General features: G+C 64.7%; 50 protein-coding genes (2 of these 50 only partly in view). 20 read left to right on the forward strand and 30 right to left on the reverse strand.

Annotated features, from left to right (window positions below; all coding sequences use genetic code 11):
• The 3 genes from NKT35_RS06900 to NKT35_RS06910 all read left to right on the forward strand — a co-directional run.
• Window positions 1–990, forward strand: the 3' portion of a protein-coding gene (locus NKT35_RS06900) for a sigma-54-dependent transcriptional regulator (RefSeq protein WP_254300149.1). It extends 333 nt beyond the left edge of the window; 990 of the gene's 1,323 nt are visible here — the last part of the coding sequence; the start codon falls outside the window, past its left edge; its stop codon occupies window positions 988–990.
• A gap of 112 nt (window positions 991–1,102) precedes the next feature.
• On the forward strand, window positions 1,103–1,603 hold the full coding sequence (locus NKT35_RS06905; protein WP_254300151.1) for a putative pterin-binding protein: 501 nt from the start codon (window positions 1,103–1,105) through the stop codon (window positions 1,601–1,603).
• 18 nt (window positions 1,604–1,621) lie between these two features.
• Entirely contained in the window at window positions 1,622–3,349 is a 1,728-nt protein-coding gene (locus NKT35_RS06910; RefSeq protein WP_254300153.1) for an ATP-binding response regulator, read from the forward strand.
• Here NKT35_RS06910 and NKT35_RS06915 read toward each other — a convergent pair.
• Both NKT35_RS06915 and NKT35_RS06920 read right to left on the reverse strand, forming a co-directional pair.
• On the reverse strand, window positions 3,309–4,148 hold the full coding sequence (locus NKT35_RS06915; protein ID WP_254300155.1) for a class I SAM-dependent methyltransferase: 840 nt from the start codon (window positions 4,146–4,148) through the stop codon (window positions 3,309–3,311). The genes NKT35_RS06910 and NKT35_RS06915 overlap by 41 nt on opposite strands.
• A gap of 60 nt (window positions 4,149–4,208) precedes the next feature.
• Window positions 4,209–4,454 carry a hypothetical protein gene (locus NKT35_RS06920; protein ID WP_254300158.1) on the reverse strand — a complete coding sequence of 82 codons (246 nt, stop codon included), beginning with the start codon at window positions 4,452–4,454 and terminating at the stop codon, window positions 4,209–4,211.
• 20 nt (window positions 4,455–4,474) lie between these two features.
• On the opposite strand from NKT35_RS06920, the gene NKT35_RS06925 reads away from it, so the two are divergent.
• The 5 genes from NKT35_RS06925 to thpR all read left to right on the forward strand — a co-directional run bounded on the left by NKT35_RS06925 (window position 4,475) and on the right by thpR (window position 10,746).
• Window positions 4,475–5,512: a type IV pilus twitching motility protein PilT gene (locus tag NKT35_RS06925; protein ID WP_254300160.1), complete on the forward strand. Its 1,038-nt coding sequence runs from the start codon at window positions 4,475–4,477 to the stop codon at window positions 5,510–5,512.
• 237 nt (window positions 5,513–5,749) lie between these two features.
• Window positions 5,750–6,886 (forward strand): PilT/PilU family type 4a pilus ATPase, encoded by a 1,137-nt coding sequence (locus NKT35_RS06930; RefSeq protein ID WP_254300162.1) that lies wholly within the window; start codon window positions 5,750–5,752, stop codon window positions 6,884–6,886.
• 21 nt (window positions 6,887–6,907) lie between these two features.
• On the forward strand, window positions 6,908–8,521 hold the full coding sequence (locus NKT35_RS06935; protein ID WP_254300164.1) for a response regulator: 1,614 nt from the start codon (window positions 6,908–6,910) through the stop codon (window positions 8,519–8,521).
• Window positions 8,522–8,605: 84 nt separating this feature from the next.
• Window positions 8,606–10,216 carry a response regulator gene (locus NKT35_RS06940; protein WP_254300167.1) on the forward strand — a complete coding sequence of 537 codons (1,611 nt, stop codon included), beginning with the start codon at window positions 8,606–8,608 and terminating at the stop codon, window positions 10,214–10,216.
• Window positions 10,216–10,746, forward strand: a complete 531-nt coding sequence (gene thpR / locus NKT35_RS06945; RefSeq protein ID WP_254300175.1) for an RNA 2',3'-cyclic phosphodiesterase — start codon at window positions 10,216–10,218, stop codon at window positions 10,744–10,746. The genes NKT35_RS06940 and thpR overlap by 1 nt, the downstream gene beginning before the upstream one ends.
• Here the strand turns inward: thpR and NKT35_RS06950 are convergent.
• The 4 genes from NKT35_RS06950 to NKT35_RS06965 form a co-directional block, all read right to left on the reverse strand.
• A complete protein-coding gene (locus NKT35_RS06950) occupies window positions 10,730–11,515 on the reverse strand; it encodes a TIGR00266 family protein (RefSeq protein ID WP_254300177.1) in 786 nt (261 codons plus the stop codon). The two genes, thpR and NKT35_RS06950, sit on opposite strands and share 17 nt — an antisense overlap.
• Window positions 11,512–11,988, reverse strand: a complete 477-nt coding sequence (gene moaE / locus NKT35_RS06955; protein WP_254300179.1) for a molybdopterin synthase catalytic subunit MoaE — start codon at window positions 11,986–11,988, stop codon at window positions 11,512–11,514. Before moaE ends, NKT35_RS06950 begins: the two co-directional genes overlap by 4 nt.
• Before the next feature lies 1 nt (window position 11,989).
• Window positions 11,990–12,241: a molybdopterin converting factor subunit 1 gene (gene moaD / locus NKT35_RS06960; RefSeq protein WP_254300180.1), complete on the reverse strand. Its 252-nt coding sequence runs from the start codon at window positions 12,239–12,241 to the stop codon at window positions 11,990–11,992.
• A gap of 87 nt (window positions 12,242–12,328) precedes the next feature.
• Window positions 12,329–13,198, reverse strand: coding sequence for a transporter substrate-binding domain-containing protein (locus NKT35_RS06965; RefSeq protein ID WP_254300182.1), 870 nt, complete (start codon window positions 13,196–13,198; stop codon window positions 12,329–12,331).
• 462 nt (window positions 13,199–13,660) lie between these two features.
• On the opposite strand from NKT35_RS06965, the gene NKT35_RS06970 reads away from it, so the two are divergent.
• Together NKT35_RS06970 and NKT35_RS06975 are read left to right on the forward strand one after the other, a co-directional pair.
• Window positions 13,661–15,457, forward strand: coding sequence for an ABC transporter ATP-binding protein (locus tag NKT35_RS06970; RefSeq protein WP_254300184.1), 1,797 nt, complete (start codon window positions 13,661–13,663; stop codon window positions 15,455–15,457).
• A complete protein-coding gene (locus NKT35_RS06975) occupies window positions 15,451–17,214 on the forward strand; it encodes an ABC transporter ATP-binding protein (RefSeq protein ID WP_254300186.1) in 1,764 nt (587 codons plus the stop codon). Before NKT35_RS06970 ends, NKT35_RS06975 begins: the two co-directional genes overlap by 7 nt.
• On the opposite strand, the gene NKT35_RS06980 is transcribed toward NKT35_RS06975, so the two are convergent.
• From NKT35_RS06980 to tkt, 8 genes are all read right to left on the reverse strand, one after another.
• Complete coding sequence (locus NKT35_RS06980; RefSeq protein WP_254300188.1) at window positions 17,211–18,026, reverse strand: arginase family protein; 816 nt, start codon at window positions 18,024–18,026, stop codon at window positions 17,211–17,213. The genes NKT35_RS06975 and NKT35_RS06980 overlap by 4 nt on opposite strands.
• Before the next feature lie 219 nt (window positions 18,027–18,245).
• Window positions 18,246–19,310 carry a class II fructose-bisphosphate aldolase gene (fba, locus tag NKT35_RS06985; protein WP_254300191.1) on the reverse strand — a complete coding sequence of 355 codons (1,065 nt, stop codon included), beginning with the start codon at window positions 19,308–19,310 and terminating at the stop codon, window positions 18,246–18,248.
• A gap of 79 nt (window positions 19,311–19,389) precedes the next feature.
• Window positions 19,390–20,019, reverse strand: a complete 630-nt coding sequence (locus tag NKT35_RS06990) for a LysE family translocator (protein ID WP_254300193.1) — start codon at window positions 20,017–20,019, stop codon at window positions 19,390–19,392.
• 9 nt (window positions 20,020–20,028) lie between these two features.
• Complete coding sequence (locus NKT35_RS06995; RefSeq protein ID WP_254300195.1) at window positions 20,029–20,856, reverse strand: hypothetical protein; 828 nt, start codon at window positions 20,854–20,856, stop codon at window positions 20,029–20,031.
• Window positions 20,857–20,966: 110 nt separating this feature from the next.
• Window positions 20,967–22,142, reverse strand: coding sequence for a phosphoglycerate kinase (locus NKT35_RS07000; protein WP_254300204.1), 1,176 nt, complete (start codon window positions 22,140–22,142; stop codon window positions 20,967–20,969).
• 8 nt (window positions 22,143–22,150) lie between these two features.
• Complete coding sequence (locus NKT35_RS07005) at window positions 22,151–23,236, reverse strand: zinc ribbon domain-containing protein (protein WP_254300206.1); 1,086 nt, start codon at window positions 23,234–23,236, stop codon at window positions 22,151–22,153.
• A 275-nt stretch (window positions 23,237–23,511) separates the two neighbouring features.
• Window positions 23,512–24,522 (reverse strand): type I glyceraldehyde-3-phosphate dehydrogenase, encoded by a 1,011-nt coding sequence (gene gap, locus NKT35_RS07010; RefSeq protein ID WP_254300208.1) that lies wholly within the window; start codon window positions 24,520–24,522, stop codon window positions 23,512–23,514.
• Between the two features lie 96 nt (window positions 24,523–24,618).
• Entirely contained in the window at window positions 24,619–26,604 is a 1,986-nt protein-coding gene (tkt, locus tag NKT35_RS07015; RefSeq protein ID WP_254300210.1) for a transketolase, read from the reverse strand.
• A gap of 221 nt (window positions 26,605–26,825) precedes the next feature.
• Here tkt and NKT35_RS07020 point away from each other — a divergent pair, with 221 nt between their 5' ends.
• Entirely contained in the window at window positions 26,826–27,560 is a 735-nt protein-coding gene (locus NKT35_RS07020) for a BPSS1780 family membrane protein (protein ID WP_254300212.1), read from the forward strand.
• Window positions 27,561–27,638: 78 nt separating this feature from the next.
• On the opposite strand, the gene NKT35_RS07025 is transcribed toward NKT35_RS07020, so the two are convergent.
• On the reverse strand, window positions 27,639–28,736 hold the full coding sequence (locus NKT35_RS07025) for a pyridoxal phosphate-dependent aminotransferase (RefSeq protein WP_254300214.1): 1,098 nt from the start codon (window positions 28,734–28,736) through the stop codon (window positions 27,639–27,641).
• Window positions 28,737–28,844: 108 nt separating this feature from the next.
• Window positions 28,845–29,018 carry an LPS translocon maturation chaperone LptM gene (gene lptM, locus NKT35_RS07030; protein ID WP_254300216.1) on the reverse strand — a complete coding sequence of 58 codons (174 nt, stop codon included), beginning with the start codon at window positions 29,016–29,018 and terminating at the stop codon, window positions 28,845–28,847.
• A 93-nt stretch (window positions 29,019–29,111) separates the two neighbouring features.
• Here lptM and cyaY point away from each other — a divergent pair, with 93 nt between their 5' ends.
• Both cyaY and NKT35_RS07040 read left to right on the forward strand, forming a co-directional pair.
• On the forward strand, window positions 29,112–29,429 hold the full coding sequence (cyaY, locus tag NKT35_RS07035) for an iron donor protein CyaY (protein WP_254300217.1): 318 nt from the start codon (window positions 29,112–29,114) through the stop codon (window positions 29,427–29,429).
• Window positions 29,430–29,608: 179 nt separating this feature from the next.
• A complete protein-coding gene (locus tag NKT35_RS07040) occupies window positions 29,609–30,844 on the forward strand; it encodes an ammonium transporter (RefSeq protein WP_254300219.1) in 1,236 nt (411 codons plus the stop codon).
• A gap of 30 nt (window positions 30,845–30,874) precedes the next feature.
• Here the strand turns inward: NKT35_RS07040 and NKT35_RS07045 are convergent, their stop codons facing one another.
• Window positions 30,875–31,681 carry a sulfite exporter TauE/SafE family protein gene (locus NKT35_RS07045; protein ID WP_254300222.1) on the reverse strand — a complete coding sequence of 269 codons (807 nt, stop codon included), beginning with the start codon at window positions 31,679–31,681 and terminating at the stop codon, window positions 30,875–30,877.
• A gap of 119 nt (window positions 31,682–31,800) precedes the next feature.
• On the opposite strand from NKT35_RS07045, the gene NKT35_RS07050 reads away from it, so the two are divergent.
• Window positions 31,801–32,661, forward strand: coding sequence for an MBL fold metallo-hydrolase (locus tag NKT35_RS07050; protein WP_254300223.1), 861 nt, complete (start codon window positions 31,801–31,803; stop codon window positions 32,659–32,661).
• Here NKT35_RS07050 and NKT35_RS07055 read toward each other — a convergent pair.
• Complete coding sequence (locus NKT35_RS07055; RefSeq protein ID WP_254300225.1) at window positions 32,631–33,296, reverse strand: tetratricopeptide repeat protein; 666 nt, start codon at window positions 33,294–33,296, stop codon at window positions 32,631–32,633. The genes NKT35_RS07050 and NKT35_RS07055 overlap by 31 nt on opposite strands.
• A 111-nt stretch (window positions 33,297–33,407) precedes the next feature.
• Here NKT35_RS07055 and cysE point away from each other — a divergent pair, with 111 nt between their 5' ends.
• The 3 genes from cysE to NKT35_RS07070 all read left to right on the forward strand — a co-directional run bounded on the left by cysE (window position 33,408) and on the right by NKT35_RS07070 (window position 37,090).
• Window positions 33,408–34,190: a serine O-acetyltransferase gene (cysE, locus tag NKT35_RS07060; RefSeq protein ID WP_254300227.1), complete on the forward strand. Its 783-nt coding sequence runs from the start codon at window positions 33,408–33,410 to the stop codon at window positions 34,188–34,190.
• A gap of 272 nt (window positions 34,191–34,462) precedes the next feature.
• Window positions 34,463–35,305 carry an isopenicillin N synthase family dioxygenase gene (locus tag NKT35_RS07065; protein ID WP_254300235.1) on the forward strand — a complete coding sequence of 281 codons (843 nt, stop codon included), beginning with the start codon at window positions 34,463–34,465 and terminating at the stop codon, window positions 35,303–35,305.
• Between the two features lie 210 nt (window positions 35,306–35,515).
• Window positions 35,516–37,090, forward strand: a complete 1,575-nt coding sequence (locus NKT35_RS07070; protein ID WP_254300237.1) for a sensor domain-containing diguanylate cyclase — start codon at window positions 35,516–35,518, stop codon at window positions 37,088–37,090.
• Here NKT35_RS07070 and NKT35_RS07075 read toward each other — a convergent pair.
• The 7 genes from NKT35_RS07075 to hemC all read right to left on the reverse strand — a co-directional run bounded on the left by NKT35_RS07075 (window position 37,050) and on the right by hemC (window position 44,367).
• Window positions 37,050–37,469 carry a MarR family winged helix-turn-helix transcriptional regulator gene (locus NKT35_RS07075; protein ID WP_254300238.1) on the reverse strand — a complete coding sequence of 140 codons (420 nt, stop codon included), beginning with the start codon at window positions 37,467–37,469 and terminating at the stop codon, window positions 37,050–37,052. The genes NKT35_RS07070 and NKT35_RS07075 overlap by 41 nt on opposite strands.
• The gene (locus NKT35_RS07080) at window positions 37,462–39,042 is read right to left on the reverse strand and encodes an MDR family MFS transporter (protein WP_254300241.1); all 1,581 of its coding nucleotides are present in this window, start codon (window positions 39,040–39,042) and stop codon (window positions 37,462–37,464) included. The genes NKT35_RS07075 and NKT35_RS07080 overlap by 8 nt, the downstream gene beginning before the upstream one ends.
• A 139-nt stretch (window positions 39,043–39,181) precedes the next feature.
• Window positions 39,182–40,102 (reverse strand): transcriptional regulator GcvA, encoded by a 921-nt coding sequence (gene gcvA / locus NKT35_RS07085; protein WP_254300243.1) that lies wholly within the window; start codon window positions 40,100–40,102, stop codon window positions 39,182–39,184.
• Window positions 40,103–40,452: 350 nt separating this feature from the next.
• Window positions 40,453–41,661, reverse strand: a complete 1,209-nt coding sequence (locus NKT35_RS07090; protein WP_254300244.1) for a heme biosynthesis protein HemY — start codon at window positions 41,659–41,661, stop codon at window positions 40,453–40,455.
• Between the two features lie 3 nt (window positions 41,662–41,664).
• Window positions 41,665–42,702 (reverse strand): uroporphyrinogen-III C-methyltransferase, encoded by a 1,038-nt coding sequence (locus NKT35_RS07095; protein ID WP_254300245.1) that lies wholly within the window; start codon window positions 42,700–42,702, stop codon window positions 41,665–41,667.
• Window positions 42,699–43,430: a uroporphyrinogen-III synthase gene (locus tag NKT35_RS07100; RefSeq protein ID WP_254300246.1), complete on the reverse strand. Its 732-nt coding sequence runs from the start codon at window positions 43,428–43,430 to the stop codon at window positions 42,699–42,701. The genes NKT35_RS07095 and NKT35_RS07100 overlap by 4 nt, the downstream gene beginning before the upstream one ends.
• A 7-nt stretch (window positions 43,431–43,437) precedes the next feature.
• Complete coding sequence (gene hemC / locus NKT35_RS07105) at window positions 43,438–44,367, reverse strand: hydroxymethylbilane synthase (RefSeq protein WP_254300247.1); 930 nt, start codon at window positions 44,365–44,367, stop codon at window positions 43,438–43,440.
• A gap of 239 nt (window positions 44,368–44,606) precedes the next feature.
• Between hemC and ppc the strand changes: the two genes are divergently transcribed.
• On the forward strand, window positions 44,607–47,306 hold the full coding sequence (ppc, locus tag NKT35_RS07110; protein ID WP_254300248.1) for a phosphoenolpyruvate carboxylase: 2,700 nt from the start codon (window positions 44,607–44,609) through the stop codon (window positions 47,304–47,306).
• An 80-nt stretch (window positions 47,307–47,386) separates the two neighbouring features.
• Here ppc and NKT35_RS07115 read toward each other — a convergent pair whose 3' ends face one another.
• The 4 genes from NKT35_RS07115 to NKT35_RS07130 all read right to left on the reverse strand — a co-directional run bounded on the left by NKT35_RS07115 (window position 47,387) and on the right by NKT35_RS07130 (window position 52,535).
• A complete protein-coding gene (locus NKT35_RS07115; protein WP_254300249.1) occupies window positions 47,387–48,637 on the reverse strand; it encodes a M28 family metallopeptidase in 1,251 nt (416 codons plus the stop codon).
• A 94-nt stretch (window positions 48,638–48,731) separates the two neighbouring features.
• Entirely contained in the window at window positions 48,732–50,207 is a 1,476-nt protein-coding gene (locus NKT35_RS07120) for a M4 family metallopeptidase (protein ID WP_254300250.1), read from the reverse strand.
• A gap of 630 nt (window positions 50,208–50,837) precedes the next feature.
• A complete protein-coding gene (gene pdxH / locus NKT35_RS07125) occupies window positions 50,838–51,479 on the reverse strand; it encodes a pyridoxamine 5'-phosphate oxidase (RefSeq protein ID WP_254300251.1) in 642 nt (213 codons plus the stop codon).
• 180 nt (window positions 51,480–51,659) lie between these two features.
• Window positions 51,660–52,535, reverse strand: coding sequence for a LysR family transcriptional regulator (locus NKT35_RS07130; RefSeq protein ID WP_254300252.1), 876 nt, complete (start codon window positions 52,533–52,535; stop codon window positions 51,660–51,662).
• A 92-nt stretch (window positions 52,536–52,627) separates the two neighbouring features.
• On the opposite strand from NKT35_RS07130, the gene NKT35_RS07135 reads away from it, so the two are divergent.
• Entirely contained in the window at window positions 52,628–53,545 is a 918-nt protein-coding gene (locus NKT35_RS07135) for a DMT family transporter (RefSeq protein ID WP_254300253.1), read from the forward strand.
• Between the two features lie 12 nt (window positions 53,546–53,557).
• On the opposite strand, the gene NKT35_RS07140 is transcribed toward NKT35_RS07135, so the two are convergent.
• On the reverse strand, window positions 53,558–56,287 hold the full coding sequence (locus NKT35_RS07140) for a DEAD/DEAH box helicase (protein ID WP_254300254.1): 2,730 nt from the start codon (window positions 56,285–56,287) through the stop codon (window positions 53,558–53,560).
• 107 nt (window positions 56,288–56,394) lie between these two features.
• Here NKT35_RS07140 and NKT35_RS07145 point away from each other — a divergent pair, with 107 nt between their 5' ends.
• On the forward strand, window positions 56,395–56,709 hold the beginning of the coding sequence (locus NKT35_RS07145; RefSeq protein WP_254300255.1) for an MgtC/SapB family protein. Its footprint extends 942 nt past the window's final position; 315 of the gene's 1,257 nt are visible here — the first part of the coding sequence; it begins with the start codon at window positions 56,395–56,397; its stop codon lies off the right edge, out of view.

Below are 56,709 nucleotides of genomic sequence, written 5' to 3' on the forward strand. Positions count from 1 at the left end.
CAATTGCGCAGCCTGGTGAAATCGGCGCTGAAAGTGGACGCGCCCGCCGCCAAACCTTCCGCTCAGAAGAGGCTGCTGGGCGACTCGCCGGCAATACAAGAAGTGTTGCGGCGGGTGGACAAGCTGGCGCGCAGCCAGGCCGCCGTCTATATCCGCGGCGAATCCGGCACCGGCAAGGAACAGGCGGCGCGGCTGATCCACGAGACCGGTCCGCGCGCCGGCAGACCCTTCGTCGCGGTCAATTGCGGCGCCATCCCGGAAAACCTGATGGAGAGCGAATTCTTCGGCTACCGCAAAGGCGCCTTCACCGGCGCGGACAGCGAGCGGGACGGTTTCTTCCAGCAGGCCCAGGGGGGCACGCTGTTTCTGGACGAGGTGGCCGATCTGCCGCTGGCCATGCAAGTGAAGCTGCTGCGCGCCATTCAGGAAAAAACCGTGCGCAAGCTGGGCGCCAGCCAGGAAGAGGCGGCGGACGCGCGCATCATCTGCGCCACCCACCAGGACCTGGCGGCTTTGGCCGAGCAAGGGCGCTTTCGCCAGGATCTGTTTTACCGGCTCAACGTGCTGCCGCTGCAGATGCCGCCGCTGCGCGAACTGCGCGAGGACATCCCGCTGCTGGCCGAACGCCTGCTGGCGCGCTTCTCCGACGCCTCCGCCCCGGCGCGGCTGGCGCCGGATGCGCTCAATGCCTTGCAGGATTATGCCTTCCCCGGCAATTTCCGCGAGCTGGAAAATATTCTGGAACGCGCCGTCGCGCTGGCAAGCTCCCCCACGCTGCGCGCCGAAGACCTGCAATTGTCGCCGCCCCTTCGCGACATCGCGCCGCCCGATGGCGGAACCGACCTGCAGCAATATTTGGACCAGCTGGAGCGAGACGCCATCGTCAAAGCGCTGGAAACCACCCGCTACAACCGCACCCAGGCCGCCAAACGGCTGGGCGTGACCTTCCGCTCGCTGCGCTACCGCATGGAGCGGCTGGGCATAAAATAGCGCGCCATCCGCATGACATCGTCCGCTTCATGCTATTGTTATATACTGTGCGTGGTTTTACGGCGCTGGCTTGCCGAAACCGCTTAGCCATATAGAGGATCTCGATCTCACCATGACGAAATCTGCGGCCTCCCGCCTGCTCTTGCTCTGCGCCCTCTTGTGCAGCGGCCCGGCCCAGGCGCAAACCGACCCGGTGCTGCTGACCGTCTCCGGCAAAATCCGCCGCTTCACCGATCCGGCTCAGCGCGTCTATGCCTTCCGCGAGAGCGATCTGCGCAAACTGCCGCAACACGCCATTGCCACCGCCACCAATTGGACGCCCCTCAGCACGTTTTCCGGCCCGCTGGTCAGGGATGTGCTCTCGGTTGTCGGCGCTTATGGCGCCAAAGCCAAGTTTTATGCCCTCAACGACTACAACTACTGCATCGACAGCGCTGAGTTCGCCCGCTACGACGCGGTGCTGGCCATGACGCTCAATCAGCAGCAGCTGGACATCGCGCACCGCGGCCCGCTATGGCTGATGTACCCGATTCCCGACCTTCCCGCCTCGATGCGCGGCCCGACGCTGGATGCCAAATTGATCTGGCAGGTCCATCGTCTGGACATCCAATAATCCACACGAGAGGCCATCGTGCGCTTTGCCTTCCGTTCTGTCTTCACCCGCCTCCCGCCGTTATTTCTGACCTTGTTCGTGCTGCTCGCCGGCGGCGCCTACTTCGCGATTGAGCGCTATGTCGCCGTCAGCGCCAATGAAACCCGCAGCGAGGACCTGTATTGGACGGTGGCGCAGATGCAGATCGAGCTGGAGCGATTCCGGGCGGAGTTGATCCGGCTGAAAAACGGCGAAGCCGACATCGAGCAAACCCGCACCCGGCTGGCGCTGGCGCAGAGCCGCTTCAGCGACTTCATCACCCCCTCGAAACTGCATGGCTTGCTCAGCGACGTGGAAGGGTTCAACGACATCCGATCGCAGCTGCAGCTCTTTTTCCAGTCCGCGCCGGTGCTCCGTCTGCGCCCCAGCGACGCGCCGGCCGTCATCGCCAGAATCGACGCCTTGCGCCCATCGCTGGCGGAATTCGCCGTGCAGTCTAGAGTGGCCGAAGTCGCCTCGCGCGATGCCCGCAACCAGGCGCTGGAGCACAATAAAAAGCTGGTTTCCTTCCTGTGGTTCGCGCTGTGGTGCGGCATCTGCGTGGTGCTGATGCTGCTGCTGTACCGCTACCACGGCGCCCGCCGCGATGTCGCCTCCCGCCAGGCCCTGCTGGAGAAAGAGCGCGCCGCGCACAAGGCCACCGTGGCGGCGGAATTGGACCGCACCACCTTCCTCGCCACCATCAGCCATGAAATCCGCTCGCCGCTGCAAACCATGCAAGTCTGCTTGGAGCTGATGGAGCCGGATATCCCGAGCGGCAGCCGCACCCATACCGCGCTGGAAAGAATGAAAACCAGCATGTCGCACCTGATGACCCAGGTCCGCGACATCATGGATTTGTCGGCGATGCATACCATGCAGCTGCGTCTGCATCCGGAAGAGGTGAAACTGGAACAGATTCTGCGCGAAGCCGTCGACGCCTATCGCCCGCAATTGGAAAGCAAAGGGCTGTGGCTGGAGACCATGTGGCCGAATCTGCCGGCCTCGATTCGGATGGATGGCAGCCGCCTGCGGCAGATCGTCGGCAATCTGGTCTCCAACGCCATCCGCTACACCGATCACGGCGAGGTCTCGGTGCTGGCCAAGGTGTTTCAACAGGAGGGTTTGAATACGCTGGAAGTGCGGGTCCGGGACACCGGCATCGGCATTCCGCTGGAGTATCAAAGCCGGATTTTCCAGCCCTTCTTCCAGGGCACGGCACGCAAAGCCGGCAGCAGCGGCCTGGGGCTGGCCATCGTCAAGGAGCTGGTGGGCCTGCTCGGCGGCGAAATCGAGCTGCACAGCGAAGTGGGCGCCGGATCGGAGTTCATCGTCCGGCTGCCCATTCAGCTTTACCCCCGCGCCATCAGCCATCAACCCTGCATTCTGCTGGTCGACGACGATCCCAATATCCGCGAGCCATTCTCAGACTGTCTGAAGATGGATGGTTATGAGGTCGTGACGGCGACCAATGTCAAAGAGGCCTGCCGCCAATTGCAGGAGCGGTCATTCAGCGTCGTGCTGCTGGACATGCAGCTAGGGAACGAAAGCGGCTACCAGGTGGCGGAGTTCCTGCGCAAAAGCCGCAACCGCCACGCCAGCATCATCGCGATGACCGCCTATCCGGAAGAATACAGCGACCATCGCGCCCACTGGTTCGCAGAACGGCTGGAAAAGCCGTTCGACCTCAATCGCCTGCGACAGACGCTGCGGAAACAGCCGGCTTGACGCGCCAACGGGCCAAACTATCGGCCAGCCGGTCTTCCCACTCCGGCCGGCACAAGGCGTACAGGCTGTTCCCGGCGGGCAACAGGCTGAGGTCGAAGCAAGCGGCCAGAAACTGCAGGCTGTCTTCGCTGTGGATGCTGATATGGCCGTTGCGCGGGCAGATATACCACCAATCGATGCCGGCCTGAGCGGCGATGGTTTCGGTGCTGAGCAGCGCCATCGACATGCGGTCCGCGTGCAGAAAGCTGGACAAGTGCTCCATCAGCGCCCGCTGCTTCAGGTGCGGCACATGCTCGATCACCTCGAAAGCCGTCACCAGATCGAAGGTTTTGCCCGAGGGAAACACATCCACCTCGCCGAAATGGGGATCGTAGCTGTAAGCGTCGATGTCTCTTTGCCGCAGCAAGGTCGACAACAGGCCGTTGCCGCCGCCGTAATCCAGCACTTCGCCCTGCTTGAACACGCTTTCAAACAAGCTGGCCACCAGCCGGGAATTATTGCTGGGACGCTCCTCCAGGAAGGGCGGATCGGACAAGTGGTAATCGTCGTTGTAGACGTTTTCCAGAAAATCTTTGTCTTGCCAGCGGTCGAACAAGGCGGAAAAGACAAAGCCGCAGCGATGGCAATGATGGTAAGGCACCATCACGCCGTAGTCCGGATAAGTGCGCGCCTGGATGAAATGATCGTTGCCGGCATGGCCGAAATCCTTTTCACCAAACGCGTCCACGCCAGCAGCCTGGCAGATCGAGCAATGCTCGGGCGGCGTGTCATGCAGTTTTGTCGCATCCAGCTTAAACAAATGGCCCCCTTGTCTGCATTGGCCGTTGTAGAGGTCGGCCATGGCGGAATTGGTCAAATATTAAGCAGGAATTTTTGCATCATTCGATCCCAATGGCAATGCCATTGTTTTTTTGATTTTACAAATATCATGTCGTTCGGCAGCAATCTCCCATGCCGCGCGCCGAATGGGAAATTTCCATGCCGCCGCCGCTTCATCCGCCTCCGCGGCGCGGCCATAAAATGTAAGATGAACGATGGCCGTCCCGGCTCTCGCCGCCATCTCAAACCCCATTCGACGGCAAGCCGGGCCGGCGCGCAGATCCATCCCACACACGGGAACTGAACATGGAAATTTCCGAGCTCTTGGCTTTCACCGTGAAAAACAAGGCGTCCGACCTGCACCTGTCGGCCGGACTGCCGCCGATGATCCGCGTCAACGGCGACATTCGCCGCATCAATCTGCCGCCCATGGACCACCATGACGTGCACGATATGGTGTACGACATCATGAACGACTATCAGCGCAAGATTTTCGAGGAAACCTACGAGTGCGATTTTTCATTCGAGTTGCCCGGCATCGCGCGCTTTCGCGTCAATGTGTTCATACAGAACCGCGGCATCGCCTCGGTGTTCCGGGTCATCCCCAGCAAGGTGCTGTCGCTGGAGCAACTGTCCGCGCCGCGGATCTTCCAGGAAATCGCCAGCTATCCGCGCGGACTGGTGCTGGTGACGGGTCCGACCGGCTCCGGCAAGTCCACCACGCTCGCGGCGATGATCGACTATGTCAACGAAAACGACTTCTCGCACATTCTTACCGTGGAAGACCCTATCGAGTTCGTGCATGAAAGCAAGAAAAGCCTGATCAACCAGCGCGAACTCGGGCTGCAGACCCAAAGCTTCGCCAATGCCTTGAAAAGCGCGCTGCGCGAAGACCCGGACGTGATCCTGGTGGGCGAATTGCGCGATCTGGAAACGATACGGCTGGCGCTGACCGCGGCGGAAACCGGCCACCTGGTGTTCGGCACCCTGCACACCAGCAGCGCGGCCAAGACCATAGACCGGATCGTCGACGTGTTTCCCGCCGGCGAAAAGGAAATGGTGCGTTCGATGTTGTCAGAGTCGGTGCGGGCGGTCATCGCCCAAACCTTGCTGAAGACCAAGGACGGACAGGGCCGGGTGGCGGCGCATGAAATCATGATAGGCACGCCGGCCATCCGCAACCTGATCCGGGAAAACAAGATCGCGCAGATCAACTCCATGATCCAGACCGGTCAACAATACGGCATGCAGTCGCTGGACCAGTGCCTGACCGACCTGGTGAGACGCAATATCGTGTCGCCGGGCGAAGCCAGGGCCAAGGCCACCAACAAGGATGCTTTTTAATCAGAGTCCCTTTCTCCGGCCTGGCAGCCGAGAAAGGAGAGGGGACTCAATCAGGCGGGCTGACAAATGCCTGGACCATGGGGCGAGCCCGGCTATGCCGGGAACGCTGCAATCGAAACCATGCCCGGGCTCCGCAGCCCTGCGACTTGTGGCAGCAAGCCGCGTTTCGCAAACCCCTCCTGCCGGAAACGATAGCAGGCTAGACTGGAATCAGCTCAAGCAGCTGGATACGCCGCCATGGAAAAAGACCAGGCATCCCGATTCATCCACGACCTGCTGAAACACGCGGTCGGCAAGAACGCTTCGGATATTTTCATCGCCGCCGACTTTCCGCCGGCGATGAAAATAGACGGCAAGATCACGCCGGTGGCGCCGCAAGCGCTGTCCGCCCAGCAAAGCAAGGAGCTGGTGCGCTCGGTGATGAACGATCGCCAGACCGAAGAGTTCGAGACGAAGAAGGAGGCGAATTTCGCGATCAACCCGCCCGGCGTCGGCCGTTTCCGGGTCAGCGCCTTCGTCCAGCAAGGCATGGTCGGCATGGTGCTGCGCAAGATCAACACCGAGATTCCCAACTTCGACCAGCTGAATCTGCCGGAAGTGCTGAAGGACATCGCGCTGATCAAGCGCGGCCTGGTCATCTTCGTCGGCGGCACCGGATCGGGCAAATCCACCTCGCTGGCGGCGCTGGTGGATTGGCGCAACACGCATAACCAGGACCACATCATCACGGTCGAGGATCCGATCGAGTACGTGCACACGCACAAGAAATCCATCGTCACCCAGCGCGAGATCGGCGTCGACACCGAAAACTGGGAGATCGCGCTGAAGAACACGCTGCGCCAGGCGCCGGACGTGATCCTGATGGGCGAGATCCGCGACCGCGAAACGATGAACTACGGACTGCAGTTCGCCGAAACCGGCCACCTGTGCCTGGCCACGCTGCACGCCAACAACGCCAACCAGGCGCTGGACCGCATCCTCAACTTTTTCCCCGAGGAGCGGCACCAGCAGGTGCTGATGGACCTGTCGCTGAACATGCGCTCCATCATTTCGCAGCGGCTGGTACCGCACAAATCCGGCCGCGGCCGAGTGGCGGCAGTGGAAATCCTGCTCAACAGCCCCCTGGTCTCGGATATGATCTTCAAAGGCGAGATCTCCGCGCTGAAAGAGGTGATGGCGCGCTCGCCGGAAGCGGGCATGCAGACTTTCGACCAGTCGCTGTTCGAGCTGTTCGAGGCGGATTTGATCAATTACGAGGATGCGCTGCGCAACGCCGATTCCATCAACGACCTGCGGCTGAGAATCAAGCTGTACAGCGAAACCGGCCGCAACCGCGACCCGCTGGAAGGCATAGACCATCTGGACATCGTTTAAGCGGCGCCACTTTTTTACACCATGAACTTAGACGCCAACACTACCGTCCTGATCATCGAAGACTCGCATACCGTGCGCCAGGGGCTGCGCACCATGCTGTCGATGGCAGGCATCACCCGCTCCGAGGCGGTCACCAACGCCGGCGAAGCCCGCAACCGCCTGCGCGGCAAGAACTACGACGTGGTTCTATGCGACTACAATCTGGGCGACGGCATGGACGGCCAGGAATTGCTGGAAGCCATGCGCAAGAGCGGCTCGCTGCCGCTCTCCACCATCTGGATCATGATCACCGGCGAGCGCCACTACGAGCGCGTGGTGGCCGCCGCCGAAATGGCCCCGGACGACTACATTCTCAAGCCATTCGCCTCGCAATTGCTGCTCGACCGCATGCACCTGGCCAGCCAGCGCAAAGCCTTTTTGTCTCCGGCGCACAAGCTGCTGGCCGCGGGCCGGGTCGAACAATCCATCCAGGTCCTGCAGCAACTGGCGCGCGAAGCGCCCAACGCGCAATACCGGCTGGATTCGCAGCGGCTGGCCGCCGAGCTGCTGGTCAACGAAGGCCGCCAGGGCGAAGCCTTGTCCATCTACCAGGAGCTGCTCACCCAGAAAGTGATCCCCTGGGCCAAGATGGGCGTGGCGCGCATCATCGCCGAGCAGGGCGAAACCCAGGAGTCCAACGCGCTGCTGCGCGAAATCATCGCCGACGCGCCGCGCTACACCGACGCCTACGACCTGCTGGCGCAGAACCTGATCGACGATGGCCAGTACCAGACCGCCGCCGTGGTTCTGGAAAAAGCGGTGGCGATCTCGCCGCGCAATTTCACCCGGCTCAAGAGCTGCGGCACCGCGCTGCTGCGCTGCGGCAACCCGGCCAAGGCGGCGGAATATCTGCAGCGCGCGGTCGAGGTGGGCCGCAACAACAACTTCTTCGGCCCCGATGTATTGGTCGACCTGCTGCAGGCATTCAGCGAAAGCGACCAGACCCAGCAGCTGGACCGGCTGCAGGCTGAAATCGCCGCGCGGATGGACGAGCTGTCCGGCGGGCAGCTCACCATGGCGGTGTGCCGCGCCCTGGCCGCGCTGGCGCAGAAACGCCCGGCCGACGCGCAAAGCCAGCTGCAAGCCGTGGCCGACAAGCTGCGCGCGCGCGAAACCGACTTCTCCGCGGTGCAGCGCTTCCTCGCCGCCGCCGTGCGGCTGCCGCCGGAACAAAGCAACGAGCTGCCGCAGCAGTGGGCCGGCACCATCGCCATGCGCTTCGCCGACGGCCGCCACGAGCTGGGCACGCTGCTGGAGATCTCGCACAAACATGAGCCCTGCCACCAGGCCATCGACACCGCTTACAACCTGCTGCAAGACTCCAGCAACCAGGCGGTGGAGCTGGCCAGCAACGGCCAGCTCGAAGAAGCGGCCGAGCAGCTGTTCCAGCTGTCGCAGCAAACGCTGAACGAGCGGATCAGCATGAACGCCTGCGCGCTGCTGCTGCGCATCTGCGAAAGCCGCAACAAGGCGGCGCAGCCGCATGAGGAGCAGCTCAAGCAGGTGGGCACGCTCCTGGCCTGGCTGCCGGAGGAAAACGAACGGGTGCGCGGCTTCATCCGCCGCCGCGAGGCGCTGGACCCGGTCTGCGAATAAGCCGTCCGGCCCGCGTCCCCCGCGAGCCGGACTACACTGGAAATCATGCCGCCCGTTTCGCGGGCGGACTCCAGCGAGAGCGAGATGGCCCTAGACGCAAACACCACGGCGCTGATCGTGGACGACTCCCAAACCATGGCGCAAAGCCTGCGCGCCATCCTGTCCATGGCCGGCGTCACCCAGACCGAAACCGCCAGCAACGCCGGCGACGCGCAAAACCGCCTGCGCGGCAAACACTTCAGCCTGGTGCTGTGCGATTACAACCTCGGCCGCGGCATGAACGGCCAGGAATTGCTGGAGGCGATGCGCAAAAGCGGCGCGCTGCCGATGTCCACGCTATGGGTGATGATCACCGGCGAGCGCAACTACGCCCAAGTAGTCACCGCCGCCGAAACCATTCCCGACGACTACATCCTCAAACCCGTCACCTCGCAGCAACTGCTGGACCGGCTGCTGCAAGCCGGCCGCCGCAAAGCCTTTCTTTCGCCGGCGCACAAGCTGCTGGACAAGGGCAAGGTGGAGCAGGCCATCGCCGCCTTGCGCGAGCGGGCGCAGCAGACCGACAACCGGGTCTACCGGCTGGACGCGCTGCGGCTGTGCGGCGAGCTGCTGGCGCGCGAAGGGCAATACGAGCCGGCCCTGCAGCTCTACCAGGGCCTGCTGGCGCAGGAGGAAATCCCCTGGGCCAAGATGGGCGTCGCCCGCATTCTGGCCGAGCAAGGCCAGGGCGAACGCTCCAACGCACTGCTGGACGAAGTCATCGCCATCGCGCCGCGCTATACCGAAGCCTATGACTTGCTGGCGCAGAACATGATAGACGACGGCAGCTACCAAGAAGCCGCCGCCGTGCTGGAAAAAGCGGTCTCCATCTCGCCGCACAACTTCAACCGGCTGAAAAACTACGGCACCGCGCTATTGCGCAGCGGCGACGCGGCGGCGGCGGTGGAACCATTGCAAAAGGCGGTGGACATCGGCCGCCACAACAGCTTCTTCGGCCCCGAGGTATTGGTGGACTTGCTGCAGGCGCGCAGCGAAAGCGGCCAGACCCAGCAACTGGACCGGCTGCAGAGCGAAATCTCCGGCCAGATGGGCAACTTGCCCGGCGGCCAGCTGACCATGGCGGTCTGCCGGGCGATGGCATCCCTCGCCCAGCAGCGGCCGGACCAGGCCAAGGCGCAATTGGAGCAGGGCGCGGAATGGCTGCGCGACACTGAAACCGACTTCGCCTCCGCCTTGCGCTTTCTCGGCGCCGCGGTGCGGCTGCCGGCCGAGCTGGCCGGCGAGCTGCCGCAGTGGGCCGGCGCCATCACCCTGCGTTTCGCCGATGGCCGCCATGAATTGGGCAGCCTGAAAGAGGTGGCGCGCCAGCATGAGGCCTGCCATGCGGCGATCAAGACCGCCTACGATGAATTGCAGCGCAAGAGCCAGACCGCGCTGGGCCTGGCCAATCAGGGCCAGCTGGAAGCCTCGGCCGAAATGCTGCACCGCGAAGCCTCGCAAACGCTGAACCAGCGCCTGGGCATGTATGGCTGCGCCATGCTGCTGCGCATCGCCGAGAACCGCCAGCAAGCCGGCCAGGACCACAGCGAGCAGATGCAAGCGCTGCGCCAGCTGCTGCAATGGCTGCCGCACGACAACGAGCGGGTGCGCGGCTTCGTCCATCGCCGCCAGGCGCTGCTGCGCCATCACGATTGATGCGGGCCTTTCTCGCCTGCCTGCCGCCGCCGGAATGCCTGGCCGCGCTGCGCGGCTGGCAGCGCCAATTGCGGCGGCTGGCCGGCGGGCACGCCTTGCCGCCCAAGCAACTGCACCTGACCTTGGCTTTTCTGGGCGATGTCACGCCCTTGCAATTACAGCTGGCCGCGGATTGCGCCGAACAGGCCGCGCGCGGCCTGCCGCCGGCCATCGCGCTGGACAGCTGCGGCAGCTGGCACGACGTGGGCTGGTGCGGCCCCATGCATCCGCCCGCCGGCCTGGAGCGCTGGGTGGAAGACCTGAAAGCCGCGCTGCGCGACGCCGGCCTCGCCGTGGAAACGCGGCGCTACCGCCCGCACCTGACGCTGTTGCGCCGGCTGGAAAAACCGTTGCCGCATCAGGCCTTGCCGGCGCTGACGCTGCCCTTGGACGAAGTGACGCTGCTGGCGTCCGAACTGCGCCCCGGCGGCGCCCGCCATTACCGGCTGGATGGCTGGCGGCGGCCGGACGCGCTCAGTTCTTGTCGTTGAACAGGCCGCCCAGCAGCGAGCCTTGCTCCTTGGACTCGCCGCCGGCGCGCGGCGCGGCGGCGACGATGCGGTCCGCCAAGCGCGACAAAGGCAGCGATTGCAGCCATATCCTGCCCGGCCCGGTCATTTTGGCGAAGAACAGGCCTTCGCCGGAAAACAGCGCGCTCTTGAGCTTGCCCACGTATTCGATGTCGAAATCGACGCTGGGCTGATAGGCCACCACGCAGCCGGTATCCACCCGCACCGTCTCCCCCGGATGCAGCTGCATCTCGGTCAGCGCGCCGCCTGCATGCAGGAAGACATAACCGTCGCCCTCCAGCTTCTGCATGATGAAGCCCTCGCCGCCGAACAGGCCGGTGCCGATGCGCTTTTGCCAGGCCAGCCCCAGGCTCACGCCCTTGGCGCCGGCCAGAAAACTGTCCTTTTGCGCATACAGCGTGCCGCCCAGCTCGCGCAGATGCACCGGCACGATCTTGCCCGGCGTGGCGGCGGCGAAAGCCACCTTGCGCCGGCTGTTCGCCTGGTTGGCGAACACGGTGGTGAAAACCGATTCCCCGGTCAGCAAACGCTTGCCGGCGCCCAGCAGCGAACCCAGCACGCCGCCATCCCGCGTGGAGCCGTCGCCGAACACCGTGTCCATGGCGATGCCATCCTGCATGTAATACAACGCGCCGGCCTCGCCCACCGCCGCTTCGCCGGGGTCCAGCTCCACTTCGACATACTGCATGTCGTCGCCGAACACCTGGTAATCGATCACATCCATGCTCATTGTCCGTCCCCTTGCTCGTTCCAACGGCTGGCGGCCTGCTCGTCGCTGATCTTGGCATCCACCCAATGGCGGCTGCCGTCGGCCAGGATTTCGCACTTCCAGAACGGCGCGCGCTGCTTGAGATAATCCATCAGGAAAGACGCCGCTTCGAAAGCGTCGCGCCTGTGGCCGCTGGCGGTCACCACCAGCACGATGGGCTCGCCCAGACCCAGCCGGCCGACGCGGTGGATCAGCGTCACGCCCTTCAAGGACCAGCGCCGGCGCGCCTCGCAGACGATGTCGGCCAACGCCTTTTCCGTCATCCCCGGATAATGCTCCAGTTCCAGCGCCGCCACGTCCTGGCCGTCGCCGTAATCGCGCACCAGGCCGGTAAAGCTGACCACCGCCCCGCAAGCCGGATTGGCCGACCAGCGCTTGACCTCATCGCCGACATCGAAGGCCTCGGCCTGCACCCGGATATGATTGACCGCCATCTCAGCCCCCGGTCACCGGAGGAAACACCGCCACCTCGTCGCCATCGGCCAGCGGCGTTTCCAGGCGGGCCATTTCCTGATTCACCGCGATGCGGAACACCTTGTCCGCGGCCAGCTCCAGCGACCAGATCTGGCCGCGCTGGCGCAGCTCCGCCAATAGTTCGGCCACCGTGGCGGCCTCGCTGCTCAACTGCTCGCTCTCCACGCCCAGCGTTTCGCGCAGCCGGGCGAAATACAGCAGGTTCAGAATCATTTATCGTCTCCTCACGGCCCGCTAGAGCCCAATGGCTTGATATCGATGCAGTGTAAGCAATCGGCAAGTGCGAAGAAAGCGCGGGGATCAAGGTCTCGGCGGATGATCGCGCAGCGGGTCGTACCACATGGTTTTGTCGCTCAATGGCGCGCCATCCGGCAGCAAGGGATTGGCCAAGGGAATCAAGCGCCGCTCGCTCATCCGCGCCTGGCGCAGCACATCGCCATGGTATTTCCAGAAAATGGCGTCGAAACGGCCATCGGCGCGCATGCGCTGCAAGCCCAGCGACAGACGTTCGGCCAGCTGCGGCTGGTTGCGGTTGCAAAAGAAGTAATACGGCCAGGGATAATAGAACAGCAGATGCTGTTCTACTTCGAGATTCGGATACTGATCGTGGAAGCGCAGATATTCATCGAATACTTCCAGCACGCTGCGCGGATATAAATCAAACCGCCCGCTGCTCAACATGCCGAACAGGCTCTGGTACTTGGCCAGCACCAGCGGAATGCCCGCCGCCCGGTAAATCTGGCCATCGCCCCAGTCCCGGCCCTGGCCGACGACAAAGCGCTTGAGCTGCTCCCGCGTGTCCACATGGTCGAACTCCGCCTGCCGATGGCCGTCGATCAAAGCGATGCGATAGCCCAGCAGCCCCTTGCGCAAATCGACATGCACCGCCAGCAGCCGCATCTCGCGCTCTGCCGAGGTCGAGCTCCACGCCACATCGAGCCCGCCCTGCGACAACTCGATCAAGGAGCGCCCTTCCTCCATAGGCAGTTTGCTCGCCACCAGCCGGTAGGGCCCATAACGATCGACGGTCTCGTCCAGCGCGGCCTGCAACAGCTCCCGCAGATCGCGGTAGCGGAACGCGGTGTCGCCTTCGGCCGGATACACCACCGTGGCGACGTCCGCGCCCCAGGCTGAGGCGCACCACACCAGCAACAGCACCCATCGTCGCATCGCCGCCTCCCTAAGCCGGCCGTGGCCGGAGCCGGATGGCGGCGACCCTGCTATCAAGTTAGCTTTATTTTCAACAGATTCAACTCATGGCTTAATGGGTTTTTTAATAACAATGGTAAGGTTTGCTTGCTGCTTCTACCCGCCCCATCCTGCCCGCACGAATCCATTCGCATGCTTCCCCCGCATTTCACGTCCAGCCTGCTCGCCCTCTGAGCTCGACAACATCGTGCAATGAGATACCAAACAAAAGGCTGAATATCGACATTTAACGCCAGTTATATGGCATATTGAAAAATAAAATAATAATGATTATCATTTATAAATCCAATTAGCATGGCTCTAAGGTGCGCCGCCTCCAAGGCGAACATGCCGGAGCAGCAAAAGCATCGCCAAGCCGCGCCGGCCTGCCCGGGCATCGCGCCGCTCAGCCAGCCCCATCACCCGCCAGATCAAGGAGTCGTCATGACTGTTGAGAATGAGACCAATACCGGGCAGCCCGCCGGCGACCCGATCGCCCGCGTGCTCGCGCCTATCCGCGGGCGGCTGCTCGCCGCGGCGCTGCTGGCCGGACTGGGCGCCGCGCTGACCCTGGCGCCGCTGGCCGGCATCGCCCACATCGCCCGCTTGGCGCTGGAGCCAGGCGGCGCGGCGCGATACGAGGCCCTGTGGCAAACCGCCTCCCTCAGCCTGATCTGCCTGTTCGCCGGCATGGGGCTGATGCTGGCCGGCGATGCGGCCGCCCATCTGGCCGACAACCGCATCACCGGCCAATTGCGGCTGGCCATCGCTCGCCGCCTGGCCCGCGTGCCGCTGGGCTGGTTCTCTAGCCGCTCGTCGGGAGAGGTAAAGCAGGCCATACAGGACGATGTCGGCACCCTGCACAGCCTGACCGCCCATTACTACACCACGCGCGGCCGCTGCATCGGCGCAGTGTCCGCCTCCATCCTCTACCTGTTCGCCATGGACTGGCGCATGGCCATCGCCTCGCTGCTGCCCTTCCCGCTGTTCTTCTTGTTTTTCGCCAAGGCTCACCGCGCCAGCGCGGCCAATATGCAAACCTTCGGCGCCGGCATGGGCCGCATCAACCGCGCGGTGGTGGAGTTCGTCAACGGCATCCCGGTGGTCAAATCCTTCGGCGGGCAGAGCCAGGCCCGCGGCAGCTACCGGGAGGCGATAGACGCCTTCGCCGCCGCTTTCACCGACTTCACCCGCCCGCTGGTCAGCGCCATGGCCAACGCCAACGCCATCATCGCGCCGGTTTCGGTGCTGGGCGCGGCGCTGGCCTTCGGCGCCGGCTTCGTCGCCCTGGGCTGGATGCAGCCAGTGGAGATCCTGCCTTTCGCCTTGGTCGCGCCCGGCCTGAGCGCGCCGCTGCTGATGCTGAGCTATCTGGCCCACGACCTCCAGCCCGCCACCGGCGCGGCTGAACGCGTCCAAGCGCTGCTGCAAACGCCGGTGCTGGAAACGCCGGCCGGACACGCCGCGCCGGCGGATGCGGAAATCCGCGTCGAAGGCCTGAGCTACAGCTATGCCGCCGACGCGCCGGTGCTCAGCGACGTCTCCTTCACCCTCAAGCCCGGCACGGTGACCGCCGTCGTCGGCCCCTCCGGCGCGGGCAAATCCACGCTGGCGCGCTTGCTGCTGCGCTTTTTCGATCCTGACGCCGGACGCATCACGCTGGGCGGCGTCGATTTGCGGCACATGGCGAGCTCGCAGCTATACCGCCGCGTCGGTTTCGTGCTGCAAGAGGTTCGCCTGATCCACGCCAGCGTGAGCGACAACATCGCCCTGGGCCGGCCCGGCGCCAGCCAGGCCGAGATCGAAGACGCCGCCCGCATGGCCAATATCCACGAGCGCATTCTGGAGCTGCCGCGCGGCTACAACTCGGTAGTCGGCGAGGACGCGCAGTTTTCCGGCGGCGAGCTGCAGCGCGTCAGCATCGCCCGCGCGGTGCTGCTGGACCCGCCGGTGCTGGTGCTGGACGAGGCCACGGCGGCGGCCGACGCGGAGAACGAAGTGAAAGTGCAGCAGGCGCTGTCGGCTTTCGCCCGCGGACGCACGCTGCTGGTCATCGCCCACAGGCTGGATACGGTGATGAGCGCCGATCAGATTCTGGTGGTCGCCGACGGCAAGATCGTCGAGCGGGGCCGCCACCCGGAATTACTGGCGCGGGGCGGCCGTTACGCCCGGATGTGGGCAATGGGGCGCTACGACAAAACCGAAGCCGCGGAACAGCGGGGAGAACTGCCGTTATGCTGAACACTTTTATCCGGCTGCTGGGCAAGGACGCGGCCAAACTGAATCGCTATGTCCTGCTGGCGCTCGTCTACAGCCTGCTGTGCGGCCTCACCATCGTCGCGCTGGCGCCCGCGCTGCGGCATGTCCTCAATGGCGAGACCCAGGCGGCGGGCCAATGGCTGGCCATCCTGCTGGCCGGCGTCGCGCTGTGCTGGGCGCTGCGGCGGCGGGTGGAGAAAGCCGGCATCGCCGTGGGCATCGCCGTGCTGCAAGGCGGCCGACACCGGCTGGCGGAGCACGTCGGTAGCCTGCCCATAGGCTGGTTCAGCGCGCGCCATACCGCCCGGCTGAACCATATCGCCACCCAGGGCATGATGGAGATCGCCCAATTGCCCGCCCACGTGTTCACGCCGCTGCTGGCCGGCATGGTGACGCCGCTGGTGGTGCTGGCCGCGCTGTTCGCCCTCTATCCGCCCATGGGTTGGGCGGGCCTGGCCAGCCTGCCGCTGCTGTTGGGGGTGTTTTTGCTCACCAGCCGGCTGGGCCAGCGCGCCGATCAGGCTTACCACCAGGATGCGGCGCAGAGCAGCCAGCGCATGGTGGAGTTCGCGCAGGCCCAGTCGGTGCTGCGCGCCTTTCATGGCGACCAAGGCGGCGCGCGCTTCCTGGAGCAGGCCATCGCCCAGCAGCAGCGGGCGGGCAAACGCCTGGTCCGGCTGTCGGCGCTGTCCTCGGCGCTCAACGCCTGGGCGGTGCAAGCCTGCTTCGCGGCGCTGCTGCTGATCACCATGCTATGGCTGGGCGGAAAAGAAGGCGCGGGGCTGGATAGGGACGCCGCCATCTCGGCCATCCTCGCGCTGACGCTGCTGAGCCGCTTCATCGATCCCTTGCTGGATGTGGCCGGCTACAGCGATGTGCTGCGCGGCGCGCGCGGACAGCTAACAGCGATTGCGGACATCTTCGCCGTCGAGCCGCAGCCGGAAAGCCGGTCGCCGCGCGCGCCGGCCGACGCCTCGGTCGAATTCGCCGATGCCGATTTCCGTTACGCGCCGGAACAGGCCGATGTGCTCAGCGGCGTCAGCCTGCGCATCGAACCGGGCAGCATGACGGCGCTGGTGGGCGCGTCCGGTTCCGGCAAAACCACCTTGATCCGGCTGATCGCCCGCTTCTTCGACGCGACGCGCGGCCAGGTGAAGGTGGGCGGCGTCGATGTCCGCGACATCGCCCCCGACGCGCTGGCCGGCCAGATCAGCCAGATCTTCCAGGACGCCTATTTGTTCCACGGCAGCATCGCCGACAATATCCGCATCGGCAAACCTGACGCCAGCGACGCCGAAGTGCGGAAGGCGGCGGAGCAGGCCGGCGTGGCCGAGATTCTGGAGCGCTTGCCGCAAGGGCTGGACACCCCGGTGGGAGAGGGCGGCGCCCGGCTGTCAGGCGGCGAGCGCCAGCGCATCGCCATCGCCCGCGCGCTGATCAAGGATGCGCCCATCCTGCTGGTGGACGAGGCGACGGCGGCGCTGGACACCGAGAACCAGGCCGCCATCACCGAGGCGCTGGCGCGGCTGCGCGGCAAGCGCACGCTGATCGTCATCGCGCATCAGCTCTCAACGGTGGAGATGGCCGACCATATCGTCGTTCTGGATCAAGGCCGCATCCGCGAGCAAGGCAGCCATGCCGAGCTGCGCGCCCAATCCGGCCTGTACGCGCATTTCCTGGCTCAGCGCCGGATGGCGAAAGGCTGGCGCATCGCGGAGCAGTCCATGCCATCAGCTTAAGACAGGGCGGTTTGCAAGGCCTTCAGGATGTGGATCGCCGCCTCGCCCTGCGCCGCATCGGCCGCCGTGCATTCGGTCAGGCCCGCGCCGGCCAGGCGGGTGCGCCGGCTGACGGCCAGAATGGCCGCTTCCAGCGCGCGGCGGCTCAGGCCGCCCGGCGTCGGACATTGCACCGCCGGGTTTTCCGCCGGGTCCAGCACATCCAGATCGATATGCAGATAGCTGGGCCAGGCCGGGTTCAGGCCGGCGGCCAGCCGCGCGGGATCCGCTTCCAGGCTGGCGACCTCATGCCAGACCAACTGATGCGTTTCGATATAGGCGCGCTCGGCGGGATCGATGTCGCGCACGCCGGCCAGATGCACCTGCTCCGGCCGCAAAGGCAGCGGCACGGCCCGCAGCAAAGCCGGATGGCCCTCGCCCAAGAGCAGCCTCAGCGGCATGCCATGCAAATGCCCGCTGGGCGAACTCTGCGGCGTGTTCAGATCGGCGTGGGCGTCCAGCCACACCACATTCAAACCGCCTTGATAGTATTGATTGAGATGGGCGACGGGGGCGATTTCGCTAGCGCAATCGCCCCCGCACAGCAGGATGCGCGCAGGCCCGCTCTGAGCGATCCGCTCGGCGCAGGCTTGCAATTGCGCCGCCAGCGCCGCCAGATGGTCGATGCCATCCTGGCGCAAGCACACCGGGCAGGCTTGGATGGCGATGGCCGTGTCCTCGCCCAGCCATGGCCGCAGCACCGCGCTGCCGCGTTCGATGTTGCGCCCCTCCCCGCTACCCTGCCATTGGGGAAACCATATCTTCAGCAACATGCTGATCCCTTTGCGCAAAAAAAAACCCGCCGTGAGGCGGGTCGGGCCAGTGGCATGCCGGATAACGCCCGGCGCGCCGCTGGTTTCGGCTATGACCGGGGCTGACATGGCGCCCTTCCTGAAATGACAATTGAATTTTGGTAAAGCCCGCCGAATTCGACAAGGTCATTTACACTAAATTAACAATTTAATCAGAAACGGCGCCTGCGGCCCCCATCCTTAGCGCACGATCTGCGCCAGTTCGCCCTTCAGATAGCGGTTGGCCATGGAGTCCAGATTGATCGCCTTGATCTTGCTGGCCTGGCCGGCGGAACCGAAGGCTTCGTAGCGGGCGATACAGACGTCGCGCATCGCTTCGATGGTTTTGGCCAGATACTTGCGCGGGTCGAATTCGGCCGGGTTCTTGGCCATGAACTGGCGGATGGCGCCGGTGGAGGCCAGACGCAGATCGGTGTCGATATTGACCTTGCGCACGCCGTGCTTGATGCCTTCGACGATTTCCTCAACCGGCACGCCGTAGGTTTCGCCCAGGTCGCCGCCGTATTGGTTGATGATCTGCAGCCATTCCTGCGGCACGCTGGAAGAGCCGTGCATCACCAGGTGGGTGTTGGGGATGCGGGCGTGGATTTCCTTGATGCGGTCGATGCGCAGCACGTCGCCGGTGGGCTTCTTGCTGAACTTGTAGGCGCCGTGGCTGGTGCCGATGGCGATGGCCAAGGCGTCCACGCCGGTGTCCTTGACGAAGCGGGCGGCTTCTTCCGGATCGGTCAAGAGCTGGCTGTGGTCGAGCACGCCCTCGGCGCCGACGCCGTCTTCCTCGCCGGCCATGCCGGTTTCCAGGCTGCCCAGGCAGCCGATTTCGCCTTCCACCGACACGCCGCAGGCGTGGGCGAAGTTGACCACGGTGCGGGTCACGCCGACGTTGTAGTCATAGTCGGCCGGGGTTTTGCCATCGGACTTCAGCGAGCCGTCCATCATCACCGAGGAGAAGCCCAGCTGGATGGAACGCTGACAGACGTCCGGGCTGGTGCCGTGATCCTGGTGCATCACCACCGGGATATGCGGGAATTCTTCGATGGCGGCCAGGATCATGTGGCGCAGGAAGGGCGCGCCGGCGTATTTGCGGGCGCCGGCCGAGGCTTGCACGATCACCGGAGCGTCCACCTTGTCGGCGGCTTCCATGATGGCGCGCATTTGCTCCAGATTGTTGACGTTGAAGGCCGGCAGACCGTAGCTGAATTCAGCCGCGTGGTCCAGCAGCTGGCGCATGGAAACGAGTGCCATATCTTTCTCCCTCATGGGCTCCGCCGCGGCGGAACCGGTTTTCAAATAAAACGGCCGCCTCGATAGGCGGCCGCATCAATTACTGTCGCGACAGGCTGGTCAGCAACACGCCCGCGCCGACGAAAGCGCCGCCGCTGAAACGGTTGACCAGCTTGAGCCGGCGCGCGCTGTTCATCCAGCCGGCCAGCCTCGCGCCGCTGCTGGCGTAGGTCAGCTGCCAGCTCGACTCGATCACGAAAAACGATGCCGCCAGGATGGCCAACTGCGGCCCCTGCGGCTGGTGGGTGTCCATGAACTGCGGAAACAGCGCGGCGAAGAAGATCAAGGCCTTGGGATTGCTCATCGCCACCAGGAAGCCGCGGCGGAACAAGGCCCAGGGGCCGTGCTGGCCGGTCGCGTCCTCGCGCAGCTCAGCCACCGGTTGCGGCGGGCTGCGCCAGGTTTTGACGCCCAGGTACACCAGATACACCGCGCCGGCGTACTTGATGGCGGAGAACAAGACTTCCGAAGTGGCCAACACCGCGCCCAGGCCGGCCACCGAGGCCAGCATCAGCAAACCCAGCGCGCTCATCAGGCCAAAGCAAGTCATCAGGGTGCGGCGCACGCCGTAATGAATGCCGTGCGTCATCGCCAGCAACATATTGGGGCCGGGCGTGGCGGAAACGAAAAACATGGTGGTGATGAACATCAGCCAGGTGTGCAGCGGCATCTTCTCTCCTTAGCTTTCGCGGCTATCGTTGCTCTCTATCTTCCGATTATCGCTGATCTTGGCGCGGCGTGTCCGGCCGAAACGACGCAGGACATACCACAATGCCAGACCGGCGGCGACAAACGGCAGCAGCGCGCAACACAAGTTCAGCAAGCCGCCGGCGCTTTGTCCCAAGGTCTGGAAGGCGCGCTGGCCCCATCCCGCCGGCTCGGGGCTCAGTTCGACGGACACCGGCTGGGTATTGAGCAGCGCGGCGGAAATCGCCGCTTGCTCTGCCTGCAGCCGCGCCACCGCCGCCAATCCCTGGCGCAGGGTCGCGCTCTTGCCCGCCGACGCATCCTGGCCGGTTTTCGCGCTGTCGCGCACATCTTGCTCCAGCTGGGCGATTTCCTGGCGGCGCGACGCTTGCGCGGTATGTTGCTTCACCAGAACGCCCTGCTTGCGCAAAAAGGCGAAATACGGCTCGACTTGCTCATGTGGCAAGCGGGCGCTGATGCTGGCCTCGCCGTTGTAGCCATCGGCATCGAAACGGCGGTAGGAAGCCTCTTCCAGCAAACATCCCAGCCGCAAGCATTCGGCGCGGATGGCCAGCCACCTGGATTCCACCTGCTCGCTCGGCACTTCCAGCGCCAGCTGATGCTGCAGATTGCGCGCAATCAATTGCTGCAACTGCGTGCCGTTTTCGCCGTGCTCGCCGATCTGGACCTGGCTGGATGGCGCGCTGGCATCGATCCCCGCCGCCGGCCCCTCGCCAGGCGCCATCTCTTTTTTGCTGCAAGCGGTCAGCATCGCGATCAATACTGCCGACGCTATATACGCTGCGCGTCTTTTTTTCATGGGAAACATTCAAAATTCAATCAGCCGGCATTATCCCTGACGCCGGCGCCCTTTGTCCCCAGCGGAAAATGGGAAAAAGCCATGCAGACAGCGCTGCATGGCCAAATCCTTTACTGCGCGCGCTCGGCCAGAATCGCCACCGCCGGCAGTTCCTTGCCTTCCAGGAATTCCAGGAAAGCGCCGCCGCCGGTGGAGATGTAGCTGATGTCGTCGGTGATGCCGTACTTGGCGATGGCCGCCAGCGTGTCGCCGCCGCCGGCGATCGAGAACGCCTTGGACTGGGCGATGGCCTGGGCCAGCGTCTTGGTGCCGTTGCCGAACTGGTCGAACTCGAACACGCCGACCGGGCCGTTCCACACCACGGTGCCGGCCTGGGCGATGATGGCGGCCAGCTCCTTGGCGGAGTCCGGGCCGATGTCCAGAATCATGTCGTCGGCGGCCACTTCGGCCACGTTCTTGGTGGTCGCGGCGGCGGTTTCGGCGAATTCCTTGGCGCAGACCACATCGCTCGGCAGCGGCACGTCGCCGCCGCGGGCGCGGATCTTGGCGATGACGCGCTTGGCGTCCTCCACCAGGTCGGCTTCGGCCAGGCTCTTGCCTATGGCCTTGCCCTCGGCCAGCAGGAAGGTGTTGGCGATGCCGCCGCCGACGATCAACTGGTCCACCTTGTCGGCCAGCGCTTCCAGGATGGTCAGCTTGGTCGACACCTTGGAGCCGGCGACGATGGCCACCATCGGGCGGGCCGGCGCTTGCAGCGCCTTGCCCAGCGCGTCCAGCTCGGCCGACAGCAACAGGCCGGCGCAGGCCACCGGGGCGAACTTGGCCACGGCGTGGGTGGAAGCTTCGGCGCGGTGCGCGGTGCCAAAGGCGTCGTGCACGAACACGTCGCACAGCGCGGCGTAGGCGCGGCCCAGCTCTTCGTTGTTCTTCTTCTCGCCCTTGTTCAGGCGGATGTTTTCCAGCATCGCCACTTCGCCGCCGGCGAGTTCGATGCCGGCGCGGAAGTCGGCGATCAGGCGCACCGGCTTGCCCAGCAGCTCGGACAGGCGGGAGACGACCGGCGCCAGGGTATCTTCCGGCTGCGGCTCGCCTTCGGTCGGACGGCCCAGGTGGGTCATCAGCATCACGGCGGCGCCGGCTTGCAGACAGTGTTGGATGGTGGCCAAGCTGGCGCGGATGCGGGTGTCGTCGCCGATGACGCCGTTTTTCAGCGGCACATTCATGTCCACGCGGATCAATACGCGCTTGCCGGAAAGATTCTGTTCGGAGAGTTTGTTGAATTTCATCGTTGGACTCACTCGGGTTTGGATGCAGGACGGTCCGGCAAGACGGCGGGCTGCGCCACGGCGGCGCCGCACTTCTTGCAGAACGGGAAAAAGGCGAAGTTGCGGGCGCCGCAGGCGCAAACGCGGAACAGCTGCAAGCCGCAATGGATGCAGTAATCGGCGTCGTCGCCGGCGATATTGTATTGATGGTCGCAAGAAGGACAGCAGCGTTTCTGGAACGATTGCAGCGCCTTGGCGTAAGCCACGCCGCGCGCCCGTTCGCTCTGGCTTTGCAACAGCTCCTCGCGTTTGCGCTCGGCGTAGCGCTGGAAGGCCTGGATCATCTTCAGGCCGGCGAACACCGTCAGCGCGATGCCGACCAAGAACCGCACATAGCCGCCGAAACTGGGCAGATAAGGCAGCAGCTCGACAAAGAAGGCGAACAGCGCGAACAGGCCGTAGCCGTAAACGAAGAACCAGTAGCGATGCGCCCGGTAGCGCAGGAACAGCCAGACCGCGATCAGCAGCAAGGGCAGCACCAAGGCCAGGCGCCAGCCGAACACCACCAGCTCGTAATGATCGAAAGCCGACTGATAAGCCTGGCTGGCCTGCGTTTCGGCCTGGCCCACGCGCTGTTGCAATGCCTGGGACTGCTGCTGCAGATCCAGCTGCTGCGCGTTGGCGCCATCCTCGCGCTGCTGCGCCTGCTGGATTTGATGCTGCAAGCCATCCAGCTCGCGGTTGCGCTTGGCGATTTCGGCGCTCTGCGCCGGGTCGGCGGTGGCCTCGCGGCTGGCCAGCCAGTTGGCCAAGCCCTTGCGCTGCGTCTGGTAGCGATTTTCCAGCTGGACGCGCGCCTGGGCCAGTTGCTCCTGCCGCTGCCGCAATGCGTCCGCTTGGCGCTGCAGCGCATCTGCTTGGCCGCGCAGAGCGGGCAGGCTCTGTCGCTGTTGGAAAATTTCTTGCTGCGGCGGGCCGCCGGCCGGCAGATAGAACAGATCGCGAATCACCAGCTCGCCCAGGCCGACCAAAAAACCGGCCAGCGCCAGCGCCACCAGCCAGGAGGCCAGCCGCACCAGTTTTTCCGGCCGCGACAACGCTTGGTTCTGCTGCATTCCGTTCCACTCCGTCTGGAGACCCGCGCGATCAATCCATCGCCCACATCCGGCAGTGTATGCCGAATCGGCGGCGCCACTTTAACACCAATCAAATATCTTGCGCGTTTGATGTAGCAAAACAACAGCGCGCATGGCATACATTCGCGCCCATCCGCCGGCCTGTCCGCTAGGGGGAAGCCCGGCCAAGCCGGACGTTCCGCCGCTTAAGCCAGCCGTGGACGGCGGATCGCCCCGCGAGCGGGGCATCCCGCCCTAAGCCGATTTCGCGGCGATCAGCGCTCGAACATCGCGCGCGCGGTGCGCAGCATCTGGCAGCTGAAGCCCCATTCATTGTCGTACCAGGCCAGCACCTTCACCAGATTGCCGCCGGTCACCTTGGTCAAGGTGGAGTCGAATGTCGAAGCCTCTTCGGTGTGGTTGAAGTCGCCGGACACCAGGGGCAGGGTGTTGAAGCCCAGGATGCCCTTCATGCTGCCCTTGGCCGCGCCTTCCAGGATCTCGTTGATCTCGTCCTTGCAGGTGTCGCGCATGGCGGTGAAGGTCAGGTCCACCAGCGATACATTGATGGTGGGCACGCGCACCGCGAAGCCGTCCAGCTTGCCCTTCAGCTCCGGCAGCACCAGGCCCACGGCCTTGGCCGCGCCGGTCTTGGTGGGGATCATATTGTCGGTGGCGGAGCGGGCGCGGCGCAGGTCCTTGTGCTTGACATCGGTCAGCACCTGGTCGTTGGTGAAGGCATGGATGGTGGTCATCAGGCCCTTCTTGATGCCGATCGCGTCGTTCAACGCCTTGGCCACCGGCGCCAGGCAGTTGGTGGTGCAGCTGGCGTTGGACACCACGGTCATGTCGGCCGTCAGCACGTCGTGGTTGACGCCGTAGACGATGGTGGCGTCGACGTCGTCGCCGCCCGGTGCGGAGATCAGCACTTTCTTGGCGCCGGCTGCCAGGTGGGCCTGGCACTTTTCCTTGGTGGTGAAGGCGCCGGTGCATTCCAGCACCAGATCGACTTCCAGCGCCTGCCACGGCAATTCGGCCGGGTTGCGGGTGCTGAAGAACCGGATCTTGTCGCCATTGAGGATCAGATGCTCGCCGTCTTGCTCCACCGTGCCGGGAAAGCGGCCATGCACGGTGTCGAACTGGGTCAGGTGGGCATTGATGTTGAGATCGCCGGAAGCGTTAACGGCCACCACCTTGAAATCGTCGTGCAACTTGTTTTCGTAGATGGCGCGCAAAACTTGGCGGCCGATGCGGCCGTAACCGTTGATGGCGAGGCGGATGGTCATGCTTCTCTCTTCTCCAGGGTGCTCCATGTAGTGCCGGCACTACATGACAAGGCAAAAAAAGACCACCGCTTCAACGGCGGTGGCCTTGATTACTACTTACAGAACCGCGCGGGTCTTGGCGACCACGTTCTCGACGGTGAATCCGAATTCCTTGAACAACAGCGGCGCCGGGGCGGATTCGCCGAAGGTGGCCATGCCGACCACATCGCCTTCCAGGCCCACATACTTGCGCCAGAAGTCCGGATGGCCGGCTTCGATGGCGATGCGCGGCAGACCCGCCGGCAGCACGCTTTGCTGCCAGGCCTTGTCTTGGACGTCGAAGACATTGGTGCAAGGCATGGACACCACGCGCACGGCGATGCCTTCCGCCGCCAGCGCTTCCTGCGCCTTCAGCGCCAGTTCCACTTCGGAACCGGTGGCGATCAACACCGCCTTGGCGCCGGCCGCGTCGCGCAGCACGTAGCCGCCCTTGCGGATGGCGGCGATCTGCGCCGCGTCGCGAGCGACGAAGGGCAGATTCTGGCGGCTCAGGATCATGCTGGACGGGGTGTGCTTCTGCTCGACGGCATGCGCCCAGGCCACCGCGGCTTCCACGGTGTCGCACGGACGCCAGGTGTGGTGGTTGGGGATGTAGCGCAGCGTGGCGGTCTGCTCCACCGGCTGGTGGGTCGGGCCGTCTTCGCCCAGGCCGATCGAATCATGGGTGAACACGAAGATCGGGTTGATCTTCATCAGCGAGGCCATGCGCAGCGCGTTGCGGGCGTATTCGCTGAACATCAGGAAAGTGCCGCCGTAGGGGCGCAGGCCGCCGTGCAGCGTCATGCCGTTCATGATGGCGGCCATGCCGAACTCGCGCACGCCGTAGCTGATGTAGTTGCCCTGGCCTTCGCCGTTGATCCACTTGGAGCCGGACCAGTTGGTCAGGTTGGAGCCGGTCAGGTCGGCCGAGCCGCCGACAAATTCCGGCAGGGACGGCGACAGCGCTTCCAGCGCGATCTGGCTGGCCTTGCGGGTGGCCACGGTCTGGGCGGCGTCGTTGATCTTGGCGATGGCGGCGGCTTGGGCGTCTTCCCAGCCCTTGGGCAGATCGCCGGCCATGCGGCGTTCGAACTCGGCGGCCAGCTCCGGATGCGCGGCGCGGTAGGCGTCGAAGCGCTTGGTCCATTCGATCTCGGCCACGGCGCCCTTGTCGCGGGCACTCCACTCGGCGTAGATCTCGGCCGGAATCTCGAACGGCGCGTGCGGCCATTTCAGCAGATCGCGCGAGGCGGCGATTTCGGCCGCGCCCAGCGGCGCGCCGTGGCAGTCGTGGCTGCCCTGCTTGGAGGGTGCGCCGAAGCCGATGGTGGTCTTGCAGCAGATCAGCGTCGGCTTGTCGGCGCTTTGCTTGGCGGTGGCGATGGCGGTGGCGATTTCCACCGGATCGTGGCCGTTGACGTTGCGGATCACTTGCCAGCCGTAGGCTTCGAAGCGGCCCGGGGTGTCGTCGCTGAACCAGCCTTCGACGTGGCCGTCGATGGAGATGCCGTTATCGTCCCAGAAGGCGACCAGCTTGTTCAGGCCCCAGGTGCCGGCCAGCGAGCAGGCTTCGTGGCTGATGCCTTCCATCAGGCAGCCGTCGCCCAGGAACACATAGGTGTGGTGATCGACGATGCTGTGGCCGTCGCGGTTGAACTGGGCAGCCAGCATTTTTTCGGCCATCGCCATGCCGACGGCGTTGGTGATGCCCTGGCCCAGCGGGCCGGTGGTGGTTTCCACGCCCGGCGCGTAGCCGTATTCCGGGTGGCCCGGCGTTCTGGAGTGCAGCTGGCGGAAATTCTTGAGGTCGTCGATGGAGAGGTCGTAGCCGGAGAGATGCAGGAGGCTGTAGATCAGCATCGAGCCATGGCCGTTGGAGAGTACGAAGCGGTCGCGGTCGGCCCATTTGGGATTGGCCGGATTGTGCTTCAGGTGATCTCGCCACAGGACTTCGGCGATGTCCGCCATGCCCATCGGGGCGCCGGGGTGGCCGGATTTGGCTTTTTCCACAGCGTCCATGGACAGGAAACGGATGGCGTTGGCAAGCTCGGTGCGGGTAACCATGCAGGTGAAACCTCAAGACAATTGGGAACCGGAACGACGGTTCTTTACCTGTGCGCGATGCTGCCGGCGACAGGCTCCTCCGTCGCGAAAACCGCAGGATTATCGCCGATTTACTCCCTTTTCGGCAACCTTGCATCCCGCATGCCGCTTGCGCAAAATCAGGGAGAACCATGGTTTAATGGCATGGTCTGTATTTTCTTTCCCCCTATCCTGGAGCCCGCATGCAGACCTTTTCCCAATTGCCGTCCCCTCGCAAACTAGACGCCGGACGCGGCAAGGAGTGGTGCCTGGCGTCCTTCCGCATCGTCCGCGAACAAGCGCTGACCTGGGTGCTGCTGACCCTGGTCTATCTGCTGATCAACTTCGGCGTCGGGCTGGTGCCTGTCATCGGCAATATCGCCGGCGCGCTGATGGGGCCGATCTTCGCCGCCGGCTTCGTCCTGGCGGCGCAAAAGGCGGATCGCGGCGAAGAGCTGGAGCTGGCCGACCTGTTCGCCGGCTTCCGCCTGATGCCCGGCCCCCTGCTGCTGTTGGGCGCGATGATGTTCGGCCTGATCGCGGCGGCCTCCGTGCTGCTGATCGTGTTCGGCGTGTCCGGCGGCGTCTCCGCCGGCCTGCTCAACACGCATCTGCCCGAGACCGCGCATTCCACGCTGCCCATCGGCTTCGGGCTGGTCTTCTTCGTGGTGATAGCCGCCGTCACCGTGGTCATCTCTTTGGCCTATTGGTTCGCTCCGGCGCTGGTAGCGCTGAACGGCGCCGCGCCCTGGCAGGCGATTCGCAGCAGCTTCGCGGCCGGCCAGCGCAATTGGCTGCCCATGCTGGTGGCGGGCCTGATCATGCTCTTGCTGCTGATTCCGGTGGCGCTGACGCTGGGCCTGGGTTTGCTGCTCTGGTTCCCGATAGCCTCCGTCATCGCCTTTGTCAGCTGGAAAGACATCTTCGCCGACGCCTGAGCGCGCAGCCAAAGAAAACGCCGCCTCTCTTCTCGAGGGCGGCGTTTTTTTCATTGCCATGCGGTCGATGGCGCCGCGTCACGCCAATCCAGCCAAAGCCTCCAAGACCTTGCTGGATAAAGCCTGCGGCTGGGCGGTGACGCGCAATAAATGACGCAACGCGGGGTGCGACGGTCGATGCACGGCGATGCCGTCCGCCAGCAGCTTGCGCTGGATCGCTTCCGCGCTGTCCGCGCCGGGATACACCAGCGCCACGAAATTGGTGTGCGAGGGCAGCACGGTCAGGTCGCGCTCGCGCAAGGCGGCGTCCAGCTTTTCCCGCAATTGCAAGGTGGCCTGGATCAGGCTGCGCGCGTAGTCGGGATCGTCCATCACCAGCCGCGCGGCATGCTGCGCCAGGCCGGACATGGCGTACTGCGGCCGGATCTGATCGGCCTTGGCCACGATATCCTCAGGCGCGATGGCGAAGCCCACCCGCAAGCCAGCCAGGCCATAGGCTTTCGACAAGGTGCGCAGGCGCATGGTGTTGGGCAGCGCGCCGACCGGCGGCGCATCCTGCGGCGCCACGCAGAAATCGACATAGGCCTCGTCCAGGATCAGCAAGGTCTGCGCCGGCAAGCGCTGGCGCAGCGCCAGAATATCGGCCTGGCTCCAGTAATAGCCGGTAGGGTTGTCGGGGTTGGCCAGGTAGACCACCGCCGCGCGCTCGGCCTGGGCGATTTCGCACATCCGTTCCAGATGGGGCCGCAGCACGATGCCCTCTTGCTGGTAGGAGACTTCCATGGCCCGCGCGCCGATGCCATCGGCGAAATAGCGGAAACTGGGATAGGTGCCGGCGCTGCATACCACCGCGTCGCCGGCATTGCAGCGCAATCTGAGCGCCAGCAAAATCAGGCTGTCCGCGCCGGCGTCGAACACCACCTGGCTGGGATCCACGCCATGGAGACGAGCGGCGCGCTCCCGCAGCGCCAGGGCGTAAGGGTCGGGATACAGCCGCGCCAGTTCGGTCAGCGCTTCGCCCCACTCGGCCAGCAAGGGCGAAGCCGGCTTGGCCATGCTCTCATTGGCGCCGAGACGGCTGACCACCGTCCTCCCCAGCGCCGCCTCCAGCTTGGCGATGCCGGGAAAAGGATTGACGATGGTGCGGTTTTCCAAATGGCGTGCGAAATGCGACATGGCGCAGACTCCTTATCATTCCGGTAGCAGCCGGAAGACATTGCCGGCTCTTATTCAAACAAGCGCATGCTCGTTCTTATGATTCGATCTCGGTCCGCCGCCAGAGTTTCAATGCGCCGCGGAAGCATCGCGTTTGATCTCGGCGGGGGCCGAGGCCGCAGGAGCGGCATGCGTCGCGGCCGCCTTGGGCGGCGCCGGCGGCTTGGGCAGGACCAGCGGCCCTTTGTAGCCGCAGCCGGACAAAATCAGAAACAAGCTGGCGCAGGCAAAGAGAGTACGCATACGGCGGCAATCCGTTATCGGTTATGGCAGAATCCGCATACTAGCAAAACCCTGCCCCGCCGTGTTGCCGGCGGGCCCCACCAGGAAGCCATCATGACCGAAAGCGAATTTCTGCAGCTGAGCGACGCCATCTTCGACCAGATCGAAGCCGCCATCGACGACCACGATCTGGATGCCGACACCCTGCGCCAGGGCAATGTGCTGGAGATCGAGTTCGACAGCGGCGAAAAAGTCATCGTCAACCGCCACGCCTCCAATCAGGAAATGTGGATCGCGGCCAAGAGCGGCGGCTACCACTTCTCGCGCCAGGGCGAAGCCTGGATCGCCAGCCGCGACGGCTCTGAGTTCTTCTCCACTCTGGCCGACGCCATCCGCGCCGGCAGCGGCGAGGATTTCAGCTTCGATCTGTAGGCGGCCGGCCGCATCATGCCAAATGGATTTGCCGGCTGGCAAATCCATTCATTTACAAAGTGTTTACATTTGTAAATGCCGCGCTAAGAACTTGATCCAGTGCAAGAAAATTTCAAGCAAAGAATATCAATATTCGAACAATATGATTTTCTAATATTTGTTTGAATGAGGACTGGATCATGCTTCCCTCCACCCCGCCGCTCAATGTCGGCAACACCGGCTTCATGCTGCTGTGCGCCAGCCTGGTCATGCTGATGACCCCTGGCCTGGCTTTCTTCTACGGCGGCCTGGTCGGCCGCAAGAACGTGCTCACCATCATGGCCCAGAGCTTCATGTCGCTGGGCTGGACCACGGTGCTGTGGTTCGCCTTCGGCTATTCGATGTGCTTCGGCCCCAGCTGGCACGGCATCATCGGCGATCCGACCTACTATGCCTTCATGCATGGCGTGACGCTGAACAGCATGTACGCCGGCAACGACGCCGGCATTCCGCTGATCGTGCACGTGGCCTACCAGATGATGTTCGCCATCATCACTCCGGCGCTGATCACCGGCGCCTTCGCCAACCGGGTGACGGTCAAGGCCTACTTCCTGTTCCTGACCGGCTGGCTGGTGCTGGTCTACTTCCCCTTCGTCCACATGGTGTGGAGCCCGGATGGCCTGTTGGCCAAATGGGGCGTGCTGGACTTCGCCGGCGGCATCGTGGTGCACAACACCGCCGGCTTCGCCGCGCTGGCCTCCATCCTCTATGTCGGCCGCCGCTCGCTGGTGGAAAACAAGCCGCACAATGTGCCGCTGATCGCGCTGGGCACCGGCTTGCTGTGGTTCGGCTGGTATGGCTTCAACGCCGGCTCTGAATTGAAAGTGGACGCCGTCACCGCCTCGGCCTTTCTCAACACCGACGTAGCCGCCTCCTTCGCCGGCACCGCCTGGTTCCTGCTGGAATGGTCGCATGCCAAGCAACCCAAATTCGTCGGCCTGCTGACCGGCGCGGTGGCCGGCCTCGCCACCATCACCCCGGCTGCCGGCTATGTGTCGCTGGGCAGCGCCGCCGTCATCGGCCTGATCGCCGCCGTGGTGTGTTACTTCGCCGTGCAATTGAAAAACCGCCTGCAATGGGATGACGCGCTGGATGTCTGGGGCGTGCACGGCGTGGGCGGCCTGCTGGGCACCATCCTGCTGGGCGTATTCGCCGCCAAGGGCTGGAATGCCGCCGGCGCCGATGGCTTGCTGATGGGCAACGCCGACTTTCTGTTCAAGCAGGTGGTCGCCGCCGTGGTATCCGGCGCCTGGGCCTTTGGCTTCACCTACGGCATGCTGTGGCTGATCGACCGCGTCACTCCGGTCAAGGTAGGGGCAGATGTCGAGCAGGCGGGACTGGACGTCAGCTTGCACGGCGAGGAGGCTTACATCTAACAGCTGGCGGAACGCCCAGTGCGACCGGGGCTACGCCAAAACCGCTTGTCCTGCATGCCACAGCATGGCCGCCGCCACGGCGGCGACCAGCACAGCGAAGCCGCGCAGCACCAGGGGCGGCGACAGGCGGCGGATGGCCCAGCGGCCGGCCGCCATGCCCAGCGCCGTCGCCAACACGAAGCCTGCCGTCTGCAAGGGCGGCAGCTTCGCGCCATGCCAACCGGCGGCCAGAACGCTGCCGCCGCCCACCAGCATGATGCCCATCAACGAAGTGGCGACGATGGCGTGCATGGACAAATCGCTGAGCCGGCGCAAGGCCGGCACGATGACGAAACCTCCGCCCACGCCCAGCAAGCCGGTCAGAAAGCCGGTGAACGCCCCCACCCCGGCCAGCGCCGCCGCGCTCGCCGCGGTCCAGCGCAGGCGGCCGGTGTCGGGATTGATCCGGCACACCGCGTCCATATTGGCGCTGTCGGCCGCCTTCGCGCCGCCGCCTTGCCAGGCTCGCCAGGCCACGATCAACATCACCGCGGCGAACAAGCCGGCCAATAGGGAAGCCGGCAGAATATGCGCGGCGCGCGCGCCCAGCGCGGCGAAGGGCAGACCGCAGGCCGCCATCAAGATGGCGGCGCGATAGCGCACCAGCCGGCGGCGCCAGCCTTCATAGGTTCCCAGCGCCGCGCCGGCCACCACGGCCAGCAAGGCTACCGGCGCAGCTTGCGGCAATGCCCAGCCTTGCGTCGCCATCAAGGCCGGCACCGCCAGTATCCCCCCTCCCGCGCCAGTCAAGCCCAGCACCGCGCCCACCAGTATGCCGGCAGCCAGCATCAGCACCATGTATGTCTCCTTGCCGCATGACAAGCGGCAGAATGCGGCGCGATAATCGCGCTCTTGATTATGCTTTACAATATTATATTAATTTATATAATAAACCAAGGCAGAATGCGGAGGCCTCCATGCGCGCCCAACTTGAAAGCTTTTACGACGCCGCCAGCGGCACCATCAGCCATATCGTTTTCGATCAGCCCGGCGGCCACGCCGCCATCATCGACCCGGTGCTGGATTTCGACGCCAAATCCGGCCGCACCGCGCGCCATTTCGCCGATCGCCAGCTGGCCTTCCTGCGCGCGCAAGGCCTGAACCTGCAGTGGATACTGGAAACCCACGCCCACGCCGATCACTTGTCCGCCTCGGCCTATCTCAAGCGACAGGCCGGCGGCCGGATCGGCATTGGCCGCCGCATTCTGGAAGTGCAGGTCATCTTCAGCCGCGTGTTCAATCTGGAGGCCGGCTTCCGCTGCGACGGCTCGCAGTTCGACCACTTGTTCGACGATGAAGAAACCTTCCGCATCGGCGAGTTGGACGTGAAGACGCTGGCGCTGCCCGGCCACACGCCGGCCGACGTCGGCTATCAGATAGACGATAGGGTCTTCGTCGGCGACACCTTGTTCATGCCCGATGTCGGCACCGCGCGCTGCGACTTTCCCGGCGGCGACGCCGCCCAGCTGTACCGCTCCATCCGCCGCCTGCTGGCGCTGCCGGACCAAACGCGGCTGCTGATGTGCCACGACTATCCGCCGCCAGGCCGCGAACCGGCCTGGGTCGCCACCGTGGCCGAACAGCGCGCGGGCAATCTGCATGTCCATGACGGCGTCGACGAGGCCGCCTTCGTCGCCATGCGCCAGGCGCGCGATGCCACGCTGGCGATGCCGCAGCTGATCCTGCCGTCGATTCAGGTCAATATCCGCGCCGGCAACCTGCCGCCGGCAGAAGACAACGGCGTGCGCTACCTCAAGCTGCCGCTGGACGCGCTCTGAGCCCTGCGGCGCGTTTCCTGCGCCGCCAGATCCAGCGCCTTGGCCCGCGCGCCGACATCGCCCTGCGCCGCAGCCCTGGCATACCAGCGAATGGCGGCCGGCACGTCCTGCTTTACTCCCTGGCCATGCTCGTACATGCTGGCGATCAGATACTGCGCGCCGACATCGCCCTGCTTGGCCGCTTCTTCATACCAGTAGGCCGCCAGCCTATCGTCCTGCGGCGCGCCGCGGCCGAGAAAATACTGCGTGCCTAGATCGAGCTGGGCCGGCTCGTAGCCCTGCCGCGCCGCCAGCGCGAACCAGCGCGTCGCCTCGGTCTGCGATTTGGGCACGCCGTCGCCGCGCTCGGCCAGCAAACCCAGCGCGTGCTGGGCCTGGGCCAGATTGGCGGCGGCCGATTTGTTCAGCCAGAACACCGCGCCGGGCTTGTCCACCGGTCCGGCCTCGCCTTTCCAGTCCATCATCGCCAGGTCGAAGGCGGCCACGCGGTCGCCCTGTTCGGCCGCCTGCCAGAACGCCACCCGCGCGGCGGCCAGCCGACCGGCCTGGTATTCCCGCCAGCCCGGCGTTTGCGGTTCGGCCGCGACCGCCGCCAGGCTCGCCAAGCAAACGCCTGCCATCATCCATGTTTTCATCGCCCAACCTCCGCGCCTTTGCAGATTAGTCGGAACAAGCCGGGATTGCTGACGCCTGCCCGACTGTGGCAGGCTACAATATTTCAACGAGAAGTCACTTTGGAGCCCCGGATGAATTCCCCCCTGGTTGATCCGCTATGGTCGGCCATTCGCGATGAGACGCTGGCCGCCGTCAACGACGAGCCCTTGCTGGCCAGCTTCCTGCACATGACCGTGTTGCGCCATGCCACGCTGGAAGACGTGCTGGCCTTCCATCTGTCCAGCAAGCTGGCCAGCCCGGTGATGGATCCGCGCGCGCTGCAGGAATTGTTCCGCGAAGCGTTCCAGTCCGATCCGGGCATCTGCGCGGCGGTGCGCGCCGACATCCGCGCCTGTTACGAGCGCGATCCTGCCTGCGACCGCTATTCCACGCCGCTGCTGTACTTCAAGGGCTTTCACGCCATCCAGAGCCAGCGCATCACCCACTGGCTGTGGAAACAAGACCGCGGCACGCTGGCGCTGTTTTTGCAAAACCGCATTTCCGAAGTGACCGGCGCCGACATCCATCCGGCGGCGCGCATCGGCGAGGGCGTGATGCTGGACCACGGCACCGGCCTGGTGGTCGGCGAAACCGCCGTCATCGGCAACAATGTGTCCATCCTGCACGGCGTGACGCTGGGCGGCTCCGGCAAGGAGCGCGGCGACCGCCACCCCAAGGTGGGCGACGGCGTGATGCTGGGCGCCGGTTCGGCTGTGCTCGGCAATATCCAGGTGGGCGAATGCGCCAAGGTGGGCGCGGGCAGCGTGGTGCTGGAAGATGTGCCGCCGCACGCCACGGTGGCCGGCGTGCCGGCGCGCGTGGTGGCGCAGGCCTGTCCCGGCACCCCGGCGCTGGATATGGATCAACGCGTCTGAATGAGGCGCGGCGGCGGCGCTGTAATTTAAATACAAGCTTTTGCCGGCTCGCCCTCATCGCCGCCGCTCGCGCGGCCAGCCGGAAAACTGCATGGCATCGATCAGAAAACGCTGAATTTCCCTTGCCGCGCAAAGGCATCGCCGCTTGGCGGTTTTCCAACAGTCGGCATGCCGACGGCTTGGCCGGCTGTAATTTAGCCGTTACAATGCGCGCGGCCGGCGACCGCCCCGATATTGCATGGCGGCGCCGGGTTCATCAGGAAAACCACCCCATGAACGTCAGAGTTGTCGATTACCGCGCCCCGGACGCCGCCGAGCAGTTCACCCGCTCCCTGCACGAAACCGGCTTCGGCGTGCTGACCAATCATCCCATCCCCCAGGACCTGGTGGAAAAGATCTACGCCGAATGGCTGGGCTTCTTCAACAGCGAAGAGAAGTTCGACTACGCTTTCTCGGTGGAAAAGCAGGATGGCTGGTTCTCTCCGGAAGTGTCGGAAACCGCCAAGGGCGCCACGCTCAAAGACATCAAGGAATACTTCCACGTCTACCCGTGGGGCCGCGTGCCGGCGGCCTTAAAGGCCGACGCCGACCGCTACTACGGCATCGCCAACCAGCTGGCGCAAGAACTGCTGTCCTGGGTGCAGCAATACACCCCGGCCGATATCGCCGCCAACTACCGCGAGCCGCTGTCGCACATGATCCAGGACAGCCAGCAGACGCTGCTGCGCGTGTTGCGCTACCCGCCGCTGAGCGGCAACGAGCCGGCCGGTTCGCTGCGCGCCGCCGCGCATGGCGACATCAATCTGTTGACCATTCTGCCGGCCGCCAACGAACCGGGCCTGCAAGTGCAGGATAAGAACGGCGACTGGATCGACGTGCCCTGCGATTTCGGCACCCTGGTGGTGAACATCGGCGACATGCTGCAAGAAGCGTCCGCCGGCTACTACCCGTCCACCCAGCACCGCGTGGTCAACCCGACCGGCGAAGGCGCGAAGAAGAGCCGCGTCTCGCTGCCGCTGTTCCTACACCCGCGTCCGGACGTGGCGCTATCCGATCGCCACACCGCCGGCAGCTATCTGGACGAGCGCCTGCGCGAACTGGGCGTCAAGATGTAGCATTGCCAAAATGCATAATCAAATGGTCCAAGCCTTGCTTGGGCCATTTTTTTTGCTCTCGCGCCTCAGTAAGGCTGCGTCCGCCGGATTCGCCAACTAGGATGACACTAAGGCGCAGCATTGCCATGTCGCCGTTGCGGACCATGCATCCGCCGGCGCTTTTCCACACCCGCCTTCAGGCCGACAAACGGCCTGCCGCAGAGGGACATCATGCGCGGCAAATTTGCGAGCTTTCCCGAGCTGCCGGACGGGCTGGCCATTGTATTGACCGCCGCGGCCTATTGCCTGGCCGCCTGGCTGGGCGACCAGCTCTTGGTGCTGGAATTGGGGATGGATAATGTGGTGTGGCCGGAGCCCGGCCTCGCCTTGGCCGCCATGCTGCTGCTGGGCTGGCGCGCCTGGCCCGGCGTGTTGCTGGGCGCGTGGGCGCATGAGGCCTGGCAGTGGCACGGTCAATTGACCGGCATTGTCTGGCAAGGCGCCTGCTTCGGCATGGCGCTGGGCATTCTGGCGCAGACGCTGGCGGGCGCCTGGCTGATCCGCCGCCACATCAACCGCAATAATCCGCTGGACAGCTTCAGCCACTGCCTGGCCTTTTTCGTCATCGTGGTGGCCATGACTTTGCTGGGCAGCCTGATCTACGCCGCCGCGCTTTTTCTCACCCACCTGCTGCCGCAAAGAGAGCTGGTTTCCCGCGCCTGCCTGCTGTGGCTGAGCAGCGCCAGCGGCACTCTGCTGTTCGGCAGCATGTTCCTGATCTTCCACCAATACGGCTGGCCCAGACAAAGCCTCGAAAGCTGGGTGGAAATGCTGGCCTATTTCGGCATGGTGACGCTGCTGACCGCCAGCATCTTCATCTGGTGGCACCCGACGGTGGACACCACCTATCCGCTGGACATGCTGGTGCTGCCGCTGGTGGCCTGGGCGGCGTTCCGCTTCACCACCCGCGAAGTGATTCTGGCCCTGCTGCTGATCATGTGGCTGGCGCTGTGGGGCACGCGCCACGGCGGCGGCCCGTATCTGGGCTATTCCGCCTACAGCACGCTGATCATCATGCAGACCTATATCGGCATTCTCACCATCGTCGCGCTGTGCGTGGGGGCGCTGACTACCGAGCAACGCCGGATCAAGCAGGAACTGGGCGAACAGCAAGAACAGCTGGAGCAGCAGGTCAGGATACGCACGCTGGCGCTGGAGCAGTCCCATGCCGAGGTGCTGGCGCTGTCGCGAGTGGACCCGGTGACCGGCATCGCCAATCGGCGCAGCTTTGAGGAAAGCCTGGATGGCGAATGGCGGCGCGCGCGCCGGCTGGGCACGCCGCTGGGCATGCTGATGATCGATATCGACTTCTTCAAGCTGTACAACGACCATTACGGCCATGTCAGCGGCGATTATTGCCTGCGCGAGGTGTCGCAGGCCATCCGCAGCAGCGTGCGGCGGCCGCAGGATCTGGTGGCGCGTTATGGCGGCGAGGAAATCGCCTGCCTGCTGCCGGACACCACCGAAGAAGGCGTGGCCTGCGTCGCCGAGGCGGTGCTGGAAGCGGTGCGCGACCTGCAGCTGCCGCATGTCGGCTCTTCCATCTCCAGCATCGTCACCATCAGCATCGGCGGCGCCACGGTATCGCCGCGCGAAGTGCTGGACAGCCGGCAATTGATCGAGGCGGCGGACCGCGAACTCTACCGGGCCAAGCAGTCCGGCCGCAACCGGATCGAGATCGCCGGCCTAGGCCACGCTGAGCCGCCTAGCGCGTCATCTGGCGAAAACGCTCCTCCAGCAGCCTGAGCACTTTGGTCGCCGCATCCAGCTCATCCGCCGCCAAACCGTCCAAGGCTTGATCGAAAAATCGCTGCCGCAGCGGCGCGGCGTCCCGCAACAGGCTTTGGCCCGCCTCTCCCAAGGACACCAGCGTTTGCCGATTATCGTCGGGGTCGGTTTCGCGCCTGACCAGCTGTTCGGCTTCCAAGACCTTCAATTGCCGGGTCAAGGCGCCGGGATCCATCTGCAGATGAACAGCCAGTTGCTTCTGGCTGGCAGTCTTCAACTCATCCAGCGCCTTCAGGATGCGCCAGCGCGGCAAAGGATGGCCCACCAGGCTTTCAAACGCGCCATACATCGCCCGGCTGCTGCGGCCGAGTTGCTGCAAGAAATTGCGGTCAGCCATGCTGGTCCTCCGAGTTGGCCACGGCGCTGCTCAATTGGATAGGCGGCACTTTACGCACCAGCCACCAGCCCAGCAATAGGCAGATCGCCACCACCGCCTGGCTGAAATGGATGGCGTCCACCAGGGACAGCCGCGCCCAGGCCAGCAATTGCTCAGGCTGCGCGGCGGCGGCCAGATGGCGGAACCGCGCCAGCAGTTCGGCGTTGAGCAGGGTTTGCGGATCGGCCAGCCAACCCAGCCAATGCGTCTGCTCCGCCGCCGCCAGCCGGATGGCGACGCCCTCGCGGAAATGGTGGCTGACCACGGTGCCCATGATGGCCGTGCCCAACATGCCGCCCACCATCCGGGTGGATTGCAGCATGGCGGTGGCGACGCCCAGCTGATGGCGCGGCGACAACTGCTGCACGAAAATGGTCAGGTTGGGCATCAACAAGCCCAGGCCCAGGCCGCCGAACACCATATTGGCGATGATCAGCGCATGCGCCGTCTCGCGCGTCGCCTGAGTCAGCAGCGCCGCCGTCATCGCGAACAAGACCAAACCCAGCGTCAACAGACGGGTAGGGTGCTTCAGGCGCTGCACGATGCGGCCGTTGAGCATGCTGCCTATGGTGATGCACACCACCAGCGGCGTCACCAGCACGCCGGCCTGATTGGGCGACAGCCCGAAACCGGCCTGGAACATCAAGGGCGCGTAATACATCACCGCGAACAGCCCGAAGCCCATCAGCATGGACAGGCCGAACAAAGGCGCCAGGCCCGGCTGAGCCAATAGCGACGGCGGCAGCAGCGGGTTGGCGCTGCGCCGCTCCCACCAGACCAGCGCGGCGAGCGAGACAGCCGCCACCCCGCCCAACAGCGTCAGCTCGCCGGCCGAGCCATGCTGCGGCAGCCACTCCACCAGCAGCTGCAAGGAGCCCAAAAACAGCGCGATCAAGGCGGCGCCCTGCCAATCCAGGCCGCCGGAGCGATCCCGCGGATGGCGGATCACCGGCAGGAAGCGCCAGACGGCGAACAGACTGATCACGCCTACCGGCAGATTGACGAAGAACACCCAGCGCCAGCCGAAATACTCGGTCAAGAAACCGCCCAGCGACGGACCGACGGCATTGGCCAGGCCGAACGAGGCCGACAGCATCACCTGCCAGCGCAAACGCTCGCGGGTGTGCGGAAACAAATCCGGCACGCAGGCGAAGGTGGTGGCCACCAGCATGCCGCCGCCCACGCCCTGCAAGGCGCGCGCCAGCACCAGCTGCGGCATGTTCTGCGCCAGGCCGCACAGCATGGAGGCCGCGGTGAACACCACGATGGCGGTCAAGACGAAGGGCTTGCGGCCGTGGTCGTCGCCCAGCTTGCCGAAGATGGGCACGGTGATCACCGAGGTCAGCAGATAGGACGTGCCCACCCAGGCATAGAGCGCGAAACCGCGCAGATCGGCCACCACGGTCGGCATGGCGGTGCCGACCACGGTCTGATCCAGCGCCACCATGATCAACACGCAGCACAAGCCCAGCATCGCCAGCAGCCGCTGGCGGAAATCCAGCGCCAAGGCCGGAGAGGAAACAGGAGCATTCATAATTGATAAAGCAATAATTGCCAATACAATTATTTTCCTCCGCGCGGCGATCGCTTGCAATCAGAACTGGTTAACAAATGCTAAACGCCGCCTCATCCGGGAGAACGAGACGGCATCGATTATCGTTGCCGGCAGCGCGTCAATAACCCTGTCGCGCCAGCCAGCTGATCTCCTCGCTATGCGCGACGGTATGCACCAGCCAGTCGCGGAAGGCGCGCACCTTGGGCAGTTCGGCCAGCTCGTGCGGATAAACCAGGTAATACGCCCACTCGGTTTCCAGCACCGTGTCGAACGGAATCACCAGCCTGCCGCTGTCCAGATCTTGCGTCACCATCGACGCCTGCGCCAGCGTCACGCCCATGCCGGCCACCGCGGCGTGCAGCGCGTATTCCAGCGCGTCGAAAGTGACGCCGCTCTCGGCATTGACGCCGGTGACGCCGGCCAGTTTCAGCCAGCGCTGCCAGGTATTCTGGTCGCGCCAGGGATGCAGCAGGGTATGGTGCTGCAGGTCCTGCGGCGTATGCAGCGGATGCTTGCCGGCCAGCAGGGCGGGCGAGCACACCGGAATCAGCTTCTCGCGGCAGATGCACTCCAGCCTCAAATCGGGCGCGGCTTCGGCGCGCGACAAGCCGACCACCGCCAGATCGTATTCGGCGCGATTGAACGGCTTGTTGTGAATCAGCTGCGTCAGCAAATGCAGGGTGTATTCCGGGTGGCGGGCCTGAAAATCGGCCAGATTGGGCAACACCCAGCGCATCGCCGGCGTCGGCGGCATCCTGACGCGTAGATCGCTCTGGCGCAGGCGCAGGGCTTCGCTGGCCTCGTTGAGCAGCTGGAACGCTTCCCGCGCCGGCTTGAGCAGCGCCTCGCCCTCGGCGGTCAGCGCCAGGCCGCGAGCCTGGCGGGTAAACAAAGTGGCGCCATAGCACTCTTCCAGCGTCTGCACATGGCGGCTGATCGCGCCCTGCGTCAGGCTGAGCGCCGCGGCGGCGCGGGTAAACGACAAGTGCTCGGCGGCGACGACGAACACGCGCAGGGCATTCAACGGCGGCAGCTTCATGCTGTTACATGCCTTTTCTTCATAGTTTTCATGAGATTAACTGCTTTGCGCAAACCGGCGCGGCCACGTATTCTGCAGCTTGAGCTGCCGTCGACCGCGACGGCATGACGTGAAAAGCCGGTATGCATAGAATTCACAGCAGCCATGCAATACTGCTTGATTCTGGCACAGCTTTCGCGTTCTGACATCCTATTGTCAGACAAACGTCAAACAGGCTCTCGTATCGAACGCCTTGCTGCCCGTCCACATTGGCATCAGCGGCCCTGCACAGGGTCCGCTTTTTTTTTGCGCCCATGAAAAATGCCGCCGGCCAGAATGGCGGGCGGCATCTCGACAACGGGCAGGAATGATCAGCAGCCTTTGCTCAAGGCCAGCTCCAGGCTGCGCTGATACTGCTGTTGCGCCTGCTCTTCCTTGCCGGTGGCCTCGAACAGCCGCGCCAGCTCGGCATGGGCGCACAGCGTAGGCTCGATGGACGCGCTGGCTTCCAGATAGCTTTGCGCCTTGCCCCACAATTGCTGCGCCAAGGCCAAACGGCCCAAGGCCAGCAACAGCCAATGGTCGCGCGGACGCTGCTGCAGCCAGCGCTCGGCGTCCTTGAGCAAGGCCAGGCGCTTGTCCACGCTGACCTGGCTGGCCAGCTGGCCCAACTCTCGGCTCAACTCCGGCAAGTCCATATCGTCGGCGGACAACGCTTCGGCCAGCAAAGTGGCGGCGTAATCGTATTGCTGCAGGCGGATCAGATGCTTCACCACCGCCTGCAACAGCTGCGGATTGCGGCTTTCCGCTTCCGGCATCCGCTTCAGCCAATCCCGCACTTCGCGTTCGGACAGCAAGGCGCCCAGCTGTTGCTGATATGCGGCCAGACGGTAGCGGCGCGCCTGCTCCGGCTCCAGCGCGTCGGCCTTCAGCAGCTTTTCGGTCAGGCTCAGCACCGCCTCCGGCTGCTTCTGCAACATGCGGGCCTTCAATTCCAGCCTGAGCGCATTGGTGAGATTCGGCGACAAGGCGCGGGCACGCTCCAAAGCCAGCAAAGCGCCCGGCGCGTCCTTGTCTTCCAGCTTCAATTCGGCGTCCAGCATATGCCGCGCCAATTGCAGCCGGTCCGGCATCTGATCCAGCTTGGCCAGATAGTCGTCGCGCTTTTCCAAATCGCCGGCCGCGCCGGCGGAACGGGCGGCGATCAACAAGGCCAGCGCGCGGTTTTCATCCGAATACTCGTTGTCCAGCGACTTCACCGCTTCGCGCTCCGCCTTCTGGAATCGCCCCTCGAAAAAAGCGATCCCGGCTTCGCGCAAGGCATGGCGGGCCGCCTTCAGCTTTTTCTGCTTCTGAAAGCGTTGCACCTGCTGCGGCAGGCCGGTGGCCAGCGCGATCAGACGCAGCGTCAGATGGGTGGCGGCGATCAGCGCGATCACCAGCACGATCATCAGATTGAACGAGACTTCCATCCGGTACGGCGGCAAAAACAGGATGGCGTAGCCGGTATTCAGGGTGGAGGCCAGCCCCACCAGCACGGCCAGCGCGAACAGGCCGATGATCCATAATGCGAATTTCACCGTTTACTCCTCGCGGTTGCCCTGGGCGTCGCGCACCGCCTTCAGGCTGGCCGACATGTCGGGCAGGCTGATGTCCAGCGGCGCGCCCTCCAGTTCAGATAAGGTGGACAGCCATTGGGTATTGGCCCCGGCATCGCGGTCGAAATAGCGCTGCACATAGCTGCGCGCGGCCGCCACGTCGGCGGCGTAGGTTTTGCCGTCGCGCTGCAGCAAGGCCAGGCGCGCGTCCAGCAGCCGCATCTTCAGGTTTTCGCGCAGGAAAAAAGCCTGTTCCGGCGACAACAGCAGCGCCTCCGGCTTGTCCATGCGGCGGATATGGATCAGCTCGCCCAGGCTCTGGCTGATTTCCGCCGACAAGCGTTCCCACCACGGCGCGCCGGACAAGGGCGCGGAAGCCGCCGCCGCTTGCGAGCCGCCCAGCCGGTGCGCGTCCACCGCCAGCGGCAAGGCGTCCACGCCCAGCATCAGCCGGTCTATCTTCACGGTCAGGCCGACGGTGTCGAGATAAGGCAGCGCCTTGAGCTTTTCCAGGTCGGTGGCCACTGCCTTTTTCACCGCGATCAGCTGCGGCCGGTCGAACTTGGCCAGCCGGCCGTCGACCATTTCCAGCGCCGACACCGCGGCGCTGACATTGCCGGCCAGCTGCAGCTGCTGATTGGCCACCGCCAGCGAGTGCTCGGTTTCCGACAACAGCCAATCGGTGCGATTCTTGGTCAGCTCTTGATACATGCCGTTGAGGGTGGCGTATTGGCCGGCCGCTTCATTGAAACGCGCCTCCAGCAAGGCCAGCTTGCCGTCGGTGGCGCGGGCGGCCAACATGGCCTGCTCGGCCACGGCGCGCTGTTCCTTGCCGGCGCCGCTGCCTTCGGCCAAACGGCGCGCCAGCTCCTGGCGCATCGAATCAAGCTGCTGCTGCGTGGAATAGAATTGCCAGCCGGCCACGCCCAGCGCGGCGGCGGCGATCAGCACGGCAAGGCCGGGGCCTTTGCGGCGGGATGATTGAGGGGCCTGGACGGCTTCGTGGATCTGGGATTCGCTCATGGCTGACGAAGGAACCATTCTTTGAGGCCGGCGACCAGTGCGGCATCGTCGGCCTGGGTTGTCACGACGCGCGTCGCGCCGAACGCGGCCAAGCGTTCGGCAATCCGCGGATGCGGCACGCAATATAGCTGGCATTGTAGCGCCCCCGTCCGGCTCGGGCCAGCCAGTCGGAACAATTGCTCTACCATTTCGCCTGAGGTCAGAACGATGGCATCGGGCGGCTCGGCGTCGAAAGCGGCCCAATCCGGGCTGACGGCCACGCGCCGATAGATCTCGGCCAGGCCGACCTTGGCGCCGCGCGCCGCCAAGGCATCGGACAGCAAAGCCCTGCCGCCCTGGCCGCGGATGATCAGCCAGCGCTGCCCCGCCACCTCGGCCAGCTCAGGCAGCGCCAACAAGGCTTCGCTGTCGCTGCCGGCGCTGGGATGCAAAACCGTTTGCCCCGACAAGCTGGCCAAGCGCCTAGCGCTGGACGCGCCGACGCAGACCAGCCGTTTGCCGCCTAGGCCGGCATCGGCCAGGACCGGCCAGCCGATATCGATGGCGGTGGGACTGACCCAGAACAGCACATCCGCTCCCGCCGCCAGGGCCGGCAGCTCGGCCATGCCATCCGGCAGCGGCTCGATTTCCAGCAGCGGGAAATGCGCCGCCTGCCAGCCCGCATCGCACAGCTTTTGCAGCAGTCCGGCGCACTGCGCCAAAGGACGGGTGGCCAGCACGCGCTTCATCGCGGCCTCAGCGCGGCTCGGCCAGCACGGCGTCTATCAGCGGCTTCGCGCCGTCGTCGATCAGCTTTTTGGCCACGGCGCGGCCCAGCGCTTCGGCGTAGTCGGCCGGCGCGCTGGCGCTGGCGGTCAGCACCACCGAGCCGTCCGGATGCGCCACCAGGCCGCCCAGGGTCAAGGTGCCCTCGCTCAGGGTGGCGAAAGCGCCCAACGGCACTTGGCAGCTGCCGCCCAGCTCCTTGGCCAGCGCGCGCTCGGCGGCGGTGCAGGCTCGGGTGGCCGGGTGATTCAGCGGCGCCAACAGCGCGATCAGATCGGCGCGGTCTTCGCGGATCTCGATGCCCAGCGCGCCCTGGCCGGCAGCCGGCAGGCTTTCCGACGGCGCCAGCTCGCTCTGGATGCGCTCAGCCAGGCCCAGACGCTTCAGGCCGGCGGCGGCCAGGATGATGGCGTCGAATTCGCCGTCGTCCAGCTTCTTCAGCCGCGTCTGCACATTGCCGCGCAGCGGCTGCACCCGCAGATGCGGAAACTGGGCGCGCAGCTGGGCCTCGCGGCGCAGGCTGGAGGTGCCCACCACGCTGCCGTCCGGCAATTCGGCCAGGCTATGGAAACGGTTGGAAACCAAGGCGTCTCGCGGGTCTTCGCGCTCGCACACCGCCGCCAGCGCGAAGCCGGCCGGCAGCGTCATCGGCACATCCTTCAGCGAATGCACCGCCAGATCGGCGCGGCCGTCGAGCAAGGCCTGCTCCAGTTCTTTCACAAACAGCCCCTTGCCGCCGATCTTGGACAGCGTCTTGTCCAGAATCTGGTCGCCCTGGGTGGTCATGCCGAGGATTTCCACTGTCAGGTGCGGGTACAGCGCCTGCAGCCGGGCCTGGATGTGCTCGGCCTGCCACATGGCCAGCCGGCTTTCGCGGCTGGCGATGACGATCTTGTCCATGAAACCGGGTTCCATTGCTTGCTATGACGATGGCCGGATTCTACCACGCCGCCATCATGGGCTTGCCGCCGCTTGTTGCTGCGACGCAGCAGAATCAAAACCTTTCCCGTAAAAATGCCGTAGTCTGACCACTACGGCGCGCAAGCTGCTTATGATGAATGTTCGCCTTCGACCCGCGAGCGCTGGCCATTGCCGCCAGTGGCCAGCGCTGACGAGTCAGACACAGGGACACAACAACAATGCTGCACGATCAAGACAAGGACTTGCCGCTGCGGGCCGATCTGGCCTGTCTGGACCGGCTGCTCTCTGAAGTAGTGAACGAACAGGAAGGCCCGGTGGTGTCAGGCGCGGTGCAGGCCATCGCCTCGCGCCGCGGCGACGAACGCAGCCATCCGCTGCCGCAGCTGGCGCCGGAAGCGGCCGCCTCGCTGCTGCGCGCCTGCGGCCTCTACGCCCAGCTGTTCAACATCGCCGAAGACCTGCACCACAACCGCCGCCGCCGCGCCCACCAGCAGGCCGGCTCCGCGCCGCAGCAGGGCAGCGTCGCCCGGGCGCTGGCCAAGCTGCGCCAGGACGGCGTCAGCTTCCATTCGCTGCACCAGTTGCTCAGCCACGCCAAGGTCGGCGCCATCCTCACCGCCCATCCCACCGAGGTGCAGCGCCAGAGCGTGCTGGACAGCCACCGCGCGGTGCGCCGCTTTCTGTCGCAGCTGCACGCGCCGGACCTGACGCTGGAAGAGCGGGAAGAGCTGGAGGCCAAGCTCAAGCGGGTGATCCTGGCCTTGTGGCAGACCTCGGAAATCCGCCATTTCAAGATGACGGTGCGCGACGAGATCACCAACGGCGTCGCCTACCATCCGCTGGCCTTCTTTGAAGCGCTGCCGGCGCTGTATCAGCGGCTGGAGCGCGAGATCGGCCTGCTGTGGGAGGAGGCGCCCAATCTGCCGTCCTTCGTCCGCGTCGGCAGCTGGATAGGCGGCGACCGCGACGGCAACCCCAATGTCGACGCTAGCTTGCTGCGCCAGGCCATCACCCGCCAGGCGCAACAGGCCTTCGAATACTATCTGCAGGAATTGAAAAGCCTGTACCGCGAATTGTCGATGTCGTCGCGGCTGGTCGTCGCCAGCGAAGCGGTGCTGGCGCTGGCCGAAAACTCTCCGGACACGGCGGTCAGCCGCGGCGAAGAGCCCTATCGCCGCGCCTTGGCGACGATGCAGGGCAAGCTGCGCGCCAGCGCTCATCAGCGCGGCGTGGAGCTGGCCTGCCGCTGGGATATCCGCGAGCCTTACGCCGATCATCGCGGCCTGATCCGCGACTTGGCCGCGCTGTCCGCCTCGCTGCGCGCCCACGGCAGCGCCCTGCTGGCCGAGGGCCGGCTGGCGCGGCTGATCCGCAGCGTGGATGTGTTCGGCTTCTTCCTGATGCCGCTGGACCTGCGCCAGCACGCCGCCATTCACGGAAGCGTGGTGGCCGAATTGTTCAGCGCCGCCGGTCTGGAGGAATACCAGGCCTTGGACGAAGCCGCGCGGGTGCGGGCGCTGACCCGCGAGCTGGCCACGCCGCGGCTGCTGTTCTCGCCCTATCTGCGTTATGGCGAGCAAACCGAGAAAGAACTGGCCATCTTCCGCGAAGCGGCGGCGATCCAGCGCGAGTTCGGCGTCGAAGCCATCGGCCAGTGCATCATTTCCAACTGCGCCAGCGTCAGCGACATCCTGGCCCTGGCCCTGCTGTGCAAGGAAGCCGGCCTGATCCGGCTGGAGAACGGCTCGCCGCGCGCCAGCGTCAATCTGGTGCCGCTGTTTGAAACCATCGCCGACCTGGAAAACAGCGAGACGGTGATGCGCGCCTTGTTCGCCCTGCCCTGGTACAAGCAGTTGCTCGACAGCCGCGAGCGGGTGCAGGAAGTGATGCTGGGCTATTCCGACAGCAATAAGGACGGCGGCTATCTGACCAGCCAGTGGCAGCTCTACCAGGCGGAAACGCGGCTGGTGAAGGTGTTCGCCGAAGCTGGCGCGCGGCTGCAGCTGTTCCACGGCCGCGGCGGCTCGGTCGGACGCGGCGGCGGCCCGTCCTACGAGGCCATCGTCGCCCAGCCGGCCGGCAGCGTGGCCGGCCGCATCCGCATCACCGAGCAGGGCGAGGTGATCACCGCCAAATATTCCGACCCGGCCATCGCCGGCCGCAATCTGGAAGCCTTGGTGGCGGCGACGCTGGAGGCCAGCCTGGGCCACATCCCCGGCGGCGAGATCGACGCCGAGCTGTTCGACGAGCTGTCGGCCACCGCCTTCACTGCCTATCGCGCGCTGGTGGAAACGCCGGGCTTCATGCAGTACTTCCTGGAGGCGACGCCGGTCACCGCCATCGCCCGGCTCAATATTGGCAGCCGGCCGGCCTCGCGCAAAAGCCTGTCGTCCATCGGCGACTTGCGCGCGATACCGTGGGTATTCTCCTGGTCGCAATCGCGCTTGATGCTGCCAGGCTGGTTCGGCGTCGGCTCGGCGGTGGCCGCCTATGTGCAGCGGCATGGCGACGCCGGCCTGGCCAAGCTGCAGCATCTCTACCGCCACTCGCCGTTCTTCCAGGTGATGCTGTCCAATATGGAGCAGGTGCTGGCCAAGGCCGATCTGGGCATCGCCCGCCGCTTCTCCCATCTGGTGGCGGATGGAGAATTGGCGGAACGGCTGTTCGGCGCCATCGAGGCCGAATGGCGCAAAACCCACGACGCCTTCTTCGCCATCTCCGGCCAAACCGAATTGCTGGAAACCAACCCGACGCTGCGCCGCAGCCTGGAGTCGCGCCTGCCCTTCCTGGACGCGCTGGGCCTGCTGCAGGCGGATTTGCTGGCCAGACTGCGCGAGGAGCCGGATGACGAGGACACGCTGTACGCCATCCACCTGACCATCAATGGCACCTCGGCCGGCCTGCGCAACACCGGCTAGGCGAAAAAAAGCGCGGTCCGGTCGCCCGGCGCCGCGCGAGACTACCGCCGCGGCCTGGCTAGCCGCGACGGCGGGCACGCTTAACGCAACGCTTTGGCCGGGCCGTCGCTGCCCAATTCCACCGCATAGGCCAAGGCCAGTTGCGAGAACTTCAACGCATGCTTGGCCTGGCTGTCGGAATTGGCCAAGGTATCGTTGCGGCTGTGGATGTAAGGATTGGAGTTGTTGAAGCTGGACTCGAACGGGAACGAGGCCGCATACCCCTGCGCCGTCCACGAAGCGTGGTCGGAGCAGGCATAGCCGCACTGGCTGTAGCCGACCTTCAAGCTGGGCAGATAGGCCTTGGCCAGATTGGCCAGGAAGGTGTTCTGCGCGGCGTTGGTGTAGTCGGTGAACAGGAAGATGTCCTGCGCGTCGCCCTGGTAGTTGGTCATATCCAGCTGCAGCGCGCCCACCACATTGGCCTGCTGCTGCTTGAAGCGCTTGGCGATGTCGGCCGAGCCGCGCAGGCCCACCTCTTCCGCCGCATAGGCCATGAACTTGATGGTGCGCCGCGGCTGGTAATTGCTGGCCAGCAGCACGCGCACCACCTCGGTCAGGCTGGCTACGCCGGAAGCGTCGTCGTCCGCGCCCGGCGCGCGGCTGCTTTCGCCGGTGCCGCTGCCGATGGTGGAGTCCAGATGGCCGCCCAGCACGATGGTTTCGGCCGAGTTGTCGGTGCCCTTGATGGTCAGGATCACCGACTTTTGCGGCCAACTGGCATGGGCGAACTGTTCGACGGTCACATCGGTCCGGCTGCCGGCCAGTTGTTTCCACTGCGCGGCGATCCAGTTGGACGCGTTGACGCCATGGCTGGTGGTATAGAAACGGTTCTGGTAATTGGACAGCGACTGGATGGTGCCGAGGATATTGCTGTCCTGCAATTGCGGCAGCAGCTTGTTCACCGCGGCCTGGTTGTCGATGGCGTAGCTGGGCGCCAATGCCTTGGCCAACGGCGCGGCCGCGCCGTTCAAGGCGGCGCGCGCCTCCTGCTGGTTGCCATGGACGATGTAGCCGCCGCAGTGGCGCAGATTTTCATGGATGGCGTCGGACAGCTTGGGCAGCAAGGCTTCATCCACTTGGACCACATGGACGGTTTCGCCGGCCGCGCCCTTGGCCAGGCGGCCATCGGCGGCCAGTTGTCGGCTCTGCTGGCTTTTCACGCCGGCATCCAGTTTGCGCAGTTGCTGGTAGGCCTGATCGCCGATGGATATCCACACCGGCTGTCCCGCCTGCGCGCCGCCGGCGAGGGCAAACAGCGCCAGCGCGGCGGTTTGACGCATTTTCAACATGGGAACACTCCTGAGCTGAGCGAAGTCCGCCGCCTCGCGGCGGCGGCAGAGAGATGGGGCAGGGCCGGCGAGGCCGCGCCCCTTCACGCTGGCATTACTTGCAAGCCACGCCTACCGCGGCGAAGGCCTTGGTCACGTCGGCGCTGCTGTAACCGCGGGCATCGGCCGCTTTCGCCACGCCGCAAGCGGCGCTGTTGTAAGTGGCGTTGGCGGTCCAGTACAGGCGGTTGGCGTCGACGAACACTTCAAACGCCTTGCGAGTGTTCCAGTTGGGGCTGGTGGCGATCAGGTAAAACGCCTTGTTGTACACGCCGCTGGAGTAGTGCACGTCCAGACCGTCGTAGTAGTCCTTGGCATTGCCAATCGATTGGCCGTCCTTGGTCGGGTCGGCAAAGTAACGCAACGCACCGGTCTTCTTGAAGATTTCCGCGCCCACCAGGAAGTCGTTCTTGCCCTTCATGTAGTACTCGGCGGCTTCGCCGGCCATGTCGGAGAACGCTTCGTTGATGCCGCCGGACTGGCCGCTATACACCAGGCCGGAGTTCTGCTCGGTGAAGCCGTGGCTCACTTCATGCGCCGACACATCCAGCGACACCAAGGGGTAGAAAGTGCTGGCGCCGTCGCCGAAGGTCATGGCGGTGCCGTCCCAGAACGCATTCTCATAATTGCGGCTGTAATGCACCTTCATCAGCAGCTTCTGGCTGATCGGCTTCAGATTGAACCAATCCTTGTACAGGTTGAACACCACGTTGCCGAAGTAGTGGGCGTCGTTCAGCGGCGAATAAGCGCCGTTGATCGCTTTGTAGGTGTTGGTCGGGCACGCGAACTTGTACGGGGTGGAACCGCTGGTGCCGCCGTTCAAGTTGATGGTGGCGACATTGCCGCTGTCCATCTTGCAATCGCTGGTGACGATCAGCGGGCCATAGTCCTTGCCATAAGTGTACTGGCCGGTCTTGGCATTGCCGCCGGGGCCGCCGGCTTCGGCGTGGTTCAGGCCTTCCCATTGCTTCAGCACCTGGCCGCTGTTGGCGTCGATGATGAAATTGGGACGACTGGGCGATTTGCCGTCATCAACCACGTAGGAAACCAGATACACCAGCTGGGCCACATTGCGATCGCTCAGGCGAACGACCAGATCCGCCTTCTCGTTGAACGTGGGGTTGCCGTTGGCCTTCAACGACTTGGCCTGGCTCAGCGCGGCTTCGCGGCTCAGCGTCGGCTTGGCGGAGGCCAGGTCCGACTGGATGCCGGCGATATAGTGGCCGCTCAATTTGCCTTGCGCGCCCTTGAACGCCGCGCCGGCCTGCTTCTCTTCCACGACAGCCTCGCCCCACACCGGCACGCCTTGGTAGTACTGCTGATAGCGGGTCACCACTTTGCCGGTGGAGAACTGCGCGCTGCGCAGCGGCTTCAGGTCGCCTTGATTCACGCTGGTGAACGCCGACGCGCCAGCCACAGCCGACTTGGCCTGTTTTTCCAGATCGATGCGCTCTGCGGCGAACGCGGACGCGCTCATCACTGCCAGAGCGGACAGTACCAAACCACGCAGCATTGTTTGCTGTTTTTTCATCACGGACTCCAAATGTAGACAGATGTAGACAAGACAAGGCTTGTGCCGCCTTGCGCTTGGCCGCCTGCCGGATGCGGGCGGCTTCAGGCTGCCGCGCCTCGGGTGGGGCTGTCATCATCGCGGAAGGATGAAGGATGGAGCCGCTTGCCGGGGAAAGTGCCATCCGCCGACGCCGTTCTGTTGGGCCCCGTGCGCATTCCCGCCGCAAGCCTGTCCATCGCCCGGCAAAGGTTTCCCTTGGCGACAGCAACCGGCTACGGGACCGAATCCGGCCACCACGCTGCCAGGCGCGGCGGTCTGGGGTTCTAATCGACAGTGTCTTGACCCATTCAATCCCGAGTGCGTATTTAGGTATTGGAATTTTCACTCAATTATGCATCTGTACTTTCTAGCAGTTGCATGCTGTATACAATGCAAGAGTTTTCCGAAAACATTGTACCTATTGGATTTTTATGCCAATGAATAGCGAGATAAATCGTAATTAAGCGCGCTAAGAAAGCGCGCCTGATTTTGAAAGATAGGGGAATAGAGGAAAAAACAACGATATGACAGACTAATGTAATTTAGACTATCACTTCCTGCGAGGAGGGAGAGGGCCGGCGACGGAACCGCCGCCGGACAAGGAATCCATCACGGAGCCAGCCTGGACTTCCGCCATGAGCCATCCGGCTGCAACAGATACAGCACTCTGTCATGCAATCGGCTAGGCCTGCCTTGCCAGAATTCGATCCGGTCTGGCGCCACGGCGAAACCACCCCAATGCGGCGGACGCGGCACATTGATCGGATGGCGGGCGCCAAACATCGCCGCGCGGGTCACCAGCACCGCCTTGGAGGAGATTTCACTGCTCTGCTCGCTGGCCCAGGCGCCCAGCCGACTGGTATACGGGCGGCTGGCGAAATAGGCGTCGGACACATCCGGCGCCACGCGCACGGCCTTGCCTTCCACCCGTACTTGCCGCTCCAGCTCCGGCCAGAAAAAGGTCAAGGCGACAAAGGGATTCGCCTCCAACGCTTGGCCCTTGCGGCTTTGATAATTGGTGTAGAACAGCAACTGTCCCGCTTCCACGCCTTTGAGCAAGACGATGCGGGAGGCAGGCCGGCCATCTTCGCCAACCGAGGCCAGATTCATCGCGGTGGGTTCATGCACCTGCGCGGCGATCGCTTCGTTCAGCCAGATTTCAAACTGCGACACGGCGTCCGGCAAACACTCTTCCGGAGACAATTCCTTCTTGGAGTACTCAAGACGGATATCGGCAAGATTCAATGACATGACTCCTCCTAAACCAGCATCTTATTCTATTAGCGCCGGCGGCGAAAACGCCGGTGCCGCCGTGGTTCGCCCCAGATCAAGACCTATCCATAGGCGAGCGGATCGACGCGGGCGCAACCCATTATGACAAAGAGTTCAAATGAAGAATATTTGAATTGCCAATTATTTCATCGCTCAAATTCAACTCTCTCTGCCGTCCTCCCCCAGCAGCAACATCCGCATCGCATCCAGCGCGGGCTGGCGCCGATGGCTGCGATGGATCAACATGGTTTGCGCGTAACGCAATGACTCGGGCAGCGAATGCACCGACACCTGGCCTGCCGTCTGCGGCATCGACGCCAGCAAGCTCCGCGGCAGCAGCGCCACCCCCATGCCGCAGGCGACGCAACCCAGCATGGCATGGTAGGAAAACAGTTCGATGACCCGCCGCGCTTGCAAACCTTGTTCCCGCAGCCATTGCTCCAGGCGCTGGCGATAGGCGCAGCCGCTGCCGAAGGTCAGCAAGGTGGCGTCGGCCAGCATGGCCGGCGTCACCTCCCGCAAACCGGCGGCGGCCACCAGCACAATCTCCTCCTCGTACACCTGGCATTGCGCCAGCCGGGCATCGTCTACGCTGCCGCTGACCAGCGCCGCGTCCAGCGCGCCATCCAATACCGCCTGGGTGAGATCGGCCGTCACGCCGGTTTTCAACTCCAGCTGCACAGCGGGAAAGCGGCTGTGATACTCGGCTAGCGCCGGCGCCAGACGGACAGCGGCCGTGCTTTCCATCGCCCCCAAGCGCAAACGGCCTCGCGGCGTGCTATCCGCCAGCGCCTGCCGCGCTTCTTCCTCCAGCGACAGCATTTTCTCCGCATAGTCATTGAGCACGCTGGCGGCATCGGTGGCGATCATGCGCTTGCCTTCGCGCAGGAATAAGGCCACGCCCAGCTTTTCTTCCAATTGCTTGAGCCGGGTGGTGACATTGGATTGCACCCGATTCAGCCGCTGCGCGGCGCGCGTCACGCCGCCTTCGTGCAGCACGGCTTGGAAAATTCGCAGCTCGTCCAGTTCCATCATTCTTATCTAGAGATTATTTCAATCATAATAATTCATTTTTTAAGAATGATAAACGTGTATAGCATGCAAACATAACTCAATGGAGATTGCTAATGTCCACACCCACACTGCGCCAGGGCTATCTGGCGGCATTCGGCGCCGTCGCCATCTGGACCGGCTTCAATATCGTTTCCCGCCTCGCCGGCAAAGGCGCGCTGGCCGGAACGGACGTGCTGGCGCTGCGCGTCGGCACTGCCGCGCTGATTCTGCTATTCGTTGGCGGGCTGCCCGCGGGTTCGCTGCGCGATGCCAGGATTTGGCTGCTGACCGTGTTAGGCGGTCTGGGCGTCAGCATCTTCGCCTATTGCGGCTTCAAATACGCGCCGGCGGCCCATGGCGGCCTGCTGCTGCCGGGCTTGCAACCGTTTTTAGCGGCGGTGTTCGCCTGGCTGTTCACCGGCGAAACCATGCAACGGCATAAGCTTCCGGCTTACGCGCTGATAGCGCTCGGGCTGCTCATCAGCGCCATTCCCATGTTCGGCGACGGCGGCGGCCATACCCTGCCCGGCGACCTGATGTTGCTGCTGTCCTCGCTGAGCTGGGCCAGCTTCGGCGTGCTGGCGCGACGCTGGGGTTTCCAGGCCTGGCCGCTGACGCGCGCCATCACCATCATGGCCGCCTTGCTCTATTTGCCGATCTACATCTTGTTCTTGCCCAAGCATCTGGCGGACGCCTCTTGGGGCGCGCTGGCGTTTCAAGCCTTGTATCAGGGCGTCGGCGCGGCCATCTGCGCCATGCTGCTGTATCTGCGCGCCAGCGCCATCCTGGGCACGGTTCGCGTCAGCGCCTTGTTCGCCCTGATTCCCATCCTGGCCGGCTTGCTGGCGGTGCCGATTCTGGGCGAACCCTTGACCGGCTACCTGGCGGCGGGGCTGGTTTGCGTCAGCCTGGGGGCCTGGCTGGCGGCGCGAGGAAACGCGACAGCGGCGAAACCGGCGCTTCGCGTCAACGCGGCCGCCCAAACACACTAACCTGCTTATCGATCAAATGGCCGTGCCGCGCAACAGCGCCAACAAAGCCTCGCCGTCCAGCCGCGCGCTGGCGTCGCCGCCGGCCAGCAGGCTGTCGGCCAATGCCCGCTTGTCGCGGTGCAGATCGACGATTTTTTCCTCAATGGTGCCGGCCGCCACCAGCCGGTACACCGTCACCGGCCGCTGCTGGCCCATGCGGTAGGCGCGGTCGGAGGCTTGGTCCTCCACCGCCGGGTTCCACCACGGGTCCAGGTGGATCACGTAGTCGGCGGCGGTGAGGTTCAGCCCGGTGCCGCCAGCCTTCAGGCTAATCAGGAACAGATCGCCGTCGCCGGCCTGGAAGGCGTCCATGCTGGCCTTGCGCTGCTTGGTCTGCGTCGATCCGTCCAGATAATGGAAGCGGACGCCCTGCTGCTTCAGATGCTCGGCCACCAGCGCCAGGTGATCGACAAACTGGCTGAACACCAGCGCCTTGTGGCCGTTGTCCAGCAGCTCCTCGCAGATGTCGGCGAAGGCCGCCAGCTTGCTGGCCGGCAGCGCGCTGTCGGGCTGCACCAGCTTGGGATGGCAACAGAAGCGGCGCAGCCGGGTCAACTCGGCCAGCGCCTGCATGGTCTGGCCGCCGGCGGCCGGGTCGGCCTCGGCCACTCGCGCCAGCGCTTCCTGCCGCATCGCCTCATAGACATGGCGTTCCTGCTCGGACAATTCGATCAAGCGCGTGGTCTCGGTTTTGGGCGGCAGCTCGGTCAGCACCTCGCGCTTGGTTCGCCGCAACAGATAAGGCTGGATCAGCGCCTTCAACTGCGCGCGCGCGGTTTCGTCGCCATCGGCGATCGGCTGGGCGTAGCGCTGTTCGAACTGCGCCAGATTGCCCAGCAGACCCGGCGCGATGAAGCGGAACAAGCTCCACAGCTCGCCCAGATGGTTTTCCACCGGCGTGCCGCTGGCGGCCAGGCGGAAATCGGCGCGCAGGCTTTGCGCCACCTGGGCGCGCTGGCTCTGCGGGTTCTTGATCGCCTGCGCCTCGTCCAGCACCACGGACGCCCAATGCACCTCGCCAAAAGCATCGGCCTCGCGCTGCAGCAGGCCGTAGCTGACGATCACCAAGTCTCCCGGTCCGACATCATCCAAGCGGCGCTGCTGGTGATAGGCGCGCAGGCGCAGGCTGGGCGCGAAGCGAGCGGCCTCGGCCAGCCAGTTCAGCGCCACCGAGGTCGGCGCCACCGCCAGCTGCGGGCCCAGGTGGGCTCGGGTCAGCAGCAGCGACAGCGTCTGCACCGTCTTGCCCAGGCCCATGTCGTCGGCCAGGCAGGCGCCGACGCCCCAATGCGCCAGCCGCGCCATCCAGGCGTAGCCTTGCTGCTGATACGGACGCAAGGTGGCGTGAAGATTGGGCGGCACTTGCGGCTCGAAGGCCGTCGCCTCGCGCCAGCGCGCCGCTTGCTGTTGCCAGCCTGCGTCGCCGTCGAATTGCCCCACCTCCTCGCCCAGCGCCTGCAAGCGCGGGCCAGCCAAGGGGCTGATCGCCAGCCCGTCCGGTCCGGCGTGGTCCACCATGCGGGCCAACTCGCCCAGCCGCTGCTGCAGGCTGCCGGACAAAGCCAGCCAGTCGCCGTCGGACAGCTGCAGATACTTGCCCTTCTGGTTGGCCAGCGCGGCCAGCAGATGGCGCAGGGTCAGGATGCGGCCGTCGTCTAGCTCCAGCTCGCCCTCGGCCTGCAGCCAGCCGCCGCGCCGCTTCACCTTCAGCCGCAATTGCGGCATGCCCTCGGCGGCGGCCAGGCGGATTTTGTCGCCCTGCGGCCACAGGCAGACCACGCTATCCTCGCCCGCCGCCTGCAATTGCGACAACAAGGACAGCGCCGAATGCTGATCGGCGAACAGCCAGCCGTCGCCGTCGCGCTGGCCGCGCCCTATCGCCGGGCAGGCTTCGCGCAAGGCGCGCAGACGGCGCGCCTCTTCCGCAAGATCGCGGGCGAACTGGCGGTATTCGCCATCGACATCCAGCACCAGTCCAGCCGCGCCGCGCCCCGGCGCGCTCCAGGCGGCAGCCGGGTGCGGCTTGACCTTGAGCTGCAGCCGCAAGCCTTCCGGCTGGCGGGTCAGCAGAGCGTACAGCGTGGCATCGGCCGGCTCGCTGGCCTGCTCCGGATCGAATTGCGGGCTGGCATCCACCAAGGGCAAGCCCGGCGCGACATCGCGTATCGCCTCCAGCACCCGCTGCCTGGCTTGCCAGGGCACAGCCAGGCCATTGCCCACCAGGTCGGCCAGCGCCTTCAACTCATCGGTCAGTTGGAAAACCAATACCCGTTCCGGCTGCGGCCGCTGCCACAGCAAGCCGCCGCAGCTGGCCAGCCCCTCCGGCAGCAGCTTCAGCCGCAACTCCGCGCCGACACGCTCCATCTCCAACGCCGGCGCGCCCGCCTCCACCCGAATCCGCCGCGCCGGCGCGTCCGCGTCAAACAACAACGGATGGCCGATCAAGACCGGCAGCAAGGGCATGGCGTCGATCAGGCCCGCGTCGCCATCGTTTTGCTCCAGCAAGGCGAGCAGGCGACGCAACACCGGCAAGTCGTGTTCGGCCACCGCCGCCCGTTCCTCATTCAATAGAGAGGTCAAGGAACAGGCGCGGCCGCGCCCCCAGCCTTCGGGGCCGGCGGATTGCAGCAAGGGCCGCAGCTGGGCGCCGGAGCCGGCGAGTTTGAGCCGCCAGACCAGGCGGGAAGAAGCTTGGGTATTCATGGCGGCTGATACTGCCGCAAGCGGGCCGCCATGACCAGAGGCAAGATGCGCGGCGCGGCGATGGCGTATCTTGATATAGGAATCTCGATCAGAATCGGAGGATGCCCATGCGCTACCCGGACTGGCTGCCGCCCGAAGCGACGCAAATCACGCTGGCGCTGTTTCTATCGTTTCTGATCGGCCTGGAGCGGGAGGAGCGCCAGGCCGGCGATCACTACGCCTTCGGCGGCGTGCGCACTTATCCGCTGATCGCGTTGATAGGCTATGGCATCGCCGTGCTGTCCGACGGCCAGCTGCTGCCGGTGGCGCTGGGCTTTGCCGTGATCGCCGCCTTTCTGCTGCTGTCTTACTGGCACAAGCTGGGCGCGTCCGGCTATTCCGGCGTCACCACCGAAATGTCCGGCCTCGCCACCTATCTGATA

The sequence above is a fragment of the Chromobacterium sp. IIBBL 290-4 genome (assembly GCF_024207115.1).
In the GTDB taxonomy this organism is placed as follows: domain Bacteria; phylum Pseudomonadota; class Gammaproteobacteria; order Burkholderiales; family Chromobacteriaceae; genus Chromobacterium.

Excerpts from the sequence above, each read along its gene's own strand:
- NKT35_RS06905 (WP_254300151.1), top strand. The coding sequence starts at position 1,103 with ATGACGAAATCTGCGGCCTCCCGCCTGCTCTTGCTCTGCGCCCTCTTG.
- NKT35_RS06920 (WP_254300158.1), bottom strand. The coding sequence starts at position 4,454 with ATGGATCTGCGCGCCGGCCCGGCTTGCCGTCGAATGGGGTTTGAGATG.
- NKT35_RS06925 (WP_254300160.1), top strand. The coding sequence starts at position 4,475 with ATGGAAATTTCCGAGCTCTTGGCTTTCACCGTGAAAAACAAGGCGTCC.
- NKT35_RS06930 (WP_254300162.1), top strand. The coding sequence starts at position 5,750 with ATGGAAAAAGACCAGGCATCCCGATTCATCCACGACCTGCTGAAACAC.
- NKT35_RS06935 (WP_254300164.1), top strand. The coding sequence starts at position 6,908 with ATGAACTTAGACGCCAACACTACCGTCCTGATCATCGAAGACTCGCAT.
- NKT35_RS06940 (WP_254300167.1), top strand. The coding sequence starts at position 8,606 with ATGGCCCTAGACGCAAACACCACGGCGCTGATCGTGGACGACTCCCAA.
- thpR (WP_254300175.1), top strand. The coding sequence starts at position 10,216 with ATGCGGGCCTTTCTCGCCTGCCTGCCGCCGCCGGAATGCCTGGCCGCG.
- NKT35_RS06950 (WP_254300177.1), bottom strand. The coding sequence starts at position 11,515 with ATGAGCATGGATGTGATCGATTACCAGGTGTTCGGCGACGACATGCAG.
- moaE (WP_254300179.1), bottom strand. The coding sequence starts at position 11,988 with ATGGCGGTCAATCATATCCGGGTGCAGGCCGAGGCCTTCGATGTCGGC.
- moaD (WP_254300180.1), bottom strand. The coding sequence starts at position 12,241 with ATGATTCTGAACCTGCTGTATTTCGCCCGGCTGCGCGAAACGCTGGGC.
- NKT35_RS06965 (WP_254300182.1), bottom strand. The coding sequence starts at position 13,198 with ATGCGACGATGGGTGCTGTTGCTGGTGTGGTGCGCCTCAGCCTGGGGC.
- NKT35_RS06970 (WP_254300184.1), top strand. The coding sequence starts at position 13,661 with ATGACTGTTGAGAATGAGACCAATACCGGGCAGCCCGCCGGCGACCCG.
- NKT35_RS06975 (WP_254300186.1), top strand. The coding sequence starts at position 15,451 with ATGCTGAACACTTTTATCCGGCTGCTGGGCAAGGACGCGGCCAAACTG.
- NKT35_RS06980 (WP_254300188.1), bottom strand. The coding sequence starts at position 18,026 with ATGTTGCTGAAGATATGGTTTCCCCAATGGCAGGGTAGCGGGGAGGGG.
- fba (WP_254300191.1), bottom strand. The coding sequence starts at position 19,310 with ATGGCACTCGTTTCCATGCGCCAGCTGCTGGACCACGCGGCTGAATTC.
- NKT35_RS06990 (WP_254300193.1), bottom strand. The coding sequence starts at position 20,019 with ATGCCGCTGCACACCTGGCTGATGTTCATCACCACCATGTTTTTCGTT.
- NKT35_RS06995 (WP_254300195.1), bottom strand. The coding sequence starts at position 20,856 with ATGAAAAAAAGACGCGCAGCGTATATAGCGTCGGCAGTATTGATCGCG.
- NKT35_RS07000 (WP_254300204.1), bottom strand. The coding sequence starts at position 22,142 with ATGAAATTCAACAAACTCTCCGAACAGAATCTTTCCGGCAAGCGCGTA.
- NKT35_RS07005 (WP_254300206.1), bottom strand. The coding sequence starts at position 23,236 with ATGCAGCAGAACCAAGCGTTGTCGCGGCCGGAAAAACTGGTGCGGCTG.
- gap (WP_254300208.1), bottom strand. The coding sequence starts at position 24,522 with ATGACCATCCGCCTCGCCATCAACGGTTACGGCCGCATCGGCCGCCAA.
- tkt (WP_254300210.1), bottom strand. The coding sequence starts at position 26,604 with ATGGTTACCCGCACCGAGCTTGCCAACGCCATCCGTTTCCTGTCCATG.
- NKT35_RS07020 (WP_254300212.1), top strand. The coding sequence starts at position 26,826 with ATGCAGACCTTTTCCCAATTGCCGTCCCCTCGCAAACTAGACGCCGGA.
- NKT35_RS07025 (WP_254300214.1), bottom strand. The coding sequence starts at position 28,736 with ATGTCGCATTTCGCACGCCATTTGGAAAACCGCACCATCGTCAATCCT.
- lptM (WP_254300216.1), bottom strand. The coding sequence starts at position 29,018 with ATGCGTACTCTCTTTGCCTGCGCCAGCTTGTTTCTGATTTTGTCCGGC.
- cyaY (WP_254300217.1), top strand. The coding sequence starts at position 29,112 with ATGACCGAAAGCGAATTTCTGCAGCTGAGCGACGCCATCTTCGACCAG.
- NKT35_RS07040 (WP_254300219.1), top strand. The coding sequence starts at position 29,609 with ATGCTTCCCTCCACCCCGCCGCTCAATGTCGGCAACACCGGCTTCATG.
- NKT35_RS07045 (WP_254300222.1), bottom strand. The coding sequence starts at position 31,681 with ATGGTGCTGATGCTGGCTGCCGGCATACTGGTGGGCGCGGTGCTGGGC.
- NKT35_RS07050 (WP_254300223.1), top strand. The coding sequence starts at position 31,801 with ATGCGCGCCCAACTTGAAAGCTTTTACGACGCCGCCAGCGGCACCATC.
- NKT35_RS07055 (WP_254300225.1), bottom strand. The coding sequence starts at position 33,296 with ATGAAAACATGGATGATGGCAGGCGTTTGCTTGGCGAGCCTGGCGGCG.
- cysE (WP_254300227.1), top strand. The coding sequence starts at position 33,408 with ATGAATTCCCCCCTGGTTGATCCGCTATGGTCGGCCATTCGCGATGAG.
- NKT35_RS07065 (WP_254300235.1), top strand. The coding sequence starts at position 34,463 with ATGAACGTCAGAGTTGTCGATTACCGCGCCCCGGACGCCGCCGAGCAG.
- NKT35_RS07070 (WP_254300237.1), top strand. The coding sequence starts at position 35,516 with ATGCGCGGCAAATTTGCGAGCTTTCCCGAGCTGCCGGACGGGCTGGCC.
- NKT35_RS07075 (WP_254300238.1), bottom strand. The coding sequence starts at position 37,469 with ATGGCTGACCGCAATTTCTTGCAGCAACTCGGCCGCAGCAGCCGGGCG.
- NKT35_RS07080 (WP_254300241.1), bottom strand. The coding sequence starts at position 39,042 with ATGAATGCTCCTGTTTCCTCTCCGGCCTTGGCGCTGGATTTCCGCCAG.
- gcvA (WP_254300243.1), bottom strand. The coding sequence starts at position 40,102 with ATGAAGCTGCCGCCGTTGAATGCCCTGCGCGTGTTCGTCGTCGCCGCC.
- NKT35_RS07095 (WP_254300245.1), bottom strand. The coding sequence starts at position 42,702 with ATGAGCGAATCCCAGATCCACGAAGCCGTCCAGGCCCCTCAATCATCC.
- NKT35_RS07100 (WP_254300246.1), bottom strand. The coding sequence starts at position 43,430 with ATGAAGCGCGTGCTGGCCACCCGTCCTTTGGCGCAGTGCGCCGGACTG.
- hemC (WP_254300247.1), bottom strand. The coding sequence starts at position 44,367 with ATGGACAAGATCGTCATCGCCAGCCGCGAAAGCCGGCTGGCCATGTGG.
- ppc (WP_254300248.1), top strand. The coding sequence starts at position 44,607 with ATGCTGCACGATCAAGACAAGGACTTGCCGCTGCGGGCCGATCTGGCC.
- NKT35_RS07115 (WP_254300249.1), bottom strand. The coding sequence starts at position 48,637 with ATGTTGAAAATGCGTCAAACCGCCGCGCTGGCGCTGTTTGCCCTCGCC.
- NKT35_RS07120 (WP_254300250.1), bottom strand. The coding sequence starts at position 50,207 with ATGAAAAAACAGCAAACAATGCTGCGTGGTTTGGTACTGTCCGCTCTG.
- pdxH (WP_254300251.1), bottom strand. The coding sequence starts at position 51,479 with ATGTCATTGAATCTTGCCGATATCCGTCTTGAGTACTCCAAGAAGGAA.
- NKT35_RS07130 (WP_254300252.1), bottom strand. The coding sequence starts at position 52,535 with ATGATGGAACTGGACGAGCTGCGAATTTTCCAAGCCGTGCTGCACGAA.
- NKT35_RS07135 (WP_254300253.1), top strand. The coding sequence starts at position 52,628 with ATGTCCACACCCACACTGCGCCAGGGCTATCTGGCGGCATTCGGCGCC.
- NKT35_RS07140 (WP_254300254.1), bottom strand. The coding sequence starts at position 56,287 with ATGAATACCCAAGCTTCTTCCCGCCTGGTCTGGCGGCTCAAACTCGCC.